Source organism: Streptomyces sp. DF42, assembly GCF_058267695.1.
This window is the reverse complement of record NZ_CM177859.1, coordinates 5,699,779-5,756,850: the sequence shown is the minus strand read 5'-3', so window position 1 is coordinate 5,756,850 and position 57,072 is coordinate 5,699,779. Positions and strand designations below refer to the sequence as shown.

Here is a 57,072-nt window from a genome sequence, read left to right as displayed (position 1 = left end):
GAGACTTCTTCTGCATGCAAATTGGAGTTGGACGAGGCCCCCTGGTAGTGGCTCGCGTTCACACATCAGAGCGAGGTGGGCGATGCGGTGTGGACGCGTGCACACATTCACGAGCGGATCCTGGTCGTAACCCGAGCGCAATCGGGTCGTGATCTTCGCGCGGGACGCGGACCGAGCCGAGACCGTTGCGTGACCTCCGCCACACTCATGAGGGGCGTCTGAGAACGGGGCTTGGCCACCGGTCCCAACCAGTGGTAGGCGCGGGGCAATTCGGGCGTAACGATGAAAGACCGTGATCACAGGGGCAACAGGCCAGGCCCGCAATGTCCGTTACGGCGTCAATAAAGGTCGAGAGACCAGGTATTCGGAGTGCCGATTGAACAACTGTGGCGCAGCACACGTTTCTTGAAGGTATGGAGGAGCCCCTGATACCGGTTGTTCCCATGTCCCACACCGCTCACATACGCAGCCACCGGAAAACCCGCCGCACCGCGTCCACGACGCTCGCTGTGCGCGTCGGAGTCACCGGTGGCGTCCTCGGCATGGCAGCGGCGGGTGCGTCGGCTTCGGCGAACGCCGCTGAGCCGGTGACACAGACGCTCGAACTGCCCACCCTGACGGCCGATCTGGCCACTCAGGTCGCCCAGTCCGCGGACGCCACGCAGCAGGCGGCCGCGAACTACCAGCTGCAGGCCGAGCGCGACACGGCCGCCGCAAACGCCGCGAAGCAGGCCAAGACGGACCTCGCCAAGGCGAAGCAGAAGGCGGAGGCCAGGAAGAAGGCCGAGGCCGCCCGCAAGGCCGCCGCCGAGCGGGCCGTCTCCCGCAGCGCCGAGCGGACCACCCTCGCCGCGTCCACGACCTCCACCGCCTCGACGGGTTCGTCGACGGCCACGGGTTCGGCCGCCGCGATCGTCAGCTTCGTCAAGGCGCAGGTCGGCAAGGCGTATGTGTCCGGTGCCACCGGTTCGTCCGCTTATGACTGCTCGGGCCTGGTGCAGACCGCGTTCAAGCAGATCGGCATCAGCCTGCCGCGCGTCTCGCAGGACCAGTCGACGGCCGGCACGCAGGTCTCGCTGAGCAACCTGCAGCCGGGCGACATCCTCTACTGGGGCAGCGCGGGCAGCGCGTACCACGTGGCGGTGTACGTCGGTGACGGCATGTTCGTCGGCGCGCAGAACCCGTCGAGCGGTGTCGTCGAGAAGCCGCTCTCCTACGACCCGCCGACCGGCGCGGTGCGGGTGCTCTGACCCACGGGACACGCTTGTCGCACGGAAGGGGCCGCAGCCGCTCGGGGGCAGCGGCCCCTCCGTCCACCCTCCAACAGCCCCTGTGGCCTTGTCCGAGGTCGAAGGTGTCGGGCAGGCCCGGTTTTGTGGCGGACCTCGTCGACGCGCTTCAGGGGCCCGTCTCGCGCGGCCGGAGCGGCACGGCTCCTGGAGCCCGCACGGCTCCGCGTCCGAATTGTCCGCGCCCAGGAAGGCGTTGACGGCTTGACGGCCGGTCGCGCGGACGGCGACGACCTTCCCCCTGGCGCACTCTTTGGCCCTTTTGCCGTACACGATCCCGGTCTTGACGCATTCGGAGATATTCGCGGACAGGCACTCGTGGGCCCGCCCGTCGCCGTAGTCGCGCGGAAAGTCCCTTACGTCCCGGAACCGGGTCGCCGTCGGCGTCGCCGGCCGGACCGCGGCCGAGCATGCCCCGGACGATCAGGGCCTCGATGATGACGCGGCCCACGGTGCGGGTGGGCGCCCCCTTCGCGCGCGTGGCGACGAGGTTGCTGGTCCGGCCGCCGGCATCGAGGCGCTGGGCGGCCGGTCGGTCACGCCTTCGGTGCCACCTTGCTGAGGCCGTTGATGATCCGGTCCATCGCGTCGCCGCCGGTCGGGTCCGTCAGGTTCGCCAGGAGCTTCAGGGTGAACTTCATCAGCATGGGGTGGGTGAGGCCGCGCTGGGCCGCGATCTTCATGACCTTCGGGTTGCCGATGAGCTTCACGAAGGCGCGGCCGAGCGTGTAGTAGCCGCCATAGGTGTCCTTCAGGACACGCGGGTAGCGCTGGAGGGCCAGTTCGCGGCTCGCGGCCGTCGGGCGGGCGTGGGCCTGGACGATGACCTCGGCGGCGATCTGGGCGGACTCCATGGCGTAGGCGATGCCTTCGCCGTTGAAGGGGTTCACCAGGCCGCCGGCGTCGCCGACCAGGAGCAGGCCCTTGGTGTAGTGGGGCTGGCGGTTGAACGCCATCGGCAGGGCCGCTCCCCGGATGGGGCCGGTCATGTTGTCCGGCGTGTAGCCCCAGTCCTCGGGCATGGAGGCGCACCAGGCCTTCAGGACCTCGCGCCAGTCCAGCTCCTTGAAGGAGTCGGAGGTGTTCAGGACGCCGAGGCCGACGTTCGACGTGCCGTCGCCCATGCCGAAGATCCAGCCGTAGCCGGGGAGCAGGCGGTCCTGGGGACCTCGGCGGTCCCACAGTTCCAGCCAGGACTCCAGGTAGTCGTCCTCGTGGCGGGGACTCTCGAAATACGTCCGGACCGCGACGCCCATCGGGCGGTCCTCGCGGCGGTGCAGACCCATCGCGAGGGAGAGGCGGGTGGAGTTGCCGTCGGCCGCGACCACGAGCGGCGCGTGGAAGGTGACTTCGCGCTTCTCCTCGCCGAGCTTGGCGTGGACGCCGGTGATGCGGCCCGTGCGGTCGTCGATGATCGGGGCCCCGACGTTGCAGCGCTCGTACAGGCGCGCCCCCGCCTTCTGGGCCTGGCGGGCGAGCTGCTCGTCGAAGTCGTCGCGCTTGCGGACGAGGCCGTAGTTGGGGAAGGAGGCGAGTTCCGGCCAGTCCAGCTGGAGGCGGACGCCGCCGCCGATGATGCGCAGCCCCTTGTTGCGCAGCCAGCCGGCCTCCTCGGAGATGTCGATGCCCATGGCCACGAGCTGCTTGGTGGCGCGCGGGGTCAGGCCGTCTCCGCAGACCTTCTCGCGCGGGAACTCGGTCTTCTCCAGCAGGAGCACGTCGAGGCCGGACTTGGCGAGGTGGTAGGCGGTCGTGGAGCCCGCCGGCCCCGCGCCCACGACGATCACATCGGCGGTGTTCTCGGAGAGCGGCTCGGTCACGACGGTCACGGCGGGATCTCCCCAAGTTCGACAAATCTCTGTGCCGAGCGGCACTGGACACAGGCAGTCTATTCAGCAGAATTGATCACCCGGCTGAAGGGCTGCCTCGTGAACCGAGCTCTCCCCGTAGTACAGCTGCGCGTCCCGACCGACGAGGACGCCGTCGCCTGGCACCGGGTCTTCGACGATCCGGACGTCATGGAGTTCCACGGCGGCAGGTCCGCCGACCTCTCCCTCTACGAGGAGCTCACCGCCCGACAGCGCCGTCACGACGCCGAACTGGGCTTCTGCCTGTGGACCATGGTCGGCGAGTCCGGGCAGGTCATCGGGTTCACCGGTGCCCAGCCGTGGCCGCAGGACTGGGGCCCCAGGGGCGAGATCGAGATCGGGTGGCGGCTCGGGCGGGAGTACTGGGGCAAGGGGTACGCCACAGCGGCCGCGCGGATGACACTGGAGCGGCTGCGGGCGGCGGAGGTGCCGAGCGTGGTCGCGATGGTCCTGGCCGGCAACAAGCGGTCGATCGCGGTGACGCGGCGGCTGGGCATGCGCCTCGCCGAGGTCTTCACGACGCCGGCCCGGGAGCAGGAGGGGCACTGCTACCGGCTCGATCTGTGACGCCCGACCGTGACGCCCGACCGTGACGCCCGACTGTGGCGACCGACTCCATGCGGGAAGTGGAAGGAAGTGGAAGAGGAGTCGACCCCTCGGGAATCAACGTGCCAGTAGTGACAGCGACGACCGCCTGCGATCGACCGATGATTACTCAGCGTAGTCGACTGTTACAGAAAGACACACGACACTTCCGGGCGATGCCGGGCCGGAGTTACCCTTCAGATACCGCTGGGGGTGACATCTGTGCACATACCGCCCAAGACACCCGAAGTGCGCGTACCGCGGCTTGTCGGACTGATGGCCATGGACGCGCGCAAGACGGCCGAGTCGACCGGTCTGTTCATCAACGCGCCGGACCGGCCCGACTTCCACCAGACCGTCGTCGAGTACGTCGTACGGCAGTATCCGCAGCCGAATGCCGAAGTGCCGCGGGACTCGATGGTCTACGTGTGGTTCGACTTCGGCGAGGGTGAGGGCGGGGGCGGCGCCGGTGTGCGCGAACCGCGCCTGCCGCGTCCGCCCAGCGGCGGGATGCAGCGCGAGCTCGACGAGCCGGAGGACCCGTACGCCGTCGTCGGATTCCGCGTTCCCTGACCCACTCCGGCTCTCCTGGACCCGCGCGGGGCTCAGGTGGAACCCCGCGGGGTTCAGGCCTCCTTGAACCCGCGGTGCAGGGCCACCACCCCGCCCGTGAGGTTGCGCCACGCCACCCTTGACCAGCCGGCCTTCTGCAGGTGGTCGGCGAGTGCGGGTTGGTCGGGCCAGGCGCGGATGGACTCGGCGAGGTAGACGTAGGCGTCGGGGTTGGAGGAGACCGCGCGCGCGACCGGCGGGAGGGCCCGCATCAGGTACTCGGTGTAGACCGTGCGGAAGGGCGCCCAGGTCGGGTGCGAGAACTCGCAGATCACCACCCGGCCACCGGGCTTGGTCACCCGGTACATCTCACGCAGGGCGCCGTCGAAGTCCTGCACGTTGCGCAGGCCGAAGGAGATCGTGACGGCGTCGAAGACGGCGTCCGCGAACGGCAGCTTCGTCGCGTCGCCCGCGGTCAGCGGCAGCCAGGGGTGCTTCTTCTTGCCGACCTGGAGCATGCCGATGGAGAAGTCGCAGGGAACGACGTACGCGCCCGTGCGCGCGAACGGCAGCGAGGAGGTCGCCGTACCCGCCGCAAGGTCCAGGACCTTCTGTGCGGGCCGGGCGTCGACCGCCCGGGCCACCTCCTTGCGCCACACCCGGTCCTGGCCGAGCGACAGCACGTCGTTCGTCAGGTCGTACCGTTCCGCCACGTCGTCGAACATCGAGGCGACTTCGTGCGGCTGCTTGTTCAGGGAGGCGCGGGTCACCTCGCCATTGTTGCAGTCCGCCCTCGGGGAAGAAGTCCGGGCTTCCTCTTCGCGGCCACGTCCGTCACCCATCCGCACAGGAAGTTCTCCGAGGAGAAGGAGATCGCGTGAGTGTCGATGTGGTCGACGTCTCGGGATCAGCGGTGTGAGGACGGGGAGTCGGCACAGGACGATGCCGCGACCAACCGCAGTGGGGCGACGCGGAGTTCGGGTGCGTTCGGGAAGACGTCCGCGGGGTGAGTGCGAAGGGGACGGCGGTCGGCGGCCGGTCCCTGAAGAGGCGGCCCCCGATGGGGCGCTTCTAGCGCCGCCTGTGCACGAGGCGCCCCGCGCACACGGTGGCGATGCACGCACCCGTCCCGTCGAGTACGGCCAGGTCCGCGCGGGCGTTCTCGCTGATCGCCGTCGGCTGCGTGCCCGGCAGGACCACCACGTCGTTCCGCTCGGCCGCCGCCCGGAGTTCGGGTGAGTCGACGTACTGCGCGAGGACCGCCACCGCACCCGACTTCAGTACGGCGTGGAGGCGTTCACGCGGGGACGGGGCGTCCGGGAGCGGTCCTTCGTGGATGCGGGCGGGCCCCAGCACACCGGGCCAGCGCCGCACCCGCGCGTCCGGATGCTGCTCCATGAGATCGGCGAGGAGGCCCACCGCCGTGACCCGGCCGCCGGTCACGAGGACGCCGCCGCCCCTGACCGGCCCCTGGCCGCCCTTGACCGGCTCCTGGTCGTCCCAGACGTACCGGACCTCGTCCGCCGCGTGAATCGTCAGCACGGGCAGGTCAGTTGGAGGTGAGGAGCTTCAGCTCGGGATGTGCCGTGCCGCCCGCGATCGCCGTGGACGAGATGTGGGACATCACGCGCTCGTCGACGGGGTCGTCGGCCGGGTCGTCGTGGACGACGATGTGCTCGTACGTCGTGGCCCGCTGGGCGGGGACGCGGCCGGCCTTCCTGATCAGGTCGATGATCTCCAGCCGGTTGGAGCGGTGCTTGGCCCCGGCCGAGGAGACGACGTTCTCCTCCAGCATGATCGAGCCGAGGTCGTCGGCGCCGTAGTGCAGCGACAGCTGGCCGACCTCCTTGCCGGTCGTCAGCCAGGAGCCCTGGATGTGCTGGATGTTGTCCATGAACAGCCGCGCGATGGCGATCATCCGCAGGTACTCGAAGAGCGTGGCCTGCGTGCGGCCCTTCAGGTGGTTGTTCTCCGGCTGGTAGGTGTACGGGATGAAGGCGCGGAAGCCGCCCGTCCGGTCCTGTACGTCGCGGATCATCCGCAGGTGCTCGATGCGCTCGGCGTTGGTCTCGCCGGTGCCCATGAGCATGGTCGACGTCGACTCCACGCCCAGCCGGTGGGCGGTCTCCATGATCTCCAGCCAGCGCTCGCCGCTCTCCTTGAGGGGCGCGATGGCCTTGCGGGGCCGCTCGGGGAGCAGCTCGGCACCGGCGCCCGCGAAGGAGTCGAGGCCGGCGGCGTGGATGCGGGTGATGGCCTCCTCGACCGACACCTTCGAGATCCGCGCCATGTGCTCGACCTCGCTCGCCCCCAGGCTGTGGATGACGAGTTGCGGGAAGGCCTGCTTGATGGCGGCGAAGTGCTTCTCGTAGTACTCGACGCCGTAGTCCGGGTGGTGTCCGCCCTGGAACATGATCTGGGTGCCGCCCAGCTCGACGGTCTCGGCGCAGCGCCGCAGGATGTCGTCGAGGTCGCGTGTCCAGCCCTTCGCCGTGTCCTTGGGGGCGGCGTAGAAGGCGCAGAACTTGCACGCCGTGACGCACACGTTCGTGTAGTTGATGTTGCGCTCGATGATGTACGTCGCGATGTGCTCGGTGCCCGCGTACCTGCGGCGGCGTACGGCGTCCGCGGCGGCGCCGAGCGCGTGCAGCGGGGCGTCGCGGTAGAGGTCGAGGGCCTCTTCCGGGGTGATCCGTCCGCCGGCCGCGGCACGGTCGAGGACGGACTGAAGCTCGGCCTTCTCGGTCACCGGGGCGTCCCTTTCGTCAAGGGTTGTGGACAGACCCGACCAGCCTACGCCAGCCGTTTCGCACCGCCGACGTCAGGCCGCGCACGCGTCGCCGACCTCGCGCCGCGCACGCCGCCGCCTCAGGCCGCGCACACGCAGCCGACCTCAGGTCGCGTACGCGCCGATCAGAAGCCCGACGAACGCTCCGGTGATCAGGAACGGCCCGAACGCGATGGCCGTCTTGCGCCCGGCCCGCCGTACGACGACGAGCGCGCCCCCGTACAACGCCCCGAGCAGGAACGCGGCGAAGGTGCCCAGCATGACCGTCGGCCAGCCGTACCACCCGAGCACGGCGCCCAGACCCAGTGCCAGCTTGACGTCGCCGAAGCCCATGCCGCCGGGGTTGATGAGGAACAGCACGAAGAAGGCGCCGCCGAGCGCGAGGCCGCCGTACAGCGCGGTGAGCCAGTCACCTGCGTGCTCCGGTACGAGTGCCACCGCACCGAGGAGCACCAGCGTGGCGCCCGCGAGCGGCAGCGTCAGGACGTCGGGCAGCCGCTTCACCCGGAAGTCGACCACCGCGAGCAGCACGCCGACGGGCGCGAGGAGCAGCCAGACGCCCAGCTCGGGCCGGGTACCGGTGGCGGCGGCGAGGGCGGCGCAGACAAGGGCGGTGGCGGTCGCCAGGGCAGCGACGCCGGGGCCGTAGGCCGGTTCGGTGGGCCCGCACCGCGCGCACCGCGCCCGCCCGATCCACCGGCCGAGGGGGTGCTCGCCGGGGCACCGGTCCCGCCAGTCCTCCCCGGACGGTACGGAGAAGCGGTACACGGCACGCGGCAGCAGCGCTCCCGTCGCCGCACCCCACAGCGCGGCGACGGCGACCAGCAGCCCCGTACTCACCCTGTCGCCCCTCCGCTGCCCGACCCGCCGTTGGGCCTGGTGCTCGACCCGGTGCTCATCCGACCGCGGCGGCGCCGCTGCGCCACGTCGGCAGCAGTTCGTCGAGCAGCGCCTCGGTGCGCGGCGGCAGTCCGCGTGCGCCGCTGCGGTTCACGAGGTCGGCGGCCAGGGTCTGGAGGCGGCCCGCGTCACCGGTGGCGTGGGTGGCACGGAGCAGCTCGTTCCAGAGGCGTTCGTCCGCGGGGGCGGAGTTGAGGGAGGCGCCCAGGGCCTCGATGGCCTTCTCCGCGCGGTCCTTCTCCAGGTGGAAGGCGGACAGGGCGAGCCCGATGTCCGCGACGAGCAGTGGGAGTTGGGCGTCGATGATCTCGTGGGTGAGCCAGCGGTAGCGCCCCTCGGGCCGGTCGGCGAGCAGCGGGCCGCGGACCAGGACCAGCGCATCCGTCAGCAGCCGCCCGCGCACGACACGGCTGTTGACGCCCTTGCCCTGAGTGGCCTCGTGGTAGAGCGAGCGCAGCACGTCCAGGTCCGAGACGACGGACTTGGCGAGCACGAGGCGCCCGGTCGCGTCGGCGGAGAGCCGGGGAGTGCCGTCGGGATCGGCACCGAGCCAGACCCGCAGCCGCTCCAGCAACGCGTCCCGCACGTCCTCGGTGACGCCCCGCGGCCACAGGGCGGACGACAGCACCCGCGGGTGCACGCCCTCGCGGTGCAGCAGCAGCAGCGCGAGCGCCTCGTGCAGCAGCGCGCTGCGCTCGCCGTCCGGGGTGTCGAGGCCGATGATCTCGTACGGGCCGACGAGGCGCGCGTACACCGCGGGCCGCCCCTGCTCGCTGATGTCGACGAGGAACGGCGGGGTGGGCACGGGCCCTTGGGGATCGCGATCGGGGTCGGCCTCGACGAACAGCTCGACGACGGCGCGCTGGGTCGCCAACGGCAGGAGCTGGGCGTCGAGTTCGAGTCCGAGGAGCGGGGCGAGGAGCTTGCCCTCGCTGGTGACCTCCATCTCCCAGGCGGCGCCGGGCAGATCGCCGGTCTCGGTGCCGACGAGGTAGCCGATGCCGAGCCGGCTCGCGTCGGAGGCGAGTTCGGCGAGCTTGACGGCGTCCTCGGCGGAGGGCTGGGCGGCGAGCAGGACGAGGTGCGGCGCCCAACGAGTGTGCTGGGCAGGCCCCGTACGCCCGGTGAGGACGGAGTCGTGACCGGCGGCGCCCAGCGCTCCCCGCCGCTGCCGCGTCTCGGCCTCCATGGTCTCGATCAGGTCGTCGATCCCGTCGAGGTGACGCAGCCGGTTGGGCGCGAGGGGCGTCAGGTCCTCGCCGAAGCCGACGAGGGTGATGGTCATGCGGTCCGACCAGCCGTTCGTCGCCAGCTCCGCGGCGACGGACGCGAACACCGCGGCCCGGTCGGCCTCGCGGCCGCTCAGGGAGACGATGCCGGGCACCGACTCCAGGTTGAGCAGCAGTCGCGAGTCGTCCATGGTGCCGAGGCTGACGAGGCCGGGGTAGGGCGCGGCCGTGTCGACGTCCGGGTACCGCTCGGCGTCGGTCCTCGCCAGCATCCAGAACGTCTGGTCCTGCCCGAGCTGCCAGGGCGCGGGCGGCTTCCCGGCGGGCTGGGCGAGCTGCAGATGCAGATCGCCCTTGCTGAGCCAGGCGGCGTAGACGGTGGGCAGATCCCGCGACTCGCCGGCGAGCTGGCCGGAGAGCCCCCGCAGTGAACGGTCCAGCAGTCGTACGCCTTCGGGGTCGGCGCCGACGAGCAGGGCGTCCTGCGCGTCCGCGGCGTCCCCGGCCGGCAGCGGCGGCTCCATCCCGCGCCGCCCGCCCATGGCACCGAGCGCCGACTGCCACAACGCCTGCCGACGGCGACGGCCGAGCGCGCCGAGGAGGCCGGCGGCGAGAAGGGGCGCGCCGATGAGGGCTTGCGGAAGTCCGAAGGCGCTGCTGGAACTGCTGCTGGATGCGGCGGGGCCGGCGTGCTGGTGACCGCCGTCGGAGGCGGGCCGCTGCTCGGGCGGGGAGACCTGCTGGGCGTGGTGACCGCCGCCCTGCGCGTGGCTGCCCTGGGCGTGATCGCCGGACTTGGCGTAGTCGTGGATCTGCTGCTGGGCCGAGGAGGAGGCGTGGGCGGAGGCATCGGGCGCCTCGACGAGCTCGCCGCCGTGCGCGTCCCCGGGCATCTCCATGATCCAGCCGGGCCGGATCAGACTGGCCTCGGACAGCTTGGAACCGTCCGGCTGGGTCCGGTCCTTGTTGAGCTCGTAGATCTCCTTGTACCGGCGCCCGTCACCGAGGTGCCGCTGCGCGATCTCCCAGAGGGAGTCGTGGTGACGCCCCTCGGGCGGCTGGATCCGGTAGTACTTCGTGTCGCCGTGCTGCTTGGCGTTGCTGCCGGCATCGGCCTGCGCGTGGGAGGCCTGCTGGGCGAGCGCGGCGGCGGTACTGGCGGCCTGCTCCTGCTGCTGGGCGAAGAGTCCGGGGGTCGCCTGGGCGGCGGCGACGGTCGGCTTCTGGTTGCCGTCCAGACTGTGCCCGAGGTTCGCCAACCCGGGGGTGAGGCTGGCGGCGGTGGCGCCGACGAGGAGGAGAGCGGCGACAAGCTGCCGGGCGAGAATCTGGCTCGGACCGGCACCGGGGACACGGCCCGGCACGCCGACGCCGGAGAGGGCCGCCTTCACCTCGACGAGGACACACGCGGTGAACTGGGCCCAGGCGAGCCAGACGATGACGGTCAGGATGTGCAGGAAGGTCGTGACCGTGATCTCCTGCTGGAGCCAGTCCAGACTCGGCACCCCGCTGGGCAACGGCCACCCGATGGACACGGCGAGTGCACCCGGCACCCCGACGACGAGGCCGAGCAGCGCGACGAACGCGAAGAACGCCTTGACGAAGTCCCCGAAGGAACGTCGCCGGATCGTCACGGGTTGGGGCGTCCGGTTCCTGGGAGCCGTCGAGTTGCCCGTCGAGCGTCCCGTCGAGCTTGAGGTGCTGCGTCGCGGCATGGCGGGTGTCCTGGGTTGTGTGGGGTGGGTCTGGGTGGGCCGGGGTCGCTTGGGGTGCGTGAGATGTACTGAGCCTACAGAGATCTTATGGACTCTGACGGACTCTGATTTGTGACGTAGAGGGCCGGATACGGAGCTGAGACCTCGCCGTTCACCCGATACGCCACCGTCTGCCCCCTTGGCCGGAGTTGCCCCGCGCCCGTCGTCGCGCCGTACTGCCCGTCGTCACGGCCGCACTCGTCCACGATCCACGGCGCCCGCCCGCGGCACACCACACTCCTCACGTTCCGCACACAATCCCCCACAGGCACTCCAGGCCCTCTTACGCACCCCTGATAGCTTCGTTCCCCGTTGCACACAGCCGACAACGGGGGAGATCAACCGTGGCCCGCCGCGCACTGCCGACCACTGCCGCCGCACTCACCGCCGCAGCAGCGCTTCTGCTCACCGCGTGCGGCGGGAGCGACAAGTCACCTTCGGACGACATCAAGGGCGCGGACACGGGGAGCGGGAGTCCGTCGGCTTCGGCGTCGACCCCGAAGGCGTCCGGGGTCAAGCGCCCCGCGATCAAGCTCCCGAGCGAGTTCCAGTTGACGTTCGAGGACTGGACGAGCAGCGACGCCGTCGAACAAGCCGTCCTCAATGACGTCAAGGACCAACTCCGCGCGGGATACGCGGCGATCACCGCCAACGAGCCCGACGGCGGCGCGGCCCTTGCGTTCTACGACACCGCATCAGGTCTCTCGCAAGACCGGCAGTGGATCAAGACCTACACGAGCAAGAACCTCACCGTCTTCGGCAAACTGCCGGTATACGACCCCAAGCCCACCCTGCTCGGTGACAAGAAGACGCGCGCTGTGGTGTCTTACTGCACCGACGAGAGCAAGGCATACACGAGGCAGCGCAAGACGAAGGAAGTCCAGGGGAACCCCACGGGCACGAACCCGAAGGTGTTCTACACCGTCACGCTCACCAAGAACGCCGACGGTGTCTGGCAGAACGTGTCGACGCGCGGCAAGAGGGGCGGCTGCTGACGATGAGGCCCACGCGTGCAGTACCGGCGACAATCGCCTCTCTCGCCGGGATTCTCCTGGCCTCCACCCCGGCCGAAGCAGTTGGCGGCGGCGGCTCCAACACGGGACCGCACGGCGGCGCCCGTGACAAGAACATCTACGCCTCCGCCACCTACTCCCACATCAAGGTCCGCCAGGTGAGCGGCCCCACCGGCGGCAAGCGCGGCGCCCTCTCCTCCGTGGACGTCAACTGGAAGCCCCCGGCCTGCTGGTACGAGCCCGTCTTCACCGGCCAGGAACTGAAGGACTTCGTCGACAAGAACGACGGCGACGGCGACGTCGGCATCCACGAGTCCTGGTACGGCAAGGGCCTCTGGACCGACCACTACCAGGACGGCAAGCCGGAGACCAACTTCGACGACGAGCAGAGCACAGCCGAGGGCTACAAGGACTACAACATCGGCAAGGACGGCTACTTCTGGCGCAGCGTCGCACCGAACGAGAGCGACCCCGACTCCTGGGACTGCGGCAAGATCATGTTCTGGCAGGACGCCAACGTCGTGCCCAAGGTCGCCCACGCCCCCACGCCGAAGATGCTCGCCGAGTACGCCTACAACCAGGTCAAGGTCCCCGACACCGAGATCGAACTCAAGCCCACCACCAAGTCCACGGTGAACCTGCCCACTTGGGCCTGGCTCGACAAAGGCACCTTCCGGGAGATCAAGGTCCGCGCCGAACTCCCCCGCACCAACCTCTACGCCGTGACGACCGCCAAACCGGTCGCCCTGCACCTGGACCCCGGCACCGAGGACGCGACGACCTACCCCGCCTCGGGCGACTGCACCATCAACGACGACGGCTCGATCGGCACCCCGTACCAGAACGGCGACGCCGGCAAGACCCCCTCCTGCGGCATCACCTACCTCCACGCCACCAACGGCACCCCGTACCACCTGAAAGCCAGCATCACCTGGCAGATCTCGTGGGAAGGCACCGGCGGCGCGAAAGGTGACCTCCCCGACGGCACCTTCGACACCACCCAGGACATGAACGTCCAGGAGATCCAGGCCGTCAACCGCTGAGCATGGCGACGTCGAAGGCCGGATACGGACCTGAGACCGCACGCGCCACCGTCTGCCCCCTTGGCCGGAGTTGCCCCGCGCCCGTCGTCGCGCCGTACTGCCCGTCGTCACGGCCGCACTCGTCCACGATCCACGGCGCCCGCCCGCGGCACACCACACTCCTCACGTTCCGCACACAATCCCCCACAGGCACTCCAGGCCCTCTTACGCACCCCTGATAGCTTCGTTCCCCGTTGCACACAGCCGACAACGGGGGAGATCAACCGTGGCCCGCCGCGCACTGCCGACCACTGCCGCCGCACTCACCGCCGCAGCGGCCCTTCTGCTCACCGCGTGCGGTGGGAGTGACAAGTCACCTTCGGACGACATCAAGGGCGCGGACACGGGGAGCGGGAGTCCGTCGGCTTCGACGTCGACGTCTTCTTCGGCCGCCGCGGACCGACCGGACGTGAGCCTCCCCAAGGACCTGAAGCTGATCTTCGACTTCGACAGGCCGTCGGACTCGGACAGTGCAGCGGCGCTGGATGACGCAGCCAACTACATCCGCGCCCTGAATCACGGCATCACCAAGCAGGACCCGCAGGACTCGGCCTACCAGTACTACTCGGCGGGGGACGCGGCCCGGTACGCGTACTCACAGATCAAGGAGTACGTGAAGGGCGGCTGGACCCTCACCGGAACGGACCGCTACTACCAGGCCGAGAGCCAAGCGGCCGGCGAGTCGAAAGCGGTCAAACTCGTCCGCGTCGAATTCTGCGAGAACCAGTCCAAGGTCTACGGCAAGGAGCTGAAGACGGGGAAGGTCCTGCGGACGAAGGCGGACCTGTCCAGCTACCAGAAGTTCAGCCTCCTCATGGCCTCGACGCACAGCTCACCGGTGTGGAAGGCCCAGCAGATCACCGTCACGGGGAAGGCGAAGGAATGCCAGGGCTGAGCTCCTCCGGGCAGACGAAGTGGGTTGCAGCCCTGGCCGCCGGAGCCCTCCTCTGGACTGCCGGAACGGCCCAAGCCGCCAAGCCGGTCCCCAGCACCCATGGCAATGAACAGGGGAGCGCCGACAAAAGTGGAACGCTGAAGGCCTCCGTCTCCAACATTCAGATCACTTACCCGAGTGGCGGTGACGGCGGCGGCAAAACGGGCAACCTCGGTACGGTCGACCCCAACTGGAAGCCTCCCGCCTGCTGGTACGAGCCTGCCTTCACTCCCGCTGAGCTGAAGAAGTTCGTGGACACAGACGGCGGTGGCGATGTCGGTATCCACGAATCGTGGTTCGGCAAGGGGCTGTGGACCGACCACTACCGGGACGGCAAGCCGGCCGACAACTTCGACATGAACTCGCCCTCCAACAGCAGTGCCGATGGATACAAGGACTACAACCTCGGCAAGGACGGGTACTTCTGGCGAGGAGTCGCACCCGACGACCAGGACCCCGACTCCTGGGACTGCGGCCGCATCATGTTCTGGGTTCCCGCGGGCCAGGTCCCCGATGACCCCAACTCCCCCACCCCGAAGACGCTCGCCGAGTACGCCTACAACAAGGTCAAGGTCCCCGAGACCGAGATCGAGCTGAAGCCGGAGACCAAGTCGACGGTGAACCTTCCGACTTGGGTGTGGCTGGACAAGGGCACGTTCAAGGACGTCACGGTCCGTGCCTCGCTCCCCAACACGGGCCTGTGGGCGGAGACGACGGCTAAGCCCGTCGCACTGCACCTGGAGCCGGGCACTGACGACGCGACGACGTACCCCGCGTCCGGGGACTGCAAGATCAACGACGACGGCAGCATCGGTACGCCGTACACCCAGGGCGACGCCGACAAGACTCCACCCTGTGGAATCACCTACCTCCACGCCACGAACGGCACTCCCTACCAGCTGAAGGCCAGCATCACCTGGCAGATCACCTGGAAGGGCTCCGACGGCAGCAACGGTGACCTCCCCGACGGCACCTTCGACACCACCCAGGACATGAACGTCCAGGAGATCCAGGCCGTCAACCGCTGAGCAGACCCGGCTCGTACCCATTTGGAAGTACCGGCCAACGCCACGTCGTCCCGCGAATCAATTCGCCGACGCGGCGTGTTCGGCCGTTCCCCCGCCTGCAGACGCACAACACACAGGCATCCACCCCCACGCCGTGTACCGCACAACTCAACACTGCCCAAAGAAAAAGAGAGCCGATGACCTCCCGCCCTCACACCCCCAACACACCCCACACCCGGCAGCGGCGCCGCCTGGCCGTATCCGTGCTCGGCATGGCGACGGCGATCACGCTCACCGCGTGCAGCGCCGGTTCGGACGCCGACGACGCGAAGAGCGACCACGCCTCCAGCACCAGCTCCGCCCGAGGAGTCGTGACGGCGAAGGCCGCCTCCGCGGTGGTCGACAACTACGAGAAGGTCAACAACTCGGCCAACAGGACCCGGAACGAGAAGCTGCTGGCGACCGTCGAGACAGGCCAGGTCCACGAGCAGAGCCGGGCGGACTACAAGCAGTGGTCGACCTGGTCGAAGAAGGACCAGCAGGAGTACGGCTCGGACTTCTTCTACCGGAACCGCACGTACTACATTCCCGCTGCCGGCACGGCCGACTGGTTCGCGGTCAAGGTCACTTCGTCCGGCGGCAGCAAGGACGACGGCCTGCTGATCTTCGAAAACACGAACGGCACCTACAAGCTGACGACGGCCGTCTACACGGACGACCACCTCGCGATGCCCAAGATCGCGGTCGACAGCCACGGACTCGCCAAGGTCGCCGATCCCACCGGCAGCGTGGGCGCGCTCGCCCCCAGCCAACTCGGCAAGGCCTTCGAGGACCTGTACGCGACCGGCGGCAAGAAGGCGGGCAAGCAACTGGCCTCCACTCCCGCCACGAAGGAAGCCGTCAAGTACTACACCGAGCGGAACAAGGGCAAAGACGCCAGCTGGCTCATGACGAACTACTTCGCCGCGAAGCCGGCGCACCCGAAGGTGTACGCCTTGAGCCTGGCCGACGGTGGTGTACTCGCGGTCTTCCCGAGCGCACACAACATCGAGTTCCTGAACAAGCAGTACATGCATGGCCGCGTGGTCATCCCCGGAAAAACGGAAGCGCTCTACAACCCCGAGAAGCGCCCTGTGATCACCGACGAGTTCCAGGGCCAGGCCATGGCGGCACTGTCACCCAAGGGCAAGCCCCAAGTGATCGCCTACGAGTACCGGATGACGAACTCGAAGTGAAGTCGGGCCGTCCATAGGCCGATCCAGACGGACAGCCCACAACAGCCGTGCGACAGCAGCGACTTCTGCACCATCAGACCAGTGGTGTGGCACACCCGCCCGACTCTTGGAAGACCAACTGTGGCCCGCCGCACTCTGACCACTGTTGCCGGCCACGTTCACTGCCGCAGCGAGCCTTTCACTCACTACGTGGGGCGGCGGTGGCGGCCCGTCTTCGGACGACGTCAAGGAGACATACACGTCGTCGTCGAGCAGACCTTCGGTCTCTCCGTCGGTCACCGCCTCGGCCGCCGCGGACAGACCGGAGGTGAACCTCCCCCACGACCTCACCCTGGCCTTCGACTTCCACAAGCCGTCGGACGCCGGCCACTGAGGACCAGTCCAAGGTCTACGGCAAGGAAGTGAAGACCGGGAAGGTCCTCTACACCAAGCAAAACCCCGCCGACTACCAGAAGTTCAGTCTCCTCATGGCATCCGCGAACAGCTCACCGGTATGGCGGGCCCAGCAGATCACGGTCAGGGGGAAGGCGACGGCATGCCGGGCTTGACCGGGACGGGACGGCCTCAGGGGCGGGCGGTGAGGTGGGCCAAGGCGGCGCGTAGTTGTTCCGGGTGACGGGTGGGAGCGCACCAGAGAGGGGAGGGGGCGAAGCGTTGAGGTGATCCTGTTTTCCAAAAGGAGCGTTCCACCGGTGGGCGGAACTCCGGGACGCGCGCGGCGGAGAGGTCGACGTTGAGCACCAGGACGGCTTGCATGTACGGAGCCGTCAGGAGGCCGAGCTTGATGGTGCGGGTGGCAACCTCCGATCGGGACGAGCCGACGCCCTCGCCGAGTTTGGCGATCTTTCGGATCTCCTTGCGCTCGGTGATCACCTCGACCCGTTGCACCGCGTCCCAGGGGCAGAAGAAGACCTGCCGCCGCTGTGCTCCCGCCCGTGACAGCTTCGTTTGCGTCTTCCCACCGGCCCGCATGCGCTCGGTGCGCTGGATGCCGCCGATCCAGATTCCGGCTGAGTCGACACGGATGCCGGTCGGCCAGCTCTGGGCCAGATGCAATCCGCCGAAGCCCAGCCAGCCGAAAATTCCCAGAATAAATCCGGCCATGAACACATATCTGTGGGTAACGACCACGACCGTGTACGAGGAAATCAGCAGGAGTGGCCAAAAAAAGCAGTGGAATACCAACGGCCACCGTACCGAAGAGCGTTCCTCGACGTAGTAGGCGGGCTCGGTCATTTCGGGCGCGTTCATGCGATGTGTCCTTGGCCGGCGAACAGGTTGGTCAGGACGCGGCCGAGTGAATCTTCGTCGCAGTCGACAGGGGCGCCGGAGCTGCCGGAGCCTTCGTGCTCGACCCGCAGGCTCGCCGAACCGATCCGACGAACCTCGAAGCGATCACGTGCGGGACCCGAGCCCTTGTCTGGCTGGTACACGTCGATGATTTTGGCAGGACGTCGGCGGAGCTTGTGACCGGCTGGCGCGCGGTCGACCCAGCGCAGTAGGGAATTGACCGCTTCGGGTGGGCTGACCAGCGCGTACTCGTAGGCCGGCCCGAACCTCGTGGGCAGCTTTCCGGGGCCCGACTCGGCCAGTACGGCGCGCAGGCCTCGGCCCTCCTCGGCGATCCCGTACAGCCGCATCCGTTCTGGGACAGCCTGCGCCCCCTCCGCGCGGACGACGACGAACGCCGGTTGTGTGCGGCCCGCCAGAATCATGGCGAGCAGGGGACGGACCGGCAGGTCGACTTCCTCCGTGGAGTCTTTCTCGATCGCCCCGGGCGCCGGTTCGTCGAGGAGTCCACGGTGAACGAGGAATTTCAGTGCCATGGCCGAGAGCTCGAACCGCTCGGCCTCCGTCATGCCCGACCACCACGACCAGGAGACCTCGTCGATCAGTGTGGCCTGCATGGCGCCGAGTACGCACAGTTCGGCCGTCGACAGAGCCGGTAGCTGAACAGCGCCGTCCCGTTCGATCTGATCCATGAGGGCCTGCGCTGCATCGGCATCCGCCTTCCGTGGGTCACCTGTCATGTGCACTGTCTCCGTCCGACTTCTCAAAAGATGCTTCAGAAGATGCTGGTGACCGCATGCCAGGTGCTCTTGGCAGCGGATGCAACGGCGTGGCCGGTGGCGTCACACACGTTCTTGAACGGCTTCCAGTGGTGGTACAGGTAGTCACCGCCCAGGAAGAGACCGGTGCCGACCATGGGCCGAGTTGGTGTACCGACTGGCCGTGAGCGGCGGCATGGGAACTGCGCGCGTCTTTGCCGGAACTCTTGTTGGCGCCGCTCACGGCCTTCTGCGCGGTCTCCAGGGCTCCTGCGTATTTGTGCAGCGCGGTGTGGGCCGAGGCGGCGGCTTCGTGGACCGCCTTGAAGCGCGGGTACACGCCTTCCGCGGCGGTCTTGTATTGCGCGGCCAACGGGCCGGTCCAGCCCTTGAGGATCGCGTCGACATGGCGTTGGAAGGTCGTCAGCAGGGTGGAGTGATCCTGCGCGAGGGTCTTGTACTGGCGTGCGGCTGTGCGCAGGGTCTCGGGGTCGCCGGAGGGCACCGGGTAGGTGGGCGTGGTCACTTGCCGGTGGCCTTCGCGAGGTTGGCGGCGGTGGTTGTGGCGACCTCACCCAGATCGCTGACGGAGGTACTGGTGTCGGCCGCTGCTTTCGCCAGCGCGCGGGCGAGTGCGATGACCGCCGAGGCCACCCTGGCGTCGCCCGCTGCGTCGGAGGCCTGCTTTCCGGCTGATGTCGCTGCCCTGGAGTGCGTCCCGGCCGAACTCACGATCGTCTTCATGGCTGAAGCGGACGCATGTATGTGCTCTGCGTCACCTCCGCGGTAGCCCACAGCTGTCGCACCCCGTCCTGGGAAACACCGACCGTCGGCCGAGCACCTGCAACGGCCGCCTCAGACGTTTCTCGACACTCCGGGCCGCCGTCAACGCCCGAACCCCCGAATCGCCCACTCTTGGCCCGCTGGTGAGCGGTCTTTTGCGATCAGCTGGGCGTGCCGTGGGGTTGGTCCCTGACGTTGCGTGGGGGCGGTTGATGGCCTGGGTTCAGCCGGCGCGGGTGAGCTTGTTCGGCTCGTGCCAGGTCGGGACGGGGCGCCTTTGCATGCATGGCTCAATGTCAGCCTCGACCTGGGCGACGCCTTTGGGCGCGAGGTCTGGGCATAGTTGGCCCGACTCACGTTGCCCTCGGGGAGTCGGCATCTGCTTTTCGGCGCTTCTGAGCGTATCGGCCACCGCAGCGGGTGTCCTCGCCCGTCTCAACCTGGAAAACTACTGGGAACCGGGACTGCTGATGCTTCCGAAAAGACATACCGTCAGTTGCTTGCCGCTTGTAAGGGTCGAGAATGCAGGGCAAGGACCAACACTGCCGCAGCAACCGGAAGAAGACAATGGCAAGCCATTAGCCACCATGTCAAGAAGGGCCAGGATCGGGAAAACCTGTCGGAACTGGCGAAGACTCCGCCCGCGAATTCGGATACGTTTCCGGATCCGGAAGGGTGTTGTAGGCATCCTCGAGTACGTCCGCTGCCGCACCCAGATTTATGCACTCGCTTTGCGTCCAGAGCAGGATAGACCAGTCGTTGATTCCCGTTGGGCGCAACCCCACCTTTATGCCATCTCGGGTTGCCGAGCGGCGAACTGCATCAGAACGCTTAAACTTCCACCCAATACTGGTCAGCCTTTCCACCACCGCGTCCGCGAGATGCTCTGCGGATACCCTTTCCCTTTTGCCGGAGGTCAAGAGACTCTCAGTTCCGTAGACCATCGAATCGGTCTCGACTTCATTACAGTCCGTAAACCTCCCGACTCCAACTCCTTGAGAAACCGAAGTTCCGATCGCATCGTGAAGCCGCCAGTAGGTTTTCGCGACAGGGCGCCTCGTCTTGTCTGCAAGACGTTTGCCATCCTCCACACTCAGCCTGCTGTCGCCGCTCGAGCATGCGCTGAGGACCACGGCAACGAGGGCAACGGATAGCAGACGCCGTATCACGTTCAGCCCATCCGCCCTGCAAGGAACCGACGCTCGCTGTCGGCCTCGGCCTGAGTGACTTCCTTCGGGTGCGAAGCACGCTGCCTCGTCACCTCGGCAAGGAAATCATGCGCCTGCTTGGACAGGTCCGTATGGGCTCCGTGCAGATCGCTCCCCCAGGCCCGGGCATTCGGCCCGACCCAGACAAAACCCTTACCGCCGGCCATCTGCTTGTCCGCGGTCTTGAGCGCGTCGGCCACAGCGGCAATGTCCTTGGACACCTCCTGATAGAGCTTGTCCAGCTCTAGCCACATCGGGCTTGGCACCTTCGTCTCAGCCATGACACTCCAAGTCAGTAGGCAGTCGCCATCAGGGCGGCTCAGGGGGTCGCGTGTGGATCAAGGAGAGTTGTCGGCACGGGGGCAGGAGACACGAATGACGAACGGTGGTCGTCGCCCTTCGTTCCACCGTAGATGTCATTCCTTCGTTCCACCGTAGATGTCATTGATGTCGTCCTTTGCCTGGCCGGCACGACCGGGAGGGCCAGCGCACCGTCGTCAGTAGTGCGATGGAGCAACTGAAGCTGGACCTTGATGCCACCCTTATCCGCCGACTCAATGTCGTTACCGGCCGATTTGAGGTTCCAGCCGACGGCACTCAACTGGTCCTTCACCATCGCCACAAACTGTTCGTCGGCCTGTCTGGCCGACTTACCCTCAAGGGCTTCACGACAAGATAAACGAGCGATTTCTTGGAATTGCAGTTCGGGCATTCAGCGTAAAGCCTGGTTCCGGTAGTCGCATAGAATTCGCCTCCGAGAGAATGACTTACCTCCCAGTGTTCCCTTCCCACCGATTGCCGGGCCTCGTCGGCCGCCTTTTCCCATCAGCGACGCTAATTTGCTCATCACCGCACACTGCAGGAAGCGCGGCAAGAACCAGCACTACCTGTCGTCAGCACAAATCGACGCTGAGGCAGAGTCACTGGCCCACTCCTTCATAGCCATCGAGCCACCCTCTGATATCCAGCATCTGGAACTGCTCGGTGCAGGAGCTCAGCCTGATACTGCCACATGAGTGTGAGTAGGCGCTCACGGTCAGTCGCTTCATTGCAGAGCGCTCCGGACACAAATGCCTTCTGTTGGCAGTTCAGAAGCTGTCATCAGCCGTCTACCCCTGGAAAACCGCTGGGAATCGGCGCTGCTGAAGCATCCGAAGAGTCATACTCGTCGCTCGCTTCATCCTTGTAAGCGTCAAGAATGTCAGCCTTTGCTTTCCCAACGCCAGTGCATCCGCTCTCAAAGAGGAGCGTGACAATGGGCGACCGTCCCGATGAGCGATGCAGTAGCCGGAATTGCACCTGTACATCCCCGCTCTTTTTGGCATACAGATCCTCTCCCTTCGACTCCAGCGCCCATTTGGAATTTGCCAATTTTGCCCGCAATCGCGACATAAACCGGGATCCGCTTTCATTGGCATTTTCATCGATGAGCGAATTGTTGATTTGGTATCTCACAGAGGGCTCCCCGTCGCTCCCTGAACATTCACCAAATCTCCCGACGCCCCGGCTCCCCTGCATCATTTCGGCGCCAATCGATCGGTATGTCTGCCAATAGGCCTCGGCAACCGGTCGGCGGCTTTGCTGCGCCGCTTTTTCGCCGTCCGCGACGCTCATTTCTTCATCACCGCACGCCACTGTCAAAAGCGCAAGCGCAACAATGCACGCACCAGAGACCACCAAACGCCTCATTGTCATCATCCGCCCGTCACTGGTGATCCGTCGTGCCGGCCATTGTCCAAGTCGATGAAGTGCGGGTTCGCTGCATTCGCCAACCCCTGATCCTTCAGCCATGAATTATAAGCAATTTTCTGCTGTTGCGATGCACCTTCGATGAGATTGCCGCGTGAGTCCAGGAATTTATTTCCATTACAATACTCGTCGGCATACTTACCAGGGTTACCCACTTCAGGGTTCTGCACGTAGGCCAAATGTGCCGCTTGCTGCCACTCGTACCGCCAATCAGTTGTTCCGGGCGGAGTCAGTTCACTACCCTTATCAACGAGATTTACGTCCTTTATGAAGAGGCCCACGACATCATTGACTACGGCCTTGCTTACAGTCGCCGCGGCTTCGTTGGGGGCGAACGCAATTTCGATCCCAGCACCGGTAACAGCTGTCAACTGGTTCTGAATCGATGCATTCCAGTCATCCGCCTCCTTGGCGTTTTCAGCATTGAGAGCACTATATGTCTTCATTGCTTCATAGGTGAAGATTCCGTTGAGCAATCCAGACGCATGGACCGCCTCATGATTGTTGGGGTTGTTATCAACAATGGAATTTGCCTGACTCTTACTGAACGCCATCAGGGTGGCAGTGGCATCTGGGTTTCGCATGGCTTCATCGATAAATGATCGCAGGTCGCTCTCAGGGACCGAAATATGGTCCGCGCCAAGGTCTGCAGGAGCAGGGTCCGCCAAGATGCTCTGCACGTCATCCCAATGGCACGTGATGATGTCACCGAATGCCTTCTGGATTTCGCTATGCGTGTGCTCGTCCGAATGCTTCGCGTAGTAGTTGATCAACTTCTCGGAGTTGTCTGCAGCAAGCTTTGTGTCAGCCCCCATGCCGTCCAGGGTGCCCGCCCTGATGACCCCCGCGAAAGCCTTCGCCTGGAAGTCCGGCAACCCTCCATGATGATCCGAGTCGTCCTTCATCCACTGAGGAATCCGGTCCATGTTGTCGTGGAGGAACTTGGTGGAGGCCGCAGGGTCGCTGCCCATTGCCTCCCAGACCTTCTCCCCGTACATGTAGTTGCCCGGTGCGAGGCACTGCTTGCCGAGGTTGGCTACGACGTCCGTCGGGAAGTCGGCGTATGCGAGGAGTCCGGACAGGTGCTGGAGGTCTTCGTTGCCCTGGTCGTCCTTGAACGTCGTTCCGTTCCGCATGGCGGTGGCGACCGCCGTCGCCAGAATGCGTGTGCCGGCTTCGGGATGGTCGGGGTCGAACATCATCGGGCCGTCCTGCAGCCGGTAGAGCGCAGTGTCGCCGAGCTCGTCCATCGCGGCCTTGCAGTAGTCCGGGTCGCTCTGGTTGGCCTCGAGTTTCTTCATGTACTCATCGAGGCCCATGTCCCCGTCCTTGTAGGCCTTCGCGTCCTTCTTCGCGGCCTTCTGGGCTTCGGACTGGGTCTTGTACGTGCCGATGTCGCCGGCGCCGGCGGAGACCATGCCACCTCCGAGGCCGATCTCCTTGTCCTGCTTCTCCTCGTCCATGGCCAGGCTGTGCCGACGGCGGAGCATGGGAAGTTGATCGTGGGCCCAGCTGAGATGCTTGGTCATCTTCGTCAGGCGCGAGGTGTCCATCTGAAGCCGACGCGCGTGACTCATCCAGCTGTTGACGTGTGGCTGGGCCGCCGCACCACCGTCGCCGGTACTGGTGTTGACCGCCCTGATCAGATCACCGAGCCGATCCGGGTTGATGCCGCGGAAATCTCCCCCGCCGTCATCCGGGCGCATGCACTTCCCCCTGGTCAACGTCTCATGTAGGCACAGATGTTGATCGGCACCACACGATGGTGACGGAGCGCGATCACAGTCTTACGGACCTTATCGGGGGCGCGCGCAGCTTCGCTAGTGCCAACGGTTTTGCGTCACCCCGGAGCAGAGTGGAGTGGAGTCGAGTGAAGTGAAGTGGAGCGAAGTTGAGTGCTCTGCGGACCAGTACGGCTCATCAGTCGCCGTAGTGCAGACACCCCGGCCTCACACGCCGCCGAACAACGACGCCAGCCCCCGGTCGAACGCCGGTTCCAGGGGCTCGCCGCCCGGCTCCGTGACGGTGTACGAGCGAAGCAGGAAGCGGCGGAGGGCGGTTGTGTCGAAGAGGACGGCCGCCGTGCCCTCCGGAGCGTGGAGCTCCACTACGGTGCGGGACGGGCCGTACGGCCGGATGCGTACGTTGCCGACGCCCGCGGCGTTGCCCAGCCCCTCCCCCAACAGCCCCCGTGCAAAGGTCCACGTCACCTCCTCGCCGTCGAACGAGATCCAGGCCGGGAAGACGAGGTGCACCGCCAAAGGGTCGTCGGAGGCGTAGCGGAGGGTGACAGGCACCGCCAGCTCGTCGCGGTCAGGGGTGAGCAGGCGGGCACCCGTGGGCTGCTCCAGGGCGATGTACACGAGCGCGCTCCCTCAGTCAGGCATGTCGAGCACGCCGAGAGTGTCGAGCGTGTCGATTCATGTCAGGTCATGTCGGTCATGCCGGGTCATGCAGTGGCTGGTTGGGCCTGTACGCCTCCTCGAGCACGGAGAGGGGGTGGGCATTACGCCGCAACGGAAGCGGACTCACATGACCTGCGTCACATTGGCCTCACTTTGAAACTTTGATTGAAAGTTTCGCCATCTACGCTTACAAAACTCCCCACCCTCAGTAGGCAACTGGAGCGTTCCGCCATGTCCGACGGTTCCCCTGCGGTGGCCGCACCGGCCTCCCCCACCGCTACGGCCACGGCCGCTTACGCCCGTGTCTACGAGGAGCAGCAACCGCGTCTGGTCGCGTATGCCCGCTCGCTCACCAGGAACGCCTGGACCGCCGAAGACCTCGTCGCCGAGGCGCACTTCAAGGTGTGGCGGCGGCTGGCGGCGGGACACGAGATCGAGAACATGCCGGCGTATCTGATGACGACGGTGCGGCACCTCGCGATCGCCGCAGGTAGCGCCGTACGCGAGACTCCGCAGGATCCGCACGGGGACGAGCGGGGCGAGACCGGTGGGTGCGCGTATGGGAAGGACCCTGCCGAGCAGGTGTCCTCCGTCGACCTCGTGGTGCGTGTGCTGGGGCAGTTGCCCGAGCGGTGGGTGAAAGCACTGTGGCTGGCCGAGGCCGAGGGCCAGCCGCTGGCGGCGATCGGCCCGCAGCTCGGCACCAGGGAGGGCGCCACGGCCGTACTGCTGCACCGCGCCCGCGAGGGCATGCGGCAGGCGTTCCTGAAGACCCAGACCGGCGCTCCGGACGATCCCGTCTGCCAGGTCCACTGGAGTCGTATGCCCGCGTACGTGCGCGGTGCGGCGACGGCGAAGCAGTCCGAGCGGCTGCTCGGGCATGTGGACGGGTGCGACGACTGCCGGGCGCGGCTCGCCGCCCTGATGAGCGCCAACGACCGGTTGCCCGCGCTCGTCGGTCCGGCGCTGCTCGTGTTCGTGGTGGGCGCCGGGGGGAAGTTCCTGCTCGCCTTCACGGCCGGTTCTGCCGGTGCCACGTTCGCAGCGGGTGGCGGGCACGGTGGCGGGCTGCTGCATGCGGTGCGCCAAGCCGCTGTCGGCGGCTCGAAGACGCAGGCGGCGGCTGCGGGCGGCGCGGTTGCGGCAGGTGTCGCCGCGGTGCTTCTCGTGCTCGGCTCGCTCGACTCGTCCACGGTTCCGGAGCAACGGACACCGGTGGCCGAGGCACCTGCCGCCAAGGCGCCGTTGGCGCAGGTACCGGTAGCAAAGGTGCCGGTAGCGAAGGTGCCGGTGGCTGCAGCGGTGGCTCCGCCGGCGAAGGGCCTGCCGGTCGGGCTGCCGGAGAGGGATGGCACATCAGCCCGGGTGAATGGCGGGCACGGCGGTGAACAGGACCGAGTGACCTCGGACGGGGAGACCGCGGGAGAGCAGACGGGCGACACCCCGTCGCCGTCCGGCACCGTGCCGGAGAAGCCGACCGAGACCACGCCCAAGGGCACGCATCCGGCTCCCCCCGCGACGGGAAGGGAGCACGAAGAGCCGCAGGCTCCGGGAGCCCCGGCCCCGGCACCCCCGCGGAAGCACACTCCGGCACCCCCGGCACCCCCGCGGAAGCACACTCCGGCACCCCCGGCACCCCCGCGGAAGCACACTCCGGCACCCCCGGCGGCACCCCCCGCACCTCCAGCACCCCCCACCGACAACGCCCCCGAACCCACAGTCCCGGGCACCCCGAGCGCGCCGAGCACCCCGGCTCCCCCGCCCGCACCGCCGTCCGAGACCCCAACCCCCGCGGACCCCGCGCCTGTTGAGGACGCTCCGCCTGGCGAGGACACCCCGCCTGTTGAGGACACCCCGGCCCCGTCGCCGAGCACGCCGCCCGGGTCCACGGGCCAGCCCACCGGATCCGAAAACCAACCCGTTCCCGAGCCATCCGCGCCGTCCGCGCCATCGCCCCCCGCGCCCCCCCCGGGGACGGCTGCGCGGACGGGCACGGACAAGGGGTCGGCGCGGGACCGCACCGCTGACCGCCGTCACGCCTCCCGCAACACGCCCAACGCGAAGGCGAGTCGGCGGTCCAGCCAGGCCGCGTGCGGCAGGTAGGTCGTGGCACCCTCCACACGACCGGCCGTCAGGGCCACGGGTTCCTCTTCGCCGTCCGCGCGCCAGGTGATCGGCTTGGCGCTGTACGAACTGGACGCTCCGGTGTCGTCGTCGGCTCCGAAGCTGAGCAGCGAGTCGACGACACCCTCGGCGAGTTTTCCGGCCTCGCGGACCACGGTCTTCTTGCCCCGCTCCGCGACGTCCTTCGCGCTGCCCCGCGCCCAGTGGTAGCGGGCCACGATGTCGGCGTGACCGCGCTGCTGGAGCCGCCAGCTGTGCTGGATGGTGCGCTTGGCGGCCGCGGTCCGGTGGGCCAGGCCCAGTTCCACGCCCTGTCCGTCGGTCACGCGGTAGCGTGCACCGCGCTTCTCGGGGGTGAGTGAGCACAGCAGGTACTCCGGCCGCGTGGCCTCGTACAGGGCGTACGACGGGATCTCGTCCTCGGTGGCGGAGACGAGCGCGACCGGGGCGAAGTACCGGACTCCCGCCTGTGCCGTCGCCACACGCACGGCCCGCTGTCCGGTCAGCTTCTTACGGCGCAGCGTCGCCTGCCGCACCATGTCGGTGACCGCGAACCATCCCGCCCGTTCCCACGGAACCGGCTCGATGACCGGCTCCGCCTGTCTCCGTCGCACTCGCCTCAGCCGACCTGGTTCTGCGCCACGCCCTGCCCGTGCACGATCACGTCACCGCCGTAGAACATCCCCGTGAAGATCGGCGAGTACGTCAACTGCACCTCGACCTGCACCTGTTGGGCGTTCGCCGCCACGCAGTGGGTCGCGGCGGTGTCCGCGCCGGACATGTCCATCTGCCGGGCGAAGGCCTTCACGCGGGCATCGCAGTTCTGGTAGTTGATCGGGGCGTCGCCGCCTCCGTTCTGGTACAGGTCGTCGATGTTGATGTCCTGGGCGGCGTAACGGGCGGCCTGTTCCGCGATGTCGGCCGCGCGCTCCCGCTTCGAGATGGACAGGCCTCCGTCGATGACGAAGGCCGAGAGGGAGAGGAAGACGAGCGCGAAGATGATGACCGCGCCGGCGCCCGAGCCGCGGTCGTCGAGGTGGGCGCGGCGGGCGGACAGCCAGGTGCGCAGGGCGGCCGCGGCCTTCGCGGGCCTGCTCGACTCGCCCATCCGGTTCTCCTCTTGCGCGCCCATCACGCCTTCCTCACGCCTTCCTCTTGTACGGGTCCAGCGGGGCGGTGAACGAGCCCGACATCCGGGTCTGGATGTCCAGGCCGAGCATGGCCAGCCCCCGAATCTCGCAGCTCACCTGGACGGTGAAGAGGTCCGTGTGCGCGAAGCCGACGCTGGTTTTGGTCACCGTGACCGGGCCGGAGCAGACGTCGGTCAGGTCGGCCTCGGCCGCCTTGCGTGCCTCGGCCATGGCGTTGCCCTGGTCCCACTGGAGGGATCCGGAACGTGCCGCGTCCCGAGCCGCCCCGTCGATCGCTCCCCGTCCGTCCACCATCTGGCCGAAGGCCACCAGGACGAGGATGAACAGGATCATCACCGGAGCGAGGATCACCACCTCGATCGCGGAGAGGCCACGGTCGTCCCGGGGTCCACGGTCGTGGAAGAGATCCCTGAGGGCAGAGAGTGTCATTCCTGGTTTTCCTAGTTCCCGTCGTCCCGTACGAACCTCTCCACCGGGCCTTCCGACTGCGCGTGCACCGTGAAGCTCAGCCCCGGGAACACCGTCGGCACCTTCGCCGTGATCTCCACGCCCACCGTGTTCTGCTCGGGCTGGAGCATCTTCACATTCGGCGAGAGGACCAACTGCGGGCCCAGCTGGCTGATGTAGCTGTCCACCACGCCCTGCGCCTCGCCCCGCCACCCGCCCGGGGAATCGTGCGCCGTGGCGCGGGCCTTGCGTGCGCCGGCCTGGGCGGCCGCCTGGGCCACGTGGTCGGCGAAGAAGTACAGCGCGAACTGCACCGTGGCGAAGATCATGAAGAACAGGACCGGCGTGAGCAGCACGAACTCGATCGCGGTCATTCCGGAATCACCACGGGTGGCCGCGGCCCTGCGTGCGGTCCCCACCCTGCGGCGCATCCATCTGCCCACGTTTGCCGGCACCCCCGTCAACTTCTTAGGTACGTACGTGCGATCAGCAGGTGCCGCTCGCCTTGGCGCCGTCGATGCAGGTGCTGACCTTGGTGGCGCCCTTGCTCAACGCCGCGTTGATGATCGCGGCCACCACGCCGACGATCGCCACGACGACCGCGGAGATGATGACCCACTCGACGGCGGAGGCACCGCGGTCCAGTTCGCCGGAGCGGGCGCGCTGCACGCGGCCCTGCAGGAAGGTGACCAGGAAGTCCACGGCCGGGATTCCGGTGTTGAAGTTCCGTCCCATCATGGTGCGTTGTCCTCTCAGAAGCAGTTCGCCGGTAGTCGTTCGTAGTCTTGGGTCGTCCGCGCGCGTGTCATTGCACCTGGAACACCCGCATCGCCGCCGGATAGATCAGGAACACCAGGAAGCCCGCGCACAGCAGGAGTTGGGCCACGAGCATCGACTGCGACTTCTCACCCGCGCTGCCCTCGATCTCGGCGAGTTCGCGGTGCCGCATGGTCTCCGCACGGGAGGCGAGGGACTCACGCACCTTGGCGCCGTCGTCCGCGACCAGGGCGAGCGAGGCGGAGAGGTCCTTGAGCTCCTCCACGCCGATCTCCTCGCCGAGTTGCCCCAGTGCCTGCCACTGGCTGATACCGGTGATGCGGGCGTCGGCCAGCACGTTGCGGATGCGTTGCGTGGCCCAGCCGTCGGACACCTCCGCCGCGGCCATGAGCGCCTCGGGGAGACCGCGGCCACCGGCGAGGCTCATCGACACCAGGTCCAGATACGCGCCGATCACGCGCCGCAGGTCGCGCCGCTTCTCGGCCGCGTCCCGCCGCACCTCCAGATCGGGCAGGAAGAAGAAGGCGAGGGCGAAGGCCAGAGCCAGCCAGACCGGGATGGCAGGGCTGCTGCCGAAACCCAGCGTCCACACCACCGCGAACATGAACGGGCCGAAGAACAGGCCCGCCACGGCCAGCAGCACCTTCGTCGCCAGGAACTTCTCCCAGCTGCGCTCCAGCACCGACAGGTCGGCGCGCAGCGAACGCTGCTCCCAGCCCTGCTGCAGGTAGAACTCGGCCACGCGCACGCCGACTTCGGCCCGCAGAGCACCGAGGCGGCCCTTGTCCGCAGCCGTCCGTGCGGACTCGTACGCCGCGCCCCTGGCCCGCATCGCGTCGATTCGCGCGACCTGCGAGACCGCGCTGCGCTTCGACGGCATCAGGGCGCGTACGAGGGCGTAGATGCCCAGACCCAGGATCGCGCCGATGACGATCGGCATCGTCAGGTTCACCGTCGTACCCCCTCTTCGTGCTGCGCGTGCTGGGCCGGAGTACGGGGTCGCACGAACTGGACCGCCGACTCGTCCCGCACCAGGAACCGCTCCGGTGTCTCGATGGTCGACAGCTTGCGCAGCCACCAGAACCCGAGCGCGAAGAGACCGCACACACCGGCGAGTACGAGCTGGCCGACGGCCGTCCCGTACGGCGCCACGAAGTCTCGGTTGAAGACGGACAGGCCGAGGACGAAGGCGATCGAGACCGCGATGACGATCTGCACCGACCGGCGGGTCGACGCACGCTGCGCCATCACGCGCTGGCGCATGTCCACTTCCTCGCGCGCCGACTTGGCGAGGGCGCCCAGAACCTGGCGCAGACCCGGGCCGCGCAGGCGGGCGTTGAGGATGAGGGCGGCGACGATGATGTCGGCGGACGCGTCGTTGATCTCGTCGGCGAGCTGCTGGAGCGCGTCGGGGAGCGGGGTACGGGACCGGAGTCGGTCGACGAGCGCGTCCAGGTGAGGACGCAGGACGGGTGCGGAGGCGCGGGCCGACGCCGGGATGGCCTGCTCCAGGCCCACCGCGCCGGCGATCGTGTCGCGCAGCGACTCCGTCCAGGAGGCGAGGGCCTCGACGCGGCGCATGCCGGCCTTCTCCTCCGCGGCGCCGCCGAAGAGGCGGTCCCAGAAGAAGACGAGGATGCCGGCCGCGATGCCGGCCACCGCCCAGCGGGTCAGCAGCAGTACGACGAGGCCGACGATGGCCGCCAGCGAACCGCGCTGTCCGGCGAACCGGACCAGCTCGCTCGCCCGCTCGGCGGCCTTCTGCTTCTCGTGGTCGGGCTTCGCGGGCAGTCCGCGTACGGCGACCATGAGCAGCGCGAGTCCGCCGCCGACGGCGACGCCGCTGCCGAGCGAGTACAGGACGGTCGTGGAAAACAGGCCGCCCATGGAACCGAGCGAACCGAGTGCGACAGGCATCATGTTCATCCCCACGTTCCGGTGGGCCGGTAGCCCTGCGCGATCAGGTCCTCCAGGCAGGCGATGGGCGCGTGCGGTACGACCCGCCCGTCGGAGGTCTCCGCGAACACCTCGCTGGACAGCACCCGGCCGTCGACGCCGTTGACCTCGCGGACCGAGGTCACCATGCGCTGGAGGCGGCCGCCCGTCTGGAAGTTGTTGCGCCGCTGGATGAAGACGACGAAGTTCACCGCACCCGCGATCAGCATCTGGCTGGCCTCGATCGGCAGCCGCTCCCTGGCCTGCAGCGCGTACGTCGAAATACGGTTGAAGACCTCGCTGGAGCTGTTGGCGTGGATCGTGGACAGCGAGCCGTCGTTGCCCTGCGACATCGCGTTCAGCATGGTCACGATCTCGTCGCCGAGGACCTCACCGACGATGACGCGGGAGGGGTTCATACGGAGGGACCGGCGGACCAGCTCGGCCATCGAAATCATGCCCTGGCCCTCGGAGTTGGGCAGGCGCTCCTCGAAGGCGACGACGTTCGGGTGCAGGTCGGGGAACGTGTCCAGGCCCAGCTCCAGCGCCCGCTCGACGGTGATGAGGCGCTCGTGCGGCGGGATTTCGTTGGCGAGGGCGCGCAGCAGCGTCGTCTTGCCGGCGTTGGTGGCGCCGGCGATCATGATGTTCTTGCGGGCGCGGACCGCGCAGGCCAGGAAGTGCGCGACCTCGGGGACGACGGTGCCGTTGCCGACCAGGTCGGAGATGAAGACCTTGCCCATGCGGGCGCGACGGATGGAGAGCGCCGGGCGCCGCGTCACGTCCATGACGGCCGACAGACGCGAACCGTCCGGCAGTCGGAGGTCGAGCTGCGGGTTTGCGGAGTCGAAGGGGCGGGAGGAGAGACCCGAGTAGGCACCCAACACCTGGATGAGCTCGATGAGTTCCTCGTCGGTCTCGGCGACGGGATCGCCCGTGACCTCCCGGCCGTCCGCGTACCCGACGAACACCTGGTCCGCGCCGTTGATGTCGATGTTCTCGACCTCGGGGTTGTCCAGCAGCGGCTGGAGCCGGCCGACACCGAACAGCGCCGCGTGCACGGCCGCCGCGTACTGCTCCTCGGTCTCCGCGTCGAGAGGGGTGCGCCCGGCGTTGATCTCCGTCCGGGCGTAGTCCTCCAGGATCTGGGCTATGACCGCGCGGGCGTACTGCCGCTCGTCCTCGGTGGACATCGGCGTGACGTTGTTCGTCTGGTCGAGACGACGCTGCTCCGCGATGCGGTCACCGGCGTCCTGGCGGAACCGCTTGACCAACTGGTGGTCGACAGCGGTCATGCCCCCGCCCCCGCATGGCCGTTGACATGGCCGTGCTGGGCCTGCGCCGAGACGGACCAGGCGGCGCCGTACTGCTGGTAGATGTCCGCGGTGACCTTGCGGGCCGAGCGGATGAGCAGGGACTTGTCGAGGCGACCGCGCTTGCGTCCGGCCAACTGGTCGGCACCGGCCGGGTCGTCGGCGATCGTGCCGACCACGCGGGCACCGGTCTGCGCGTGTACGAGCATGTCGTTGACCTGGCCGGCGAGCTTGGCGGCGTTGTTCGTGTCGGCGACGAGGATCACGCCGATCAGCGGGGTGGCGAGGCTCGCGGCGCCGCGCGGGCCGCCGTGCAGCTTGGTGGAGAGGGCGGCGGCGCGGTCGCGGACGCGGGCGATGGCCTCCGGCTCGGTGCGGCTGATCAGCAGCACCAAGGCGGCGTGCGAGAACAGGTCGACGGCAGGCGTGTCCCCGCTGATACGACCGCAGTCGGCGATGACGTCGGCGGGCGCGTTCGGCGAGTCCGCGAGCGAGGCGAAGGCGTGCCCGAGGGTCGGCCAGAGCCCGGCGAGACCGGCGGCGTGCTCGGAACTCCCGAGCCCGACGAGGACTTCGAGACCGCCGCTCAACGGCTGGACGTGGTCCCAGAGTTGGTCGGGCACCAGACCACGGCGGGCCGTGGCCGCGATGGACAGCATGCCGGTGTTGGGGTTGAGCGGTCCGCCGTGCGCGGCGGCACTGCGGTACACCAGGTCGCCGCCCGCCGGGTCGGTCTCGGCGAGCAGGACGCGACGCGGCCAGACCGCCGCGAGGGCGACCGCTGCGGTGGTGACGCCGGGGGAACCCTTGTCGGCGGCGAGGGCGATGAGGGCCATGGGTGTGGAGCCGCCTTTAGTTGCCGTTGCCGGAGACGTGCACGATGGCGACCGCGCCGGCGGACGCGGCCCGGGCGACCGCGGCCGCGTCGCTCTGGTCGACGAGCAGCGTGAGCGAGAGGTTGCCCGTGCTCACGGTGGCGTCGCTGTCCTCGGCCTTGGTGTTGACCTTCGCGTTGCCGACGAGGAGACCGCCGGACGACGTGGAGGTGGAACCGGTGCTGGAGCTGGTCTTGTCCGAACCGGAGCCGTTGGTGTCGACGTTGTAGACGGCCACGACGTCACCCGGCTTGATGTCCGCGGGGTACTGGCCCTCCTTGAGGGCCACACCGACTGCGGCCTTGCCTGCCGGGAGGCTGCTGCCCCCGGCGAACATCTGCCCCATCACGACCGTGTCCTTGTAGATCGTGGACCTGGCCTTGAGGGCCTTGAGGCTGCTCAGCTGAGACCACTTGACGTAGTTGATGCCGTCGTCGGCCGCGACCATGACGGAGGTCACGTCGCTGTCGCTGACGGACTCACCGGCCTGGATCTCCTTCGTCACCTTGACGACCTCGACCCGGTCCCCGGCCCGCAGCACGAGCATCGTCGCCCCGAGCGCGCCCACCAGGATCAACAGCACCGCCAGCGCGGCAAGCGCGGGTTTGCGCTCGCGAGGCGGTGCGGGAAGCCGGTCACCGACCGACGGCTGAGCCGGAGCGGCGGAACGTCCTGCGCCCGCCCCCGTACGCTCTTGGATCTTCACGCAACCGCTCCCCGTACAGCCAACAAATTGTCTGCTACGTCTGCCAAGTTCTTTACAAATCCGGACACTTCACCTGAGGTCGCCCGCGCGGAGACGTCCGGGACCTGTCGGACGTACCACCCGACCTGGGCGATTAGCCATCGCTGGGGTGAGTGTCAAGCCATGGCACCGTATCAGCCGCACATAAGCCCCTCAAGGCGCGTCCTGCCCCATGGACCGCAGCGCGTCCACCGTTATTCATCTGCAACTTGAAGTGCAGATTTACCAGTTGCGGGCTACACCTCCGAGGGTGGCGATCTATGCGGAAGCGAATCCGTTGCCATGTCGACAGGTTGCCCGACCGAGGGCACCCCTCACACGGCGGCCATGATGCCTGCACGATTCACTCACGAGGGCCCGAAACCGCCGTGCCATGATCATGGATCGCCGCGGGCGGGCACACGAGCTGGGCGGCCCGCTTCTCCCCGGCTTCACCCCGTAAGAGCCCATGCGTGCCTCACCGAGGAGACCCCCACATGAAGCGAGCCGCACTGGCCGCTGTGTCCGCGCTGTCCCTGGCCGCCGCACTGACCGCCTGCTCGGGCAACGACACGGACACGGACGCCAAGTCCACGGCCTCGCCCTCCGCTTCCACCTCCACTGCGAAAAAGCAGGTGAGCCCCGAAGAGCGGCTCGCACGGCTCGTCGTCACAAGGGCGGATATCAGCGGCTACACCTTCAAGGCACCCACCAAGGGGGACGCCCTCGCCGCCAGCCAGGACGAGATGCGGGTCGACAAGGCCGCCTGCACCCAGCTGGCCTACGCGATGAACGAACTCCCCATCGGCGAACCGGAAGCCTCGCTCACACGGGTCGCGCGCAACTCCACCACCATGGGCACCTACGTCACACTCGCCACTTACGCCGACGGCAAGGCGGAGACGGCGATGAAGGAACTCTCCCGGGCGGCAGCCTCGTGCGCCGGTGGCTTCACCGCCAAGTCCGTTGCCGGTGCCACCACTTACACCTCGGCGACCGCGGAACGCGCGCCCTCGACCGGTGACCAGTCGGTCGCCGCCGCAGCCACCTTCCAGTACAAGGGCGCGCAGACCGTCCGCACCCAGACCTTCCGTTTCGGTGACACGATCGTCAACTACTTCACCCTTGACGGCAGCGCTTTCGTGTACGGCCGGCCAGGCAGCGCCAAGATCCCGGCCGACCTCGTGAAGGCACAGAACGCGAAGCTGGACTGAGCCAGCGAACCGCACCGACCGCTCCGTCGCTTGCCAGCGGTTCACCGACTCTCCGGAGTCAGCTTGTTCGGGTCGGGTCGGGCCGGGCCGGGATCAGCCGGCGGACCCCAGATCGCCCAGTTGTCAGTGGTGACGGGACAGGCGGTGGTGACGGGACAGGCGGTGGTGAAGTCGTCGTTACGGAACTTCACCTGCGACCACAGGCCCTTGTCGCCGGCGCCTGTGCGGGTCAGTTGATGACCGGATTTGCCGCCCCGCTGGACATGCGTATAAGAGCGCCGATTGACCCGAATCCGAAAGGCACGGCCCCGCTTGCCCGGCCACCACAACGTTCCGGGAGAGATCTGCGGGATCCCGGTCGACCCGCAACTCCCCCTGGCCGGCAGCGGACGTCGCAGAGACCGCAGTCCCAAATACGTGGTGAGCGGAAAGCCCTCCCCGCTCACTTCGAATAACCGAACCCGCGGGAGGGCACGTCGACACGTCCGCCACAGCTCGTGAAGCTGCACCTCTCGCAAGGTTCAGGCGACGGCGTTAGTCCTGACCTTCGCCTGCCGGCTCGGCAGCTTCATCGGGGTACGCAACGAAGGTGCCCTTGGCCGGGAGCGTGACTACGAGGCCGCGTTCGCGGAGTTCGCGGACCGCGCGGCGGGCGGTGAGGTAGGCGACTCCGTACTCCTCACCCATATCGCGCTCCCCGGGCAGCCGCGCTCCCGGCCTCAGCTCGCCCGAAGCAATGCGCGCAGCAATGTGGTCGGCCACCTGCATATAGACGTAGGCGATCTTGTTGGGATCGATCGGCGAATCGTCTCTGTCTGCTGCCATAGCAACCACCGTAAAACAGCCCTGAGCTGCATCAATGCTTGCATTGCTGCGCACTGCTATGCACTGACATGTACGGCAATGTAGGCTGATCACGAAAGAACCCCGGCGACGGAGGCAAGCCGTCCCGGGGCATGGCCAACGCTGAATAGGAGCGCCGACATGCTGGACCTTATCGTCCGCACCCTCACGCGGATGCTGACCCTGTGCACCCCACGCCCCCGTGGCCGCCACCGCCTCGGCACACTTCCGCCACTACGAATCACCCCGCTCCCGCCCCCTCCCCGCTTCACCGAACTCCTCAACGGCAACGCATCCCGCCTCGTGCGCCCCTACCTCCTGGACCCCGCCGAACACCGCCGCCAACGCGAACGGCGCCGGGCAGCCTGCCTGGCAACGCTCGGAATCGACGTAGGCCCGAAACACATCCACGGCGTGCGCGTACCGGCGGAGGCCGCTCGATGACCCGCCCGGCGATGCGGATGTGCGCCCGCTGCCAGCGCATCACGGACGAACCGGTCCTGGTCCACGAGGTCCACGCCGCCACGGGCCCCGGCTTCAACGTCTACGCGTGCCCGGAGTGCGCCACGCACTACCCGCCCCAGCCGGACGCACTCGAACTCCTGGAAGCCGCCCACCACCGCACCCGCTCCAGTTCCCGCCCCACCATCCGCGTCTACCGGATCGACACGGCCGGCACCGTGACCGCCGACAGCGGAAGGACCGAAATCCTGACCACCGGACGAGCCGAACCCGTGCCCCATACGTCGGCGTACCCGCCGTGCGCCTGCCCTAGGTGCAGCGTGCCGCGATAGCGAACCGAAACCCCCAGAAACAGCGGCTCCGCGCGCGTCACACCCAACGTGTGCGGAGCCGTCGCCCGTTGAGCACGATCGACACACATCCCACACCCCGAACCAGCCCATTGCGTACACAATTGCCCAGGTTCGCAGGGAAGTTCGCTCTGGCGAAACCAGGAACCCCGCCGATACCGTTTGTGCTCTTGCCACACTTCAGTCTCACGGGGAGTCCACAGTGAAGCGCCGCACATTGCCCGCCGCCACCGCGCTTGCCGCGACAGCAGCACTGCTGCTGACGGCATGCGGGAGCGGGGACGACAAATCCAGCAACAACGACAAGATCGCGGGAGCGGACGCAGACAGCTCGACGTCGGCTTCGCCTAGTGCTTCGGCTTCCAACGCATCCGGCCGACCCAAGATCGAGTTGCCCTCGGACCTGAACTTGGTCTTCGAGGACACGAAGACGGGCGACTCGGTGAAGGACGCCGTGCTGTCGGACAGCGCGGCGAGCGTGCAGGCCGTGGACGCCGCGATCACAGGGACAGACTCCAAAGGCAATGCTCTCGCCTTCTACAACACGGGCAAGGCACTCGAAGCTGCGCTCTCCTGGATCGCTCAATGGAAGCACGCAGGAGCCACACTCACCGGCGAAGCGCGGTACTACGACCGCAAGGTGACGTTGACGAGCAAGACGTCGGCCACCCTCTCGTACTGCGGCGACGAGAGCAAAGGCTTCAGCAAGGACAAGAAGACCAACAAGATCACCAAGACGCCGGTCGACAAGAACAGCTACGTCTTCTACAACACCAGACTGGACAAAAACTCCGACGGGATCTGGCAGACGTCTCAGATCGTTTCCTCCAGGGGGGCAGCCCAGTGCCAGCCGTAGGCAGATTCTCGGTATGCGTTGCCGTCGTCGGAGCAACCATATGGATATCCAGCCCCGCAGCTTGGGCGAATTTCGTGCCCGGAGGCAAGGGCACGGGTTCCCAGACACAGGTGAACGGCGACGGCAAAGGCCAGGAGATCTCCGCGACCGCGGGAGCGGTCGTCTTCGACCGTTCCAAGAACGGCACCGGCGCCTCCGCCGGCCCCGTCATCTCCGCCACCTCCTGGACCCCACCGGCCTGCTGGTACGCCCCGAAGTACACGCCCGCACAGCTCAAGGCATACCTCGAGCCGATCTGGAACGCCGAGTCGACGGGGTCCCAATGGGACCTGGAGCAACGCAACAAGTACGAGAAGGGCGGCGAGACCGCCGGCACGTACAAGGACTTCAACAAGGACAAGGCCGGCAAGGGCTACTGGTGGGACTCGTACGTCAACAAGAGCTTCCCGCCCGGCTGGGACAAGTGCACCAAGCCCATCTTCTGGGTGGACAAGGGCGATCCGCCACCGGCTGACATCGACAACGCCGTGACCCCGAAGATCCTCGCCGAACTCGCCTACAACGAGATCCGCGTCCCCGGCACCAAGGTGACCCTCGCCCCGGCGGGCACGACCAAGGTCAACCTGCCGACCTGGGCCTGGCTGGACGGCGCCGCGTTCAAGCCGGTCTCCGTCACCGCCTCCGTCCCAGTCCTCGGGATCTCCGCGACGACCACCGCCGAACCGGTCTCCCTGAAGATCGAGCCGGGCACCAGCGATGCGCAGACCTACCCGGCCTCCGGCGTCTGCCAGATCAACAACGGCCGGATCGGCGAGCCCTACGCCAACGGCAAGGCGCATGAGACCCCTCCGTGCGGCGTGGAGTACCTGCGCTCCTCGGGCGACGGCACCTACCCGCTCAAGGCCACCATCACCTGGAAGATCCACTGGACCGGTACCGGCGTCGCGGGCGGCGACCTGCCCGACGGCACGTTCGGCGCCACCCAGGCCGTCACCGTCCAGGAGATCCAGGCCGTCAACCGCTGACGAACCGTGGACGGCCCCCCAAGCCCCGGGGCCGTCCACAGCCCGACGTACCCAGAGGCCAGACGATTCAGGCGGTCGACGAGTCCCCATCCGTCACCCCTCATCCGGATACCACTGTCGCGCGGGTGGAATGCGAACGTAGAACTGCCGCCATCCAGGTCGATCGTCAGCGACACCTCCAGGGCCTTGGCCAACCTCGTCAGCAGGGGCAACGTCGGCACGGAGTCACCGCCTTCGAGGTTCGAGATCTGGGCCTGGGTCATGGCCGCTCGGCGCGCCAGTTCTGTCTGCGACAACCCGAGCTGGGCTCTCCGGTCGTACACCGCCTGACCGAGCGCGAACGCATGCCCGGCCTCCCTCTAAGCCGCCGACTCCTCGACGCTCTCGCCCATGAGCCGCCGGGCCTGCCGGGTCTTCCACTGGGAGTGGTTCACGGACCCTCCTCCTTCACAAGATCGACACGGACGGCACAGTGACCGACAACCGCGGCAAGCCCGAGACCCTGGCCGGCGATCGCGCCGAACCGGTGCCGCGAACGTCGGCGTATCCGCCAAGCCTGTGCTCGAGATTCAGGACACCGCGATAGCGAACCGAAATCACACAGCGGCAACGGCTCCGGGCGCAGACACGAACGTGCCCGGAGCCGCCATCCGTTCGGGCACGATCAAGACACAGCCCACACCACAGAGGCCCGCTACGTCCACAATTGCACACGTTCACAGGGAAGTTCGCTCTGGCGAAACCAGGAACCCCACCGATAGCGTTCATGCCCTTGACGAAACTTCAGTCTCACGGGGAGTCCACTGTGAAGCGCCGCACATTGCCCGCTGCCGCCGCGCTCGCCGCGACCGCAGCCCTTCTGCTGACGGCATGCGGGAGCGGGGACGACAAGTCCAACAACGACAAGATCGCCGGCGCCGACTCCGGCGATCCGACGGCGTCTGCCTCGCCGAGCGCGTCAGCAACAGGGGCGCAACGGCCCAAGATCACCTTGCCGTCTGACTTGGAAGACGTCTTCGACGGCTGGAAGACGGGCGATGCCACCAAGGACGCGGTGCTGGCCGACGTCCAAGGTGCGCAGACGGCGACCGACTATGCCATCACCCAGGGCAGCGCTAAGGAAACGTCGCTGTCCTTCTACTACCGGGACAACGCGCTGGTCACTACCTCGCGGTGGGTCCAGTCCTTCGCCGACAAGGGGCTGTCGGTCACTGGCAAGATCCGGTACTTCGATCCTCAGGTCACGCTGTCCGGCAACAAGTCGGGATCTGTGCGCTACTGCTCCGACGAAAGCGCGGCCTACAGCAAGGTCCGCAAGACCAACAGGACCAACAAGACTGCGGTCACCGACGATTCATACGTCCTCTACAACGTCAAGGTCGAGAAGAACAGCCAGGGCGTATGGCAGACGACGAACGGGCTGTCGGACAGGGGGAACAAGGCGTGCACTCCGTGAGGCACCGCTTCGGATCGGTACTCGGCACTACACTCGCGTTAGTTACGGCGTCAATTGCGATGCCTACTGCTGCGATGGCGACCATCACCGACGACTCCCAGTACAACGAGGACAGCAGCGCCAGCACTCACGATCGGCAGATCGCTTCCCAGGTGAAGTTCAACCTGTCGAAGAATGGGCGTGGAAAGTCCACCGGAACAGTCTCGGCTGTGGGCAACTGGACCCCTCCTGCGTGCTGGTACGAGCCGAAGTACACACCGGCCGCGAAAGAGCAGCAGTACAAGGACCTGGTCAATACCCCTCTCTTCTCGGGCAAAGAAATCGCACAGCCAGCCTTCGAGGACCGGTACATCAAAGGTCACCCCTACACCGACTTCAACAAGAAGAAGAGCGGCAAGGGCATGTTCTGGACCTCGGCCCGTGATGACAGCCGCCCCACGGACCCCCACATCTGGGACTGCGGCAAGCCGGACTTCTGGGTCGACAACGGCGCTGCCCCCGACGTCGAGAATTCCATCGATGCAGAGACTCTGGCCGGGCTTGCCTACGGCAGAATCCAGGTACCCGACACCAAGATCACTCTCGCCCCACAGGAGATCACGAAGGTCAATCTCCCCACCTGGGCTTGGCTCGACAAGGCTGACTTCCATGCTGTGTCCGTGACCGCCTCCCTCAACGTGGCAGGTTGGAACCTCTCGTCCACGACGACGGCCAAGCCTGTCGCGCTCAAGTTGGAGCCGGGCACCACTGACGCAACCACCTTCCCAGGGAACGGCGAGTGCGCCATCAACGCCGATGGTTCCATCGGTGAGCCCTACGCCAAGGGGAAGGGCAACGAATCCCCGCCCTGCGGCGTCACCTACCTCCGCTCGTCCGGCGACGGCACGTACAAGCTCAAGGCCACCGTCACCTGGGAGATCACGTGGAAGGGCTCGAACGGCGAGACAGGCAAGCTCCCTGACGGCACCTTCGGAACCTCTCAGGACGTCACCGTCCAGGAAATCCAGTCCGTGAACCGCTGATCGGACCGGGGCGAACCGCAGAGTCCGAGTCCAAGGGCACCGGTCGCCCGAAGGAATCGAAGGCCCGCCGCGAACGTCTGGCGCCTCGGCATCACGAGGCGCCACCCGGTTACAGGAGTGAGAGACATAGCAACCGACGGCGACAAGCCAAAGGTGGACAACCCGGAACGAGAACGGCTGCAGAAACTCAAGCGCCAACTCGAGAAGGAGCGCGGCGACTTCGTCGACGCATTCAAAAGAGCTGCTGGAGACATCGGCAAAGGAGGCCGGGACTCGTCGAAGTCCTGGGTCGGCAAGAATGCCGACAAGTGGCACAACGACGCGGCTGGCCGCCGCAAAACGGTACGCGCTCGTATCGACAAGGTACTTGAGGACATTCAGCGCGAGATCGACAGCATGCCGGAGAAGGTCACGCCTGAGGAAGCCAATTCGATGAACCGCAACAGGCGCATGTACTGAGAAGCGATTCAGGTTCAGCAGCGAATCCAACACAAAAGGGAACAACGCAGCATGCTCGATGGCGGGGGCGGAAGCAGTGAGAGCGTCTTCTCAGGGATTGATCCGGGCGCTCTCAAGGCGACGATCGAGTCCGTTCGACGGGACCAAGGGACAGTCCAGGATCGATCCTCCTACTACAAGACTCAGCTTGCCTACTACGGAATCGGGACCGCTGAGCTCAACGACATCCTGAAGGTGGCCGGCTGGGCTAGGGACGAGCTGCCCATGCTGACGCGGCGCTACCACCTCGCCCTGGCCTGCGACGAACCGTACCCGGGTGCACCCAAGGACCACCCGATGGTGTCCATCGACGAGGGCATGGTCGGCCAGAAGGCTGCTGCCGAACGCAATGGCAAGGCACTGGCGGAGCAGTTCAAGAAGGACTTCAACGGCAGCAACTCGGCAGAGCTCTTCGCCGCCTTGGAGGCGAATGCCAAGGATCCAGACTTCATTAAGGCCTTCTACAGCACCCTGGGCCCGGACAAGCTGGTGTGGCTGTCCAACGAGATGGCCGACGATCCCTACGACGACTACTACGACAAGCACCCGGACGCGCTGACCCGCGACCGGAATCTCGTCGCCAAGACACTCGGCACCTTCACACAGGTGGCCTTCGACGGCAAGACCGCCAAGGAGAAGCAGGCCAGCTGGAACAAGTGGTTCGACAAGTTCACCATGGATCCGCAGCGCGGCTTCCGCCCGGACCGGCTGATGCCTCTGCTCGCCGGCGGGAAGTACGACAAGGACTTCCTGGTCGCACTCGGCGATCGGGTCTTCTCGAAGGACCAGAAGACCTTCGAGAACGAGTGGATGAACGGCAGCGGGAAGAACCCCTGGGAGGCCGACCACTACGCCCAGCTGTTCAACGCCATCGCCAACAACCCCGAGGCGTCTGGCGAATGGATGAGCCACGACTACGACACCATCCAGAACATGCTCTACACCCCTGCCGGTTCATGGGACAAGTCCCGCTCGGCCGCCCTGGTCAAGGTGTTGCACTCCGCGACCATCGGCCTGCGCCCCACGAATGAGGCCCTTGCCGAGAAGCTGACCGCGCACCTCATGTTCGACAACTACAAGCACATGAACGGCGACGAAAAGGACATCCACCCGATCGAGGGGGTGGACTACTTCTACTCACAGCTGGTCACTTCGTACTGGAAGGACCTGGAGAACGGAGTCACCTCTCCGGTTGCCGACAAGTTCTGGATGGGTGACGCGACTACGGGCGGTTTCGCGGAGAAAGCGTCCAAGTGGGACGAGAAGGCCTTCCTCAGCAGCCAGGACCCGTCCCGCTTCGGCCTCGAGGCTGGTGCCCCAATGTGGCAGGCACTGATGAACGAGTCGGCTCGGGACCCGAAAGCGGCTGGCGAGTTGAGTGCGCTCTTCGACACCTACCGGAACCAGAACGACGCTCAGGTCGTCCACATGTACCGCACAGACAATGCTGCTATCGAATACCTGAGCATGAAGCGCGGCCTGATGATGAAGGCGTACGGCACGGCCTTCACCTCTGCCAAGGAATCCCACAAAACGGACGCCGAGGCATGGGCGGAAGGCGTGAACGAGTTCCGCAAGGCGCTGATCGAGACAGCGGTCGACGGCGCGGAAGCCGCCGCGACGGGCGGCACCACCGCCGTCGCCGACATGGGCAGGGAGCAGCTCACCGGCCTCGGCGGCTCCGCGAAGGGCCTGCTCACGGACTGGCTGGCAGAACAGGTGAGCGTCAAGCCCGAGGAGGCGCCGGGCGGCCTTGCGGACAAGTACAAGGCCCTGTCTGACGCCGAGCTCGACACTTCGTGGCGCGACAGTTACCGGAGACTCGCGAACCAACAGCTCGCTGCTGACCCAGGCAGCGGCTCGAAGGGCGGTTTCGACCACTCCGTCACCAAACCCGTCACCGTCGGGCCGGTCCACAAAGACCACCCGACGTACACGGGAAACCCGCTAGACAAGCATCACCTGTACATCCGCAGCCAGGCCGAGAACTTTCTGACCCCTGCGGGCGAAGTGATGGACCCGCATAAGATGAGCCCCCGGCAACTGACCGCTTACTCACGATGGCTTGAAGACTATGCGGTGGTAGCCGCGGTGCAGAACAGCGGCTTTAAGGCAGCTCAGCAGTTCCAGAATCTTCCAGAGTGACCTTCCACTCTGCGGCCCTGCTTCGGCGCACTGGATTTGCTCACTTCGAAGATGCGATTTTTAGGGCGTTGATGAAGACACGGAGATCTGTGGGCGCGTCGGCGGATACGATGAGGTCGTGATTGACCAAGGGGGCCAAGGTCACAACGGTCGTGCCGTTGCGCCATCCGCACGTGGTAAATGTACTCTTGCCGACGGTGACGTCCGCGCACTGAATCTTTCCACCCACGGCGCCCGCTGGATATGTCTTGACCCGCCTCTGGTCAATCGTCGAATCAAGGATCGAGTAGAGCGTGTCGTCCGATTCCTCCGATCCAGGGGTGGCGTGCGGATCGAATTCAGCGCGGATCATCAACGCCTTTCCATCCGGAGCTCGATAAGTCAGGTTAACCTCACCTTTGGTGATGTCGGTATTGATCGAATCTGAGCCGTCTGCGGTCCATTCAGTATCGTGAGGCTTCGCCTCCTTATATCCTCCGAACGCCGTCGGCAGCACCGGAGCAGGCAGCGCGGAGTCATCGCTCCCACCCCTCGTCGCCAACCATGTTCCGCCCCCGACAAGCAGGGCAGTGACGATCACAGCGCCTCCGACGATCAGCCGCCGTCGACCGCGTTGCCGCCGGGCATCCGACGCCGACCAAGCAGGGGAAGACGCCACCTTGGCATCGTCGCGGAACGAGGAGTCAGTCATGAGTCTTCCTGCAGTAGTGAGGGGACAGTGACGGAGTCGCCGCACCCGATGGCTGCAGCGAGTTGACCATAACGCTCCTGGGCAATCCCACAACGAAACCTCTACGCACCACCCGACGCTTCCTGCAGCACCACGAGAGCGAATCAGATCCAACGGGCGGCCCCGCGTCGCGCATAGAGCGCACACGATCAGACCCTGACCACCGGCTGTCCGAACCTCGTCCTGTCAGCCCCTCTGAGGCCTCCCCGGTACAACCCGTCCGACCACAACCACGGACTCCGCTTCAGAGCGACCCCCTTGACCCAGCCGGCATCCAATGCTGCTCCTCCCTCCACAACGTCATGGCCACTCTTCCGTCGAAGGCCTCCGCCTTGTAACCCTCGGGGAAGCCGCCGCGCTGAACCAGGTCGCCTACGGCAGCCGCACAGGGCAAGGCGACGCCGTGACCAGACAACGGGAAGGTCCTGCGTGCGGGCACACCGAACCGGTGCCGCGGACCTCGGCGTACCCGCCATGCACGTGCGCGAGGTGCACAGGACCGCGATAACGAGCCGAAATCTCACAGCGACAACGGCTCCGGGCGCAGACAACGAACGTGACCGGAGCCGCCACCCGTTCGGGCACGGTTAGGGCACAGCCCACACCCATAGAGGCCCACTACGTCCCTAATTGCACATGTTCACAGGGGAGTTCGCTCTGGCGAAACCAGGAACCCCGCCGATACCGTTTGTGCTCTTGCCGCACTTCAGTCTCACGGGGAGTCCACAGTGAAGCGCCGCACATTGCCCGCCGCCACCGCGCTTGCCGCGACAGCAGCACTCCTGCTGACGGCATGCGGGAGCGGAGACGACAAGTCCAGCAACAACGACAAGACCGCCGGCGCCGACGCAGGGAGCTCAACGACTGCTTCGCCGAACGCTTCGGCTTCCAGCACGGCAGGTCGGCCGAAGATTGGGATGCCCGCGGATCTCTCGTACACCTTCGACTGGCCCGCAACAAGTGATGCAGCCAAGGACGCTGTCCTGTCCGACAGCGAGCAGTCCATCAAGGCCGTGGACCTTGCGATCGTCCACCAGGACGCCCTCGACAAACCGTACCTGTACTACTACGAGGGTGAAGCGGCGGCCGGCACTCAGAAGTTCATTCAGAACTACGTGGATCACAAGGCCAGCATCACCGGCGTGTACCGCTTCTACGACCCTCAAGTAGCCGTGGCCAAGGACGGAACAGCCTCCCTCAGTTACTGCGAGGACCAAGGCAAGGCGTACGTCAAGTACCTCGCGACCAACAAGATCAAGAAGACCGAAGTCACCGCCAAGAGCTACGTCGCTTACCACACGTCACTCAGGAAGAACAGCAAGGGCGTTTGGGTGATCCAGAAGATCATTTCTCAGAGCGAGAGTGCCGAGTGCCAGCCCTGATGCCCAACGCGTCCGGAGCTGTCGCCCGTCGAGCGCGATCGACACACATCTCACACCCCGGACCAGCCCACTGCGTCCACAATTGCCCAGGTTCGCAGGGAAGTTCGCGCTGGCGAAACCAGGAACCCCGCCGATACCGTTTGTGCTCTTGCCACACTTCAGTCTCACGGGGAGTCCACAGTGAAGCGCCGCACATTGCCCGCCGCCACCGCGCTTGCCGCGACAGCAGCACTGCTGCTGACGGCATGCGGGAGCGGGGACGACAAGTCCAGCAACAACGACAAGATCGCCGGCGCCGATCAAGGCTCGGCGACGCCGAAGGAGTCGGCAGCATCGTCGGGGGCGCCGGCGGAGGACAAGCCGGACGGCGTGGACGTATCCCTGCCCAAGGACATGAATTTGGTCTTCAACTGGAACAAGCCGAAGGACAAGAACGAGTCGGCGGCGATGGCCGATACCGCCAACTACATCCGCGCCATCTACCACGGCGTCGACAAGCGCACGTCCAAGGTCGCGGCTGTGACCGCCTACTCCACAGGCGATGGGCTGACCTACGCGCAGACGCAGATCGGTGACAGAGTCAAGGGCGGTTGGACAGCGACCGGTACCCGGCGCCACTACGACGTCACCACGCGGTCGGCCTCGAACGGCCAGTCGGTGGAGGTTGCGTTCTGTGTGGACTCCAGCAAGTTCTACGGCAAGGAGGTCAAGACCGGGAAAGTCCTGAGGAGCGAGCCCAGCATCGCGGACTACGACTACTTCAAGATCGTCATGGTCAAGTACCCCACGGATGAGAATCTGTGGCAGGCGTCGAAGGTGTACGTCGAGGCGAAGGCGGCGAAGTGCCAGTGAGCAGGCCAAGGCGTACCGCACTCACAACCAGCATCGCGACCCTGACGCTGGCCTTCACCATCATGGCTCTCGCGGAACCGGCCTACTCGGCAGAGCCGTCGAGCAACACCCACGGCACCAGCACAAAGGAAAAGGGCGGCAGCGCCGGAAACGGCATCTACGCTGCCGCCAAAATCCAGTACTCCGGCTCCGTCGCCAAGAGCGGCGCCACCGGCAACATGGCATCCTCCGACGTCAACTGGACGCCACCGCCCTGCTGGTACGCCCCGTACCTCGGCGCCAAAGACTTCAAGAAGACGATGTCGAAGAACCTCGAGAGCCAAGTGAACACGCCCGGTATGGGCGGTACAGCAGGCGCGGCGCTCGGCGAATTGCAGCGGCACTACGAGGACGACTACGGCTGGACCGACACCCCTGGCTACAAGGACTACAACGTCGAGAAGGACGGCAAGGGGATGTTCTGGGCCGCCGTCGAAAACCCCAACGAGCCCGACGTTCTGAAGCGGAACTCGTGCAGCGACATCCCCTTCTGGGTCGACAACGGTGAACCCCCGCCACCCCGGTACGAAGAGGCAATCACCCCGAAGATCCTCGCTGCCCTCGCCTACCAGCACATTGAACTGCCCTACACCAAGGTCACCCTCGCTCCTCAGGCCGTCACCAAGGTGAACCTCCCGACCTGGGCGTGGCTCGACAAGGCCGTCTTTGACGAGGTCAAGGCCACGGCGGCCATCAACGTCCCCGGCTTCAACATCCAGGCCACGACCACCGCCAAGCCGGTGTCCCTCAAGCTGGAACCGGGCACGAGCGACGCCGAGACCTACCCGGCCTCCGGCGAATGCACCATTAGCGCCGACGGCTCCATCGGCGAGCCCTACGCCAAGGGCAAGGCCCACCAGACCCCGCCGTGCGGCCTGGAGTACCTGCGCTCCTCCGGCGACGGCACGTTCAAGCTCAAGGCGACCATCACCTGGCAGGTCAGCTGGACCGGAAGCGGCGGCGCAGGTGGCGACCTGCCGGACGGCAATTTCGGCACCACCCAGGACATCACCGTCCAGGAAATCCAAGCCGTCAACCGCTAATCAACTTGGGCGGCTTGCGGACTCCGAACCCGCGGGCCGCCCTTGCCGTCGTGTGCGCTCCCCGCAGTCCCGGGCAGAGCAGGTGCCGAGCAGTGGTGCCGTGCGGCGGAGCGTTCGGCGAAGAGCTTGATTGCACTGTCGAACCTTTCCAGCCCAACACGGCCCTTCATGAGGTTTCCTAATGGTTGATGCGAAGTCACTCGTATACGAGGCACACTTCGTCCGAACTCCCTTCCAATTGCTGGGCGGCATGAGGTGGAAGAGGTTGGTCGCCTTCCGCGTCGACGGGGAAGGCGTACTGCTCGGGGGTGCTCCGGCACGTTACGAGCGCCAACTCGCCTTCGCGCCGTGGAGCGACATCACATCTATCGTGGTGTGGCATCAGCGTACCGCTGGAAACGGTATCAACTACATCGGAGTGCAGCGGAAGCCCGGGGCGCCTGCTCTGCCCGGTATGAACAGCGGAGTGAGCGAAGAGAAGGCCGCGATGCTAGTTCCGCATGTCGACTACGAGTTGTTTTTGGCAAGTCGTCCCATCAACTTGTGGCGGCTTGCTCCCGAACGGCTCCAGGCCGCAGTGGATGCGTTTGCACCTCAGGTTCCGGTGCTCGTCTATTCCCAGCCGCACGTGTCATAGACCCCATGCTCCCCTACAGAGGGATCCGAGCTCACGGAGGAGCCGTCGATGGTGTTCGGCAAGCGTAAGGCGCAGGAGCAGGAGCCTCCTGTGCCCGCCGTCGACTGGAGGGATGTTCGCCGCTTCACCATCGGAAGGACCGAGCGATCGGTCATCCACGGAAAGAGGCCTCAACTCGGGCGGCTCGCGGTACGGGTTCTGCGACAGGCGAAGGACATTCGGACCTACACGCCCTGCGCCTATTTCCGGACCGACCTGCCCTCGAACCCAGTTCATGAGCCCACGCTCTACGAGGACGTGACGGCCCAGCGGGTGCTCTGCGCCGTGGACGATCCCGTGGACGTCGGCAAGGAAGTACACCACAGTGTTCGGGATGGTGAAGGGCGGGTGATCGGCACGATCCGTCGCATTCCCTCCACGAACAGGGTGTTTCACCACACTTGGCGCATCGACCCGCCGGGCCATCCAGACATCGCAGGCCGCAGCAAGTGGTCCCTCGCAAACAACAGCCCGAAAGGTTTGGCACTGCGCGGCCTTGAGTCGGCCCTCAACGGAGTTCTGGAGGTGGCGGCGGGTGGCGACAACCCGGTCTCCGAGGGACGCACGCTCGAATGGAAAGTCGAGGACGAGTTGGTGATGGCGTCCAAGGGAATTACCGGAATCGAATGCAGTATTGATGTGTCGATCAAGGTCGGGTGGCTGGATCGTCGTCTGGCCTTCGCCGTCGCCATGGTCCCGGATTTTTCTGAGAAGTAGTTCAACCAGGACCTGAGGGGCCAACCACTGACAACGCCCAGCAGAGTGAGGACGCCTGTGTTGGCTCTGCGCCGCTATCGCAATCAGCGAACTGACTGACCGGAGAAGAAGATGCACGGGCGGGTGCCTGCTGGGGCAATAGTGATTGCCGTGATCGCGTTGGGTGCGTCGGGAAGCCGCTTCTCGGCGGACAAGAGTCCTGTCTCGGCGGTGAGTTCCAGTCAGGCCCCGCCAGCGGTTCAGGGCGATCTGCTGACATCCACCTCGGCGTCGGTGGCCGGACCCGGATACGTGTATGCCAAGGTGACCAATCGGGCAGCTGCCGGGCGACAGGTCACGGTGAAGGTCCAGTTCACCGTCCCCCGGGGTGACGAACGCAAGCTGACCGTTGTCCGCCAGGACTCCTCTCCCACCGGCTGGACTCCGGTGTCTCTGACCGGCAGGCAGGGCGTAGAGGCGTCGGTGATCGGCGGCACCTTCCGAATGACGCTGCGCAAAGGCGCCAACTCGTTCCCGCTACGGGTGGCACCAGGCTTCAGGACCACACAGAACAGTCAGACCGCCCCTGTCTCCATGACGCTGGTCGACGCCCGCGGAAAGACGCTGTCCAAGGACTCCCTGTACTTCCAGCTCGATCTGTTGAACCTGACCACTCCGGTAGCCTCCAAAGCAGTGCTGGGTCGGGATGAAGACTGGCACGAGACCGCTTTCACCCTGGCCAACGGATCGGCAACGCAATACCGCACGGTCACCGTGCACACCTACCTGAACTGCTCCGGACCGACCTACGGCGCCTGCCCCAAGTCATCGTTCAGGCTGCAGTGGTTCACCGGAGGCCGTTGGCGACCCGTCCGCGCCTACATATCGCCAAACAAGCCTGGCGTCGACGTCGACAAGACCACCGTGCTGACCCGGGTATCCGTGCCCGTCGGCACTTCCCGCCAGTTCCGGCTCAGAATCGCCGCGACCACCACGGCACTCCCCGGCAGTACCGTTGGCCTTGAAGTCGACGCGGACTCCGGAGCGCAGGGCCCTGGCCCGTGGGCCTTCACAGGCACGTCAGCCCAGTTCACCATCCGCTGAGAGATGAACTTCCACTCGGTCCCGCATCCCGAGGGGTGCGCACCTCAGCGGAGGCGAAACCTGCTTCGGATTCGTCGCCACCGCCAAGGCTCGCGCACGGAGCCGACGCGTCCCCAAGCCCCCGCGATGGTGCGCAAGCCATGTGGCGACCATGTGACGGTCTAGGGAGATTCCAGTCGCCAATCGCGCACCCTCCGCCCCCCTCGTATGCTTCACCACCGACGTCGTAGATCAAGTCATCGATCAATACACGACGCAGCAGCAGTCAACGGGGAGAGGACCGCACATGGCGGCCAAGGACGGCGAGGATGCCGCCGAACTGAAGAAGCGGGCGGAGAGTCTGCGTGGGTGTGCTCGGGAGGCCCGGTCCATAGCCCGGCGGCTCGGGCCGTATCTCGACGACGCGGTGAAGAAGGCCACTCCGCGCACCGCCGCCTTCCGTACCGGTGTTGACGAGGGTGCGATCTGGCAGGGGCCCTTCGCCGACGAATGCACGGCGAAGCTGCAGAAGCAGCAGAACTCGCTGAGCAGTATGGCGAGTTCGCTGCTCGTCGATGCCACGCGGTGGGAGAGCCAGGCGGACGAGCTGGACCGGCAGGCCAAGGAGAAGGACAAGGCGAAGTCCGGAACGGGCGGCCACTGATGGTCTTCAGGGGGTTCGACGCCGCCAAGCTGACTTCGCTGGCCAAGGACTTGGACACGCTCGCGGGGCACTCCGGTCAGTTGCACACCCAGCTCGCCTCCGTCCTGACCAGCGCCCAGCAGAATCTCCCGGCCGGGCAGAACGCCTCGCGCGATCCCGATCTCCAGGATCTCGTCGGTGACGTGATCCCGATGCCGTCGTTCTTCGGAGGGCGGCGGCGTCTGCCCGGTTCCCTCGGCGGGGAGCTCGGCGACATGCAGTCGTCGATGAAGCGTCGTATCAAGCAGTTGGAGGGGGCGCAGCAGCTGGCGGATCGGGGCTATCCCGTCAGCGACGCCAGCGTCTTTCTCGACGAGAAGCCGGCCGACGGGAAGAAGGTCGACGACGCCTTGCGTCACCTGCAGGAGCTGCAGGGCAAGGACTTCGGGACCAACGGCAACCGTGACGACCTGGAGAAGGTCTCCGGTGAGCTCGACGGGCTGACGGCCGCCGAGATGGACGCACTCGTGTCGAAGGCCTCCCCGAAAGATCTCGCGTTCTACAACCAGCTCGTCAGCTGCACCGACGACTCCGGCTGGAATCCGTTCGACGAGAACGGCCTGCCCGAGGACCAGCGCCGGGCGACCCTGGGCGGGATGCTGTCCAAGATCAGCCCGGAGAACTTCGGCAAGTTCCAGGCGGCCTTTCCCGGCATGCAGCCGGACGTCACCAACACCGCCGCCTGGGAGAAGGGCGGCAACAGCCAGAACGGCCAGACCAACAACGGCATCCACTGGGAGACGCCCACCGACCCGCTGTTCGTCGACGGCGTCTCGGCCGACGATGTCAACCAGCGGCAGTTCGGCGACTGCTGGTACGTCGCCTCGTTGGCCGGCTTGGCGCAGAAGGACCCCAAGTTCCTCCAGGAAGGCATCAAGCAGAACCCGAACGGCACGGTCAGCGTCCGCGTCTGGGACAAGGACGGCAACTATCAGTGGGTCACCATGACCCCCGATCTGCCGACCGACAGCAACGGCTCCCCCATCACCACGTACGGCAACGGCGAGTCCTGGCCGGCGTACTACGAGAAGGCCTTCGCGATCGCCTACTCGGACGACGGTGACGGCGAGCGCGGCTACGGCGGTGTCGAGGGCGACGACCCCAAGAAGTCCGCGCCGTACCTGACCGGCAAGGAGGGCGAGGACCTCACCACCGGCGGCTTCCTCGGCATCGGCGAGCACGAGGACAAGAGCCTGGACGGGCTGAAGAAGGCCTTCGACTCCGGCAAGGTCGTCACCGTTTCCACGCCGGCCGACGAGAAGCTGGACAAGGACCACCCCAAGGAGTGGGGCAACACCTACTGCACCAACCACGCGTACTACGTGCGCGGCTTCACCGCAGACGGCAAGGTCATCCTCGGCAACCCCTGGGGGACGTCGGGATACCCGCCTATTACGGTGTCGCAGGAGCAGTTCAACAAGTACTTCGGGGGAGCCGAGGCATTCGATGTCCCCTGATGCCCGACACGTCCCCCCGCAGGTGAGTGAAGTGCCCGAGCGACCGCACGTGAAGTACCCCTTCGAGTTCGACGGCCGTTGGGTGCTCCGGTACCACATTCCGTACGAGGTCCGGTACGACGGCCGGACCCACCACATCGTGGTGACGATCTTCAAGGAGCCGTCGGTGCACGGCCGGATCCAGGTCGGCTGCGAAGGCCGGCCCGTCGCCGAGTACGACGAGCTGACCCCTGGCGACGTCGTGGAGATCACCGGTGACGCCTGGCGCGTCGCGGAGGTCGAGTACCGCACCCACATCACGCTGGAGCGCGTGGCCGACACCAACGAGGAGGCGCCCGGTGCTCAGGCCGGCGAGTAGGTACGCAATCGCGGGAGCCGTTACGGCCGTGCTGGCGCTGACCGGCTGCGGTTCGTCGTCGGACGACGCGACCGGCGGCGACCCGTCACCCGCGCCCGCGCCGGCGACCGCGCAGGCGGCGGCCAAGGACAAGGGCCCGGAATGCGTGGGCGAGGCCACGGCCGGCGGGCTGCACGTGCTGCGTGGCGGCGGGTACCGGCTGCCGGGTGGCGGAGGCGTCCAGTACGACGCCGCATCCGCCGACGGTACGACGCGTACGGCGTCCCTGCGCGACGGTGCGAGCTACGCGGACGGCCAGAAGAAGCAGACCGTGAAGGCCGGGCAGCAGATCACCGTGTCCGGGCATGTGTACAAGGTCAGCCAGGTCTGCTCCTACCGGGTCGTCCTGGAGCCTCAGGACGCGAAGGACAAGGCAGCGGCGGCAGCGGCCCCCAAGTCCCTGGAGTCGAAGGGCGGCGAGGCGGACAGCGGCCTCTGCTTCTCCACGAACCCGTCCGTCCTGGCCGCGGCGGCCAAGGGTTTCCCGGCGAAGGGGAGCACCCTGTCCGTCCTGCGCAACGGCGGCGTGACGCGCTTCCCCACCGGTCTGTCGATCACCGTCTCCTACGTCGACACCAAGTCACACACCGCCGGCTTCGGTGCGAACTGCGCGGCGATCCCCGTAGCCATGTACAAGGACGTCCGGGTCGGCGACACGGTCGAGTTCGCGGGCGTGCTGTTCAAGGTGTCGGGGCTGGCGGACGGCGTCGTGCGGATGACGCGGACGAGCGAGTAGGAAGCCGCGCGCGTTCGGGCAGGGCTCCCGGGCTCCTGGGGGCCTGGGCTCCTGGGGGCCTGGGCTCCTGGGCTCCTGGGCTCCTGGGCTCCTGGGCTCCTGGGCTCCTGGGCTCCTGGGCTCCTGGGGGCGGTACGCCCGTGCGGCGCGCGCCGACGCCATGAATTGTCCGTCTCTCCGACTAGATAGCCCCTTCCAGGTGATTGTTGCTGTTGCAAGCCCTGGTTGGATTTAGTTAAGAGGCGCATCAAGAAACGGTAAGACGCCCCGAACCCGGCCTACGGTGAAGACCGCCGCTGACCGCGGTCTATTGCTGGCAGCAGGCATACGAAGGGGCGTTGCGTTCATGGGGGATTACGTCGGCGTCGATCCGGTGCGGGTGCGAAAACTCGCTGACCGGCTCGGCGACCTTGAGCAGGCTCTGGCGAAGCACGGGGCGTTGATCCGTACGAACTTCAAGTCCTGGGACAGCGGCCTCGACCTGTCCCTTCTGGCCCAGCAGACGGGAGCGGTCGGCGACGACGCGCGCGACATGTCCAAGCGCGCCGATCTCGCTCGCAACCTGGAGGAGGTCGGCGGCGCGTCGGGCATGTGCACTCCCGACGGGGACATCATCGACATCCCCTGGGACATGAAGGACGTCTCCGCGCAGAGCGCCAAGGAGGCGCAGCAGGAAGCCGCCACCCTCAAGAAGGCGCTCGACAACCCCAAGGCCGACGGTTCGCGTGCGGACATCGACGCGATCGGCCGCTCGCTCGCCGACCACCAGGACGACCCGGCCTACCTGACTGCCTTCGCGTCGGCCGGTGGCATCGCGGACGCCGCGCGCGTCGCTCGTGCACTGCACGAGGAGGACGGCACGCACGGCGGTGACGTGCTCAGCAAGGACTCCCAGAGGCTGGTCGGCGTGTACGCCACGGGCATCAACCGCGTGTTCACCCTCCAGGAGGCGGGAAAGATCCCGCCGAACCCGGACTACATCAAGGCCCTCACCGACCCTCCGGGCGGCGACATGGTCTCCGTGGGCATGCTCTTCAAGTACGGCCCCCCGGGCGACCAGTGGGAGCCCCACACGCTCTCGAAGGTCAGCGGGGCCATGCTGGACTGGCGGGACAAGCAGAAGACAATGCGGCCGAGTTACTCCAAGCCCGACTTCCCTTACAGCGCCGGCGGCTATGCGGGGAAGGACGACGGTGGCTGGTACCACGCCTGGGGGCTGAACCCCAACTACCTCGACCAGGGCGCGGACGACAACCAGAAGATCGTCGACGGGATCGAGGCCAACGACCCGGTGCTGGCGGTCATCAACCGCACCGGGGAGAACGCCGACGCCTCGCGCGACCTCCTCGGCCATGACGATGCCGCGAGCAAGAGGTACGCGCAGGACCTGCTCGACTTCAAGTGGCAGACCCCGGGCCCCACGACGATCGACGACTCCGACGGCGCCCGTCGCGTGCTGACCCTCGCGGCGACGGATCGCAGCGCCGCGCACTTCGACCAGTCGGGGCAGGCTGCGGCGAACATTCTCGCCGCGGCGGTCAAGGAGAAGGACGCCTTCGATCAGCGCAACGGCCACGAGAAGGACGAGTACCCGACGTATCCCAACGGGACCGCCATTGCGCTGGCGGGGATCACCGGGACGTGGTCCGCGGACATCGGTGGCACGGGGATGACGACACCCGGCGGTACCAGTGGCTACGACGCCAACGATCACGCTCTCGTCGAGAACAAGGACGACATGGTGAAGGTGATGCAGCTCTTCGTCAAGGACAACCCGAGTGCCGCCGCCATGTTCGACGCCACGCTCCATGCGCAGGTGTCCGAGGCGGCCGCTCTTGGCGAGCCGGACGAGATGCTCACGGCCATGGGCAACACCGCTGGGATGCTGACGAAGGCCAAGGTCGGCATCAGCTACACGGAGGCCCAGCAAATCGATGAGCAGCACAAGATGAACGCCGTGATCGTCGACTCGGCCGGCACGCTGTTCGGCTTCATTCCCGGGCCGAAGGATCCCGAAGGCGTGGCCAAGATCGCTGCCAAGGCGCTGAAGTACTCCCAGAACATGGTCAGCCTGGGAAGGACCTTCAAGTCGCTCGGTGACCCCTTCTCCACCGACAACGCAGGCAAGCAGGAATCGCTGAACCGAAAAGAAGCCGAGACGCAGTACACGACGTTCTCGCCGTCGATCGCACAAGGCATGATCCGTTCCGGCAAGTGGAGCCCTCCGGCAAACAGGGACTGGTACGACCCGGAAACCAAGAGCATCAAGCCCGATGCCATGAAGTCTGCCGATTTCCAGGGTTGGTTCAACACGGAGAAGAACGAAAAGCACCTCGACGAGACTGAGCCCTTCGAGAGGGGGTTCAATCATGCAGAGGTGTCCAAGGACGGGAAGTAGGGCGATGCACGCGACTCTGCGCCGCGGGGCTGTCCCCTTCCTTCTGGTCTTGGCGCTCGCCGGTTGTTCGGACGGTTCCGCCGGCCACAAGGCCGACGTCATTCCCGCTCCGAAGCCCGGCAGGTTGTCGACCTTCGCCCTCAGCGCCATCGACAAGAAGGGCGACCTGGACAGCGCGGCCGAGAACCCCCACGGCTCGGTGGTGTCGGATCGCTCGGGAAACATCTACGCGCTCAACGGCGACGATTCGCCCGGCGCCGATGTACTGAAGGTGACACCGTCCGGCGAGGTCAGCCGATTTGCGCACATCGATGCGGACCACGGCTCCTACGGCATGGCGACCGCCGGGAACGACGGGGTGTTCACGGCCGGCCCCTCGGGCCTGATCCACATCGATCGGCACGGCACCTCGAAATCTCTCACCGCTCCGGACCAGATCAAGCATCCGCAGCCGATCGGGATGCGCCCCGACGGATCGTTCATCGCCGTGGACGGCAGTTCCGTCTGGTCGCTCAAGGGCGCACAGGCAGCGAAGGTCTACACCTTCCCGGAGAAGGAGGGGATTCCTTCCGGAACCGTCGACGCCGACGGGTCGATCTATCTTCAGGCGAAGAAGTCCAACGACCTCGTCATCCTCACCCCAGGACGCAGCCCGCGCAGCCTGACGCTGACGGGAAAGCTCCCAGGATTCAACAAGCCGTTTTCCGCTCTTTCCGTTTTCACCATGACTCCCGCATACGGCCATGCCGGCGTGTACGCAACACTGTTGGATGTGGATTCAGGCGAGCACGGCTCGGCATATATCGTGCGCATGAAAGCCGACGGGTCTGTCACGGCGCTCGCCAAAGGCACTGCCGGTAACGCGACTTGTCGACCGAAGCAAAGTTATCCGGCACTCGATTCGCCGTGCTTCGTGCCATGGCACGTCGTGCAGAGCAACAACCGAATCATCGCCCTGGGCGGGCCCACGGTGGCTCTGGAGGACAAGGACCATCCGTATCCCGCCCTCGTGGTCCCCACGCCGGCGAGCTAGAGCCGACAGACCGCGCAGAGAGAGGGAGAGAGACGTGGACGGCCATTCGTATGCCGTTCTCATCGTGGGCGTCGCTGTCGCCGCCGCCACGTTCGACGTGATCCGCGTGTACCGGCAGTTGCCGACGCGGCCTGCCGACAGCGCCACGGCCGTCGAGCCCGTACGCCCTGAAGCGCTCCCGCCGGAGCCCCAGGCGGCTGC

General features: G+C 66.6%; 59 protein-coding genes and 1 pseudogene (1 of these 60 only partly in view). 32 read left to right on the top strand and 28 right to left on the bottom strand.

Annotation, left to right across the window (positions count from 1 at the left end; all coding sequences use genetic code 11):
- Positions 1-443 precede the first annotated feature (443 nt).
- On the top strand, positions 444-1,250 hold the full coding sequence (locus tag ACYUED_RS26445) for a C40 family peptidase (protein WP_491285650.1): 807 nt from the start codon (positions 444-446) through the stop codon (positions 1,248-1,250).
- Between the two features lie 575 nt (positions 1,251-1,825).
- Here ACYUED_RS26445 and ACYUED_RS26440 read toward each other — a convergent pair.
- On the bottom strand, positions 1,826-3,118 hold the full coding sequence (locus ACYUED_RS26440; RefSeq protein ID WP_491285648.1) for a geranylgeranyl reductase family protein: 1,293 nt from the start codon (positions 3,116-3,118) through the stop codon (positions 1,826-1,828).
- Positions 3,119-3,217: 99 nt separating this feature from the next.
- On the opposite strand from ACYUED_RS26440, the gene ACYUED_RS26435 reads away from it, so the two are divergent.
- Together ACYUED_RS26435 and ACYUED_RS26430 are read left to right on the top strand one after the other, a co-directional pair.
- Complete coding sequence (locus tag ACYUED_RS26435; RefSeq protein ID WP_491285646.1) at positions 3,218-3,724, top strand: GNAT family N-acetyltransferase; 507 nt, start codon at positions 3,218-3,220, stop codon at positions 3,722-3,724.
- 267 nt (positions 3,725-3,991) lie between these two features.
- Complete coding sequence (locus ACYUED_RS26430; protein WP_266520551.1) at positions 3,992-4,315, top strand: PASTA domain-containing protein; 324 nt, start codon at positions 3,992-3,994, stop codon at positions 4,313-4,315.
- A 53-nt stretch (positions 4,316-4,368) separates the two neighbouring features.
- On the opposite strand, the gene ACYUED_RS26425 is transcribed toward ACYUED_RS26430, so the two are convergent.
- The 5 genes from ACYUED_RS26425 to ACYUED_RS26405 form a co-directional block, all read right to left on the bottom strand.
- Positions 4,369-5,064, bottom strand: a complete 696-nt coding sequence (locus ACYUED_RS26425) for a demethylmenaquinone methyltransferase (protein ID WP_491285644.1) — start codon at positions 5,062-5,064, stop codon at positions 4,369-4,371.
- Between the two features lie 301 nt (positions 5,065-5,365).
- Positions 5,366-5,836 (bottom strand): imidazolonepropionase-like domain-containing protein, encoded by a 471-nt coding sequence (locus tag ACYUED_RS26420; RefSeq protein ID WP_491285642.1) that lies wholly within the window; start codon positions 5,834-5,836, stop codon positions 5,366-5,368.
- Between the two features lie 7 nt (positions 5,837-5,843).
- Positions 5,844-7,043 (bottom strand): cyclic dehypoxanthinyl futalosine synthase, encoded by a 1,200-nt coding sequence (gene mqnC / locus ACYUED_RS26415; RefSeq protein WP_491285640.1) that lies wholly within the window; start codon positions 7,041-7,043, stop codon positions 5,844-5,846.
- A 144-nt stretch (positions 7,044-7,187) separates the two neighbouring features.
- Entirely contained in the window at positions 7,188-7,922 is a 735-nt protein-coding gene (locus ACYUED_RS26410; RefSeq protein WP_491285638.1) for a prepilin peptidase, read from the bottom strand.
- A gap of 55 nt (positions 7,923-7,977) precedes the next feature.
- Positions 7,978-10,926: a BTAD domain-containing putative transcriptional regulator gene (locus tag ACYUED_RS26405; protein WP_491285636.1), complete on the bottom strand. Its 2,949-nt coding sequence runs from the start codon at positions 10,924-10,926 to the stop codon at positions 7,978-7,980.
- A gap of 383 nt (positions 10,927-11,309) precedes the next feature.
- Between ACYUED_RS26405 and ACYUED_RS26400 the strand changes: the two genes are divergently transcribed.
- The 6 genes from ACYUED_RS26400 to ACYUED_RS26375 all read left to right on the top strand — a co-directional run bounded on the left by ACYUED_RS26400 (position 11,310) and on the right by ACYUED_RS26375 (position 16,784).
- Positions 11,310-11,960, top strand: a complete 651-nt coding sequence (locus ACYUED_RS26400) for a hypothetical protein (RefSeq protein WP_491285634.1) — start codon at positions 11,310-11,312, stop codon at positions 11,958-11,960.
- Positions 11,961-11,962: 2 nt separating this feature from the next.
- Positions 11,963-13,021 (top strand): hypothetical protein, encoded by a 1,059-nt coding sequence (locus ACYUED_RS26395; RefSeq protein ID WP_491285632.1) that lies wholly within the window; start codon positions 11,963-11,965, stop codon positions 13,019-13,021.
- Between the two features lie 265 nt (positions 13,022-13,286).
- Entirely contained in the window at positions 13,287-13,955 is a 669-nt protein-coding gene (locus ACYUED_RS26390; protein ID WP_491285630.1) for a hypothetical protein, read from the top strand.
- Positions 13,943-15,022, top strand: coding sequence for a hypothetical protein (locus tag ACYUED_RS26385; RefSeq protein WP_491285629.1), 1,080 nt, complete (start codon positions 13,943-13,945; stop codon positions 15,020-15,022). The genes ACYUED_RS26390 and ACYUED_RS26385 overlap by 13 nt, the downstream gene beginning before the upstream one ends.
- Before the next feature lie 176 nt (positions 15,023-15,198).
- On the top strand, positions 15,199-16,236 hold the full coding sequence (locus ACYUED_RS26380; RefSeq protein ID WP_491285627.1) for a DUF8094 domain-containing protein: 1,038 nt from the start codon (positions 15,199-15,201) through the stop codon (positions 16,234-16,236).
- Positions 16,237-16,637: 401 nt separating this feature from the next.
- Positions 16,638-16,784, top strand: coding sequence for a hypothetical protein (locus tag ACYUED_RS26375; RefSeq protein ID WP_491285625.1), 147 nt, complete (start codon positions 16,638-16,640; stop codon positions 16,782-16,784).
- A 16-nt stretch (positions 16,785-16,800) separates the two neighbouring features.
- Here ACYUED_RS26375 and ACYUED_RS26370 read toward each other — a convergent pair whose 3' ends face one another.
- From ACYUED_RS26370 to ACYUED_RS26330, 9 genes are all read right to left on the bottom strand, one after another.
- Entirely contained in the window at positions 16,801-17,487 is a 687-nt protein-coding gene (locus tag ACYUED_RS26370) for a hypothetical protein (RefSeq protein ID WP_491285624.1), read from the bottom strand.
- Positions 17,484-18,095 carry a hypothetical protein gene (locus tag ACYUED_RS26365; protein ID WP_491285622.1) on the bottom strand — a complete coding sequence of 204 codons (612 nt, stop codon included), beginning with the start codon at positions 18,093-18,095 and terminating at the stop codon, positions 17,484-17,486. The genes ACYUED_RS26370 and ACYUED_RS26365 overlap by 4 nt, the downstream gene beginning before the upstream one ends.
- Positions 18,096-18,255: 160 nt before the next feature.
- Complete coding sequence (locus tag ACYUED_RS26360) at positions 18,256-18,810, bottom strand: WXG100 family type VII secretion target (RefSeq protein ID WP_491285620.1); 555 nt, start codon at positions 18,808-18,810, stop codon at positions 18,256-18,258.
- Complete coding sequence (locus ACYUED_RS26355) at positions 18,807-19,028, bottom strand: hypothetical protein (protein WP_491285618.1); 222 nt, start codon at positions 19,026-19,028, stop codon at positions 18,807-18,809. The genes ACYUED_RS26360 and ACYUED_RS26355 overlap by 4 nt, the downstream gene beginning before the upstream one ends.
- A gap of 1,210 nt (positions 19,029-20,238) precedes the next feature.
- The gene (locus ACYUED_RS26350) at positions 20,239-20,556 is read right to left on the bottom strand and encodes a hypothetical protein (RefSeq protein WP_491285616.1); all 318 of its coding nucleotides are present in this window, start codon (positions 20,554-20,556) and stop codon (positions 20,239-20,241) included.
- A gap of 38 nt (positions 20,557-20,594) precedes the next feature.
- Positions 20,595-20,987 (bottom strand): hypothetical protein, encoded by a 393-nt coding sequence (locus ACYUED_RS26345; protein WP_491285614.1) that lies wholly within the window; start codon positions 20,985-20,987, stop codon positions 20,595-20,597.
- 389 nt (positions 20,988-21,376) lie between these two features.
- Entirely contained in the window at positions 21,377-21,955 is a 579-nt protein-coding gene (locus ACYUED_RS26340; RefSeq protein WP_491285612.1) for a hypothetical protein, read from the bottom strand.
- Positions 21,956-21,969: 14 nt separating this feature from the next.
- Positions 21,970-23,730 (bottom strand): hypothetical protein, encoded by a 1,761-nt coding sequence (locus ACYUED_RS26335; RefSeq protein ID WP_491285611.1) that lies wholly within the window; start codon positions 23,728-23,730, stop codon positions 21,970-21,972.
- A 243-nt stretch (positions 23,731-23,973) separates the two neighbouring features.
- Positions 23,974-24,387, bottom strand: a complete 414-nt coding sequence (locus ACYUED_RS26330) for an SsgA family sporulation/cell division regulator (protein WP_491285609.1) — start codon at positions 24,385-24,387, stop codon at positions 23,974-23,976.
- A gap of 273 nt (positions 24,388-24,660) precedes the next feature.
- Here ACYUED_RS26330 and ACYUED_RS26325 point away from each other — a divergent pair, with 273 nt between their 5' ends.
- Entirely contained in the window at positions 24,661-26,532 is a 1,872-nt protein-coding gene (locus ACYUED_RS26325) for a sigma factor (protein ID WP_491285607.1), read from the top strand.
- Here ACYUED_RS26325 and ACYUED_RS26320 read toward each other — a convergent pair.
- The 10 genes from ACYUED_RS26320 to ACYUED_RS26275 form a co-directional block, all read right to left on the bottom strand.
- Positions 26,463-27,167, bottom strand: a complete 705-nt coding sequence (locus ACYUED_RS26320) for a hypothetical protein (protein WP_491285606.1) — start codon at positions 27,165-27,167, stop codon at positions 26,463-26,465. The genes ACYUED_RS26325 and ACYUED_RS26320 overlap by 70 nt on opposite strands.
- Positions 27,168-27,172: 5 nt before the next feature.
- The gene (locus tag ACYUED_RS26315; RefSeq protein WP_491294442.1) at positions 27,173-27,661 is read right to left on the bottom strand and encodes a TadE/TadG family type IV pilus assembly protein; all 489 of its coding nucleotides are present in this window, start codon (positions 27,659-27,661) and stop codon (positions 27,173-27,175) included.
- A 34-nt stretch (positions 27,662-27,695) separates the two neighbouring features.
- Positions 27,696-28,133 carry a TadE/TadG family type IV pilus assembly protein gene (locus tag ACYUED_RS26310; RefSeq protein ID WP_491285605.1) on the bottom strand — a complete coding sequence of 146 codons (438 nt, stop codon included), beginning with the start codon at positions 28,131-28,133 and terminating at the stop codon, positions 27,696-27,698.
- A gap of 11 nt (positions 28,134-28,144) precedes the next feature.
- Entirely contained in the window at positions 28,145-28,582 is a 438-nt protein-coding gene (locus ACYUED_RS26305; protein ID WP_491294441.1) for a TadE/TadG family type IV pilus assembly protein, read from the bottom strand.
- Positions 28,583-28,637: 55 nt separating this feature from the next.
- Positions 28,638-28,889 (bottom strand): hypothetical protein, encoded by a 252-nt coding sequence (locus ACYUED_RS26300; RefSeq protein WP_266683111.1) that lies wholly within the window; start codon positions 28,887-28,889, stop codon positions 28,638-28,640.
- A 67-nt stretch (positions 28,890-28,956) separates the two neighbouring features.
- On the bottom strand, positions 28,957-29,880 hold the full coding sequence (locus tag ACYUED_RS26295; RefSeq protein ID WP_491285602.1) for a type II secretion system F family protein: 924 nt from the start codon (positions 29,878-29,880) through the stop codon (positions 28,957-28,959).
- Positions 29,877-30,848 (bottom strand): type II secretion system F family protein, encoded by a 972-nt coding sequence (locus ACYUED_RS26290; RefSeq protein ID WP_491285600.1) that lies wholly within the window; start codon positions 30,846-30,848, stop codon positions 29,877-29,879. Before ACYUED_RS26290 ends, ACYUED_RS26295 begins: the two co-directional genes overlap by 4 nt.
- A 2-nt stretch (positions 30,849-30,850) precedes the next feature.
- Positions 30,851-32,158, bottom strand: coding sequence for a TadA family conjugal transfer-associated ATPase (locus ACYUED_RS26285; protein ID WP_491285598.1), 1,308 nt, complete (start codon positions 32,156-32,158; stop codon positions 30,851-30,853).
- Entirely contained in the window at positions 32,155-33,012 is an 858-nt protein-coding gene (locus ACYUED_RS26280) for a hypothetical protein (RefSeq protein ID WP_491285596.1), read from the bottom strand. The genes ACYUED_RS26285 and ACYUED_RS26280 overlap by 4 nt, the downstream gene beginning before the upstream one ends.
- 16 nt (positions 33,013-33,028) lie before the next feature.
- Complete coding sequence (locus ACYUED_RS26275) at positions 33,029-33,757, bottom strand: hypothetical protein (protein ID WP_491285594.1); 729 nt, start codon at positions 33,755-33,757, stop codon at positions 33,029-33,031.
- A 515-nt stretch (positions 33,758-34,272) separates the two neighbouring features.
- On the opposite strand from ACYUED_RS26275, the gene ACYUED_RS26270 reads away from it, so the two are divergent.
- On the top strand, positions 34,273-34,989 hold the full coding sequence (locus ACYUED_RS26270; RefSeq protein ID WP_491285592.1) for a hypothetical protein: 717 nt from the start codon (positions 34,273-34,275) through the stop codon (positions 34,987-34,989).
- 534 nt (positions 34,990-35,523) lie between these two features.
- Here the strand turns inward: ACYUED_RS26270 and ACYUED_RS26265 are convergent.
- Positions 35,524-35,814 (bottom strand): winged helix-turn-helix domain-containing protein, encoded by a 291-nt coding sequence (locus tag ACYUED_RS26265; protein ID WP_491285591.1) that lies wholly within the window; start codon positions 35,812-35,814, stop codon positions 35,524-35,526.
- A gap of 159 nt (positions 35,815-35,973) precedes the next feature.
- Here ACYUED_RS26265 and ACYUED_RS26260 point away from each other — a divergent pair, with 159 nt between their 5' ends.
- From ACYUED_RS26260 to ACYUED_RS26245, 4 genes are all read left to right on the top strand, one after another.
- Positions 35,974-36,276 (top strand): hypothetical protein, encoded by a 303-nt coding sequence (locus ACYUED_RS26260; protein ID WP_491285590.1) that lies wholly within the window; start codon positions 35,974-35,976, stop codon positions 36,274-36,276.
- Positions 36,273-36,626, top strand: a complete 354-nt coding sequence (locus tag ACYUED_RS26255; RefSeq protein ID WP_491285588.1) for a hypothetical protein — start codon at positions 36,273-36,275, stop codon at positions 36,624-36,626. The genes ACYUED_RS26260 and ACYUED_RS26255 overlap by 4 nt, the downstream gene beginning before the upstream one ends.
- Before the next feature lie 220 nt (positions 36,627-36,846).
- Positions 36,847-37,500 (top strand): hypothetical protein, encoded by a 654-nt coding sequence (locus ACYUED_RS26250; RefSeq protein WP_491285586.1) that lies wholly within the window; start codon positions 36,847-36,849, stop codon positions 37,498-37,500.
- Positions 37,488-38,525 (top strand): hypothetical protein, encoded by a 1,038-nt coding sequence (locus tag ACYUED_RS26245; RefSeq protein WP_491285584.1) that lies wholly within the window; start codon positions 37,488-37,490, stop codon positions 38,523-38,525. Before ACYUED_RS26250 ends, ACYUED_RS26245 begins: the two co-directional genes overlap by 13 nt.
- Before the next feature lie 119 nt (positions 38,526-38,644).
- Here ACYUED_RS26245 and ACYUED_RS26240 read toward each other — a convergent pair.
- Positions 38,645-38,959, bottom strand: a pseudogene (locus ACYUED_RS26240) (helix-turn-helix domain-containing protein); the annotation flags it as partial.
- A gap of 371 nt (positions 38,960-39,330) precedes the next feature.
- Here ACYUED_RS26240 and ACYUED_RS26235 point away from each other — a divergent pair.
- The 4 genes from ACYUED_RS26235 to ACYUED_RS26220 all read left to right on the top strand — a co-directional run bounded on the left by ACYUED_RS26235 (position 39,331) and on the right by ACYUED_RS26220 (position 43,646).
- The gene (locus ACYUED_RS26235; RefSeq protein ID WP_491285582.1) at positions 39,331-39,981 is read left to right on the top strand and encodes a hypothetical protein; all 651 of its coding nucleotides are present in this window, start codon (positions 39,331-39,333) and stop codon (positions 39,979-39,981) included.
- Between the two features lie 74 nt (positions 39,982-40,055).
- A complete protein-coding gene (locus ACYUED_RS26230; protein WP_491285580.1) occupies positions 40,056-41,003 on the top strand; it encodes a hypothetical protein in 948 nt (315 codons plus the stop codon).
- Positions 41,004-41,156: 153 nt separating this feature from the next.
- Positions 41,157-41,462 (top strand): hypothetical protein, encoded by a 306-nt coding sequence (locus ACYUED_RS26225; protein WP_491285578.1) that lies wholly within the window; start codon positions 41,157-41,159, stop codon positions 41,460-41,462.
- 51 nt (positions 41,463-41,513) lie between these two features.
- Positions 41,514-43,646, top strand: a complete 2,133-nt coding sequence (locus ACYUED_RS26220) for a hypothetical protein (RefSeq protein ID WP_491285576.1) — start codon at positions 41,514-41,516, stop codon at positions 43,644-43,646.
- Positions 43,647-43,686: 40 nt separating this feature from the next.
- Here ACYUED_RS26220 and ACYUED_RS26215 read toward each other — a convergent pair whose 3' ends face one another.
- Complete coding sequence (locus ACYUED_RS26215) at positions 43,687-44,337, bottom strand: hypothetical protein (RefSeq protein WP_491285574.1); 651 nt, start codon at positions 44,335-44,337, stop codon at positions 43,687-43,689.
- A 767-nt stretch (positions 44,338-45,104) separates the two neighbouring features.
- Between ACYUED_RS26215 and ACYUED_RS26210 the strand changes: the two genes are divergently transcribed.
- From ACYUED_RS26210 to ACYUED_RS26150, 13 genes are all read left to right on the top strand, one after another.
- Positions 45,105-45,758 (top strand): hypothetical protein, encoded by a 654-nt coding sequence (locus tag ACYUED_RS26210; protein ID WP_491285572.1) that lies wholly within the window; start codon positions 45,105-45,107, stop codon positions 45,756-45,758.
- A gap of 180 nt (positions 45,759-45,938) precedes the next feature.
- Positions 45,939-46,610, top strand: coding sequence for a hypothetical protein (locus tag ACYUED_RS26205; protein WP_491285570.1), 672 nt, complete (start codon positions 45,939-45,941; stop codon positions 46,608-46,610).
- Complete coding sequence (locus ACYUED_RS26200) at positions 46,607-47,692, top strand: hypothetical protein (RefSeq protein WP_491285569.1); 1,086 nt, start codon at positions 46,607-46,609, stop codon at positions 47,690-47,692. The genes ACYUED_RS26205 and ACYUED_RS26200 overlap by 4 nt, the downstream gene beginning before the upstream one ends.
- Positions 47,693-47,873: 181 nt before the next feature.
- Positions 47,874-48,329 (top strand): hypothetical protein, encoded by a 456-nt coding sequence (locus tag ACYUED_RS26195; RefSeq protein ID WP_491285568.1) that lies wholly within the window; start codon positions 47,874-47,876, stop codon positions 48,327-48,329.
- Positions 48,330-48,377: 48 nt separating this feature from the next.
- Positions 48,378-49,085: a hypothetical protein gene (locus ACYUED_RS26190; protein WP_491285567.1), complete on the top strand. Its 708-nt coding sequence runs from the start codon at positions 48,378-48,380 to the stop codon at positions 49,083-49,085.
- A 150-nt stretch (positions 49,086-49,235) separates the two neighbouring features.
- Positions 49,236-50,168, top strand: coding sequence for a hypothetical protein (locus ACYUED_RS26185; protein ID WP_491285566.1), 933 nt, complete (start codon positions 49,236-49,238; stop codon positions 50,166-50,168).
- A gap of 286 nt (positions 50,169-50,454) precedes the next feature.
- The gene (locus tag ACYUED_RS26180; RefSeq protein ID WP_491285565.1) at positions 50,455-50,811 is read left to right on the top strand and encodes a hypothetical protein; all 357 of its coding nucleotides are present in this window, start codon (positions 50,455-50,457) and stop codon (positions 50,809-50,811) included.
- The gene (locus ACYUED_RS26175; RefSeq protein WP_491285564.1) at positions 50,811-52,307 is read left to right on the top strand and encodes a C2 family cysteine protease; all 1,497 of its coding nucleotides are present in this window, start codon (positions 50,811-50,813) and stop codon (positions 52,305-52,307) included. The genes ACYUED_RS26180 and ACYUED_RS26175 overlap by 1 nt, the downstream gene beginning before the upstream one ends.
- A gap of 31 nt (positions 52,308-52,338) precedes the next feature.
- Entirely contained in the window at positions 52,339-52,665 is a 327-nt protein-coding gene (locus tag ACYUED_RS26170) for a DUF6406 domain-containing protein (RefSeq protein ID WP_491285563.1), read from the top strand.
- A gap of 28 nt (positions 52,666-52,693) precedes the next feature.
- On the top strand, positions 52,694-53,440 hold the full coding sequence (locus ACYUED_RS26165; RefSeq protein WP_491285562.1) for a hypothetical protein: 747 nt from the start codon (positions 52,694-52,696) through the stop codon (positions 53,438-53,440).
- Positions 53,441-53,723: 283 nt separating this feature from the next.
- Complete coding sequence (locus ACYUED_RS26160) at positions 53,724-55,838, top strand: hypothetical protein (RefSeq protein ID WP_491285561.1); 2,115 nt, start codon at positions 53,724-53,726, stop codon at positions 55,836-55,838.
- A 4-nt stretch (positions 55,839-55,842) separates the two neighbouring features.
- Entirely contained in the window at positions 55,843-56,871 is a 1,029-nt protein-coding gene (locus ACYUED_RS26155) for an NHL repeat-containing protein (protein WP_491285560.1), read from the top strand.
- Positions 56,872-56,905: 34 nt separating this feature from the next.
- On the top strand, positions 56,906-57,072 hold the start of the coding sequence (locus ACYUED_RS26150) for a hypothetical protein (RefSeq protein ID WP_491285559.1). It continues 490 nt past the right edge of the window; the window shows 167 of its 657 coding nt (coding positions 1-167); its start codon is at positions 56,906-56,908; its stop codon lies beyond the right edge, outside the window.

What these genes read in the sequence shown, in the direction of transcription:
- ACYUED_RS26445 (WP_491285650.1), top strand. Translation starts at nt 444, where the DNA reads ATGTCCCACACCGCTCACATACGCAGCCACCGGAAAACCCGCCGCACC.
- ACYUED_RS26405 (WP_491285636.1), bottom strand. Translation starts at nt 10,926, where the DNA reads ATGCCGCGACGCAGCACCTCAAGCTCGACGGGACGCTCGACGGGCAAC.
- ACYUED_RS26395 (WP_491285632.1), top strand. Translation starts at nt 11,963, where the DNA reads ATGAGGCCCACGCGTGCAGTACCGGCGACAATCGCCTCTCTCGCCGGG.
- ACYUED_RS26385 (WP_491285629.1), top strand. Translation starts at nt 13,943, where the DNA reads ATGCCAGGGCTGAGCTCCTCCGGGCAGACGAAGTGGGTTGCAGCCCTG.
- ACYUED_RS26380 (WP_491285627.1), top strand. Translation starts at nt 15,199, where the DNA reads ATGACCTCCCGCCCTCACACCCCCAACACACCCCACACCCGGCAGCGG.
- ACYUED_RS26370 (WP_491285624.1), bottom strand. Translation starts at nt 17,487, where the DNA reads ATGAACGCGCCCGAAATGACCGAGCCCGCCTACTACGTCGAGGAACGC.
- ACYUED_RS26365 (WP_491285622.1), bottom strand. Translation starts at nt 18,095, where the DNA reads ATGACGGAGGCCGAGCGGTTCGAGCTCTCGGCCATGGCACTGAAATTC.
- ACYUED_RS26355 (WP_491285618.1), bottom strand. Translation starts at nt 19,028, where the DNA reads ATGAAGACGATCGTGAGTTCGGCCGGGACGCACTCCAGGGCAGCGACA.
- ACYUED_RS26350 (WP_491285616.1), bottom strand. Translation starts at nt 20,556, where the DNA reads ATGGCTGAGACGAAGGTGCCAAGCCCGATGTGGCTAGAGCTGGACAAG.
- ACYUED_RS26345 (WP_491285614.1), bottom strand. Translation starts at nt 20,987, where the DNA reads ATGCCCGAACTGCAATTCCAAGAAATCGCTCGTTTATCTTGTCGTGAA.
- ACYUED_RS26335 (WP_491285611.1), bottom strand. Translation starts at nt 23,730, where the DNA reads ATGCGCCCGGATGACGGCGGGGGAGATTTCCGCGGCATCAACCCGGAT.
- ACYUED_RS26325 (WP_491285607.1), top strand. Translation starts at nt 24,661, where the DNA reads ATGTCCGACGGTTCCCCTGCGGTGGCCGCACCGGCCTCCCCCACCGCT.
- ACYUED_RS26315 (WP_491294442.1), bottom strand. Translation starts at nt 27,661, where the DNA reads ATGGGCGAGTCGAGCAGGCCCGCGAAGGCCGCGGCCGCCCTGCGCACC.
- ACYUED_RS26310 (WP_491285605.1), bottom strand. Translation starts at nt 28,133, where the DNA reads ATGACACTCTCTGCCCTCAGGGATCTCTTCCACGACCGTGGACCCCGG.
- ACYUED_RS26305 (WP_491294441.1), bottom strand. Translation starts at nt 28,582, where the DNA reads ATGCGCCGCAGGGTGGGGACCGCACGCAGGGCCGCGGCCACCCGTGGT.
- ACYUED_RS26300 (WP_266683111.1), bottom strand. Translation starts at nt 28,889, where the DNA reads ATGATGGGACGGAACTTCAACACCGGAATCCCGGCCGTGGACTTCCTG.
- ACYUED_RS26290 (WP_491285600.1), bottom strand. Translation starts at nt 30,848, where the DNA reads ATGATGCCTGTCGCACTCGGTTCGCTCGGTTCCATGGGCGGCCTGTTT.
- ACYUED_RS26285 (WP_491285598.1), bottom strand. Translation starts at nt 32,158, where the DNA reads ATGACCGCTGTCGACCACCAGTTGGTCAAGCGGTTCCGCCAGGACGCC.
- ACYUED_RS26280 (WP_491285596.1), bottom strand. Translation starts at nt 33,012, where the DNA reads ATGGCCCTCATCGCCCTCGCCGCCGACAAGGGTTCCCCCGGCGTCACC.
- ACYUED_RS26270 (WP_491285592.1), top strand. Translation starts at nt 34,273, where the DNA reads ATGAAGCGAGCCGCACTGGCCGCTGTGTCCGCGCTGTCCCTGGCCGCC.
- ACYUED_RS26265 (WP_491285591.1), bottom strand. Translation starts at nt 35,814, where the DNA reads ATGGCAGCAGACAGAGACGATTCGCCGATCGATCCCAACAAGATCGCC.
- ACYUED_RS26260 (WP_491285590.1), top strand. Translation starts at nt 35,974, where the DNA reads ATGCTGGACCTTATCGTCCGCACCCTCACGCGGATGCTGACCCTGTGC.
- ACYUED_RS26255 (WP_491285588.1), top strand. Translation starts at nt 36,273, where the DNA reads ATGACCCGCCCGGCGATGCGGATGTGCGCCCGCTGCCAGCGCATCACG.
- ACYUED_RS26230 (WP_491285580.1), top strand. Translation starts at nt 40,056, where the DNA reads ATGGCGACCATCACCGACGACTCCCAGTACAACGAGGACAGCAGCGCC.
- ACYUED_RS26220 (WP_491285576.1), top strand. Translation starts at nt 41,514, where the DNA reads ATGCTCGATGGCGGGGGCGGAAGCAGTGAGAGCGTCTTCTCAGGGATT.
- ACYUED_RS26215 (WP_491285574.1), bottom strand. Translation starts at nt 44,337, where the DNA reads ATGACTGACTCCTCGTTCCGCGACGATGCCAAGGTGGCGTCTTCCCCT.
- ACYUED_RS26195 (WP_491285568.1), top strand. Translation starts at nt 47,874, where the DNA reads ATGGTTGATGCGAAGTCACTCGTATACGAGGCACACTTCGTCCGAACT.
- ACYUED_RS26190 (WP_491285567.1), top strand. Translation starts at nt 48,378, where the DNA reads ATGGTGTTCGGCAAGCGTAAGGCGCAGGAGCAGGAGCCTCCTGTGCCC.
- ACYUED_RS26180 (WP_491285565.1), top strand. Translation starts at nt 50,455, where the DNA reads ATGGCGGCCAAGGACGGCGAGGATGCCGCCGAACTGAAGAAGCGGGCG.
- ACYUED_RS26175 (WP_491285564.1), top strand. Translation starts at nt 50,811, where the DNA reads ATGGTCTTCAGGGGGTTCGACGCCGCCAAGCTGACTTCGCTGGCCAAG.
- ACYUED_RS26155 (WP_491285560.1), top strand. Translation starts at nt 55,843, where the DNA reads ATGCACGCGACTCTGCGCCGCGGGGCTGTCCCCTTCCTTCTGGTCTTG.